The organism is Variovorax sp. P1_G12 (assembly GCF_056405555.1).
Map to the genome: position 1 here is coordinate 109,905 of NZ_JBFUBW010000001.1, position 53,635 is coordinate 163,539.

Consider the following 53,635-nt stretch of genomic DNA (forward strand, 5'->3'; position numbering starts at 1 on the left):
ATGCATGCGGATTACCTGCGCAGCCTGTTCCTCGAAAACGCCTTGGCGCAGGGGCGCTTCGAGGTGAAAGGCAAGCCCTTGTCGCTGGGCGACATCAAGGTGCCCATCTTCGCCGTCGGTACGCGTACTGATCACGTCGCGCCCTGGCGCTCTGTCTACAAGCTGAATCTGCTGTGCGATACCGAGATCCGATTCGTTCTCACCGATGGCGGGCACAACGCCGGCATCGTGAGCGAGCCCGGACACCCGCATCGCCGCTACCAGATGCTGCATCGCGCCGAGAATGCACCCTACGTGCCGCCGGAGGCATTTGTGGCCGGCGCCGAGCATGTCGAAGGCTCGTGGTGGCCCGCGTATCAGGCCTGGCTGGCTGACCGTTCCGGCCGGCCGCGCAAGCCGCCGCGCATGGGCAATGCGCGCCTCGGCCTTGCGCCGGACTGTGACGCGCCGGGCACCTATGTGCTGATGCGATGAGTCGGGACCGCCGCTGCGCCCGGGCCTTGCGCCGAAAGCCGCAATTTGATCCAGCGCAAGCCATGCGGGTCTCGCCCCTCCTACAGTGGGCGCCATGAGCGGCGTTGTCCACTCGCTCGAAAGGGCCCCATGAAATCCGATGCCATGCCGAGAAGCGACATCGTCGCCGAACTGATCTTCGGTCCCGCAATCACCGCCAGCGACGTCGGCGTCATCGCATGGTCGACCCCCGGTGTTGCGAACCTGATCGACAACCTTCTCGTCGAGGCTTGAACATGCGTGTCGCACTGGTTACCGGCGGGACCGCCGGCATCGGGGCCGCCACGGCGGAGGCCCTGCTCGGCGCCGGCTACCGCGTCGCCGTCAACTATGGCTCGCGCACCGACCTCGCACAGGCGTTTACCGCCAGAACCGGCATACCGGCGTTCGCCTGGGATGTGGCCGATCCTGTCGCGTGCCGGGAAGGCGTGGCGCGCGTGGAATCCGAAGTCGGCCCGATCGAGGTGCTGGTCAACAACGCCGGCATCACGCGCGACGCGATGCTGCACAAGATGAGCTTCGAGCAATGGCGCGAAGTCATCGACGTGAATCTCGGCGGCTGTTTCAACATGTGCCGCTGCGTGATCGAAGGCATGAGAGAACGCCGCTTCGGCCGCATCGTCAACATGGGTTCGGTCAACGGACTTTCGGGACAGGCCGGGCAGTGCAACTATGCGGCCACCAAGGCCGGGTTGATCGGGTTCACGAAGTCGCTTGCGCTCGAAGGCGCGTCGCGGAACATCACGGCCAATGTGGTCGCGCCAGGCTACACGGACACGTCGATGGTCGGCGCCGTCCCGCCGGAAGTGTTGTCGCAGATCTTGAAGGCGGTTCCTGCGGGTCGACTCGCGACCCCGGCCGAGATCGCGCGCGCCGTCGTCTTCCTCGCGTCGGATGAATCTGCATTCATCACCGGCATCACGCTGTCGATCAATGGCGGCAAGTACATGCCCTGAGCGTCCAATGACGCAGGGCCCAGTTGCTGCACTCGAACCACAACAAGCTCAAGCTCGAAACGCCCAGCGCGCCCGCCAACAGCAGCGCCGGAGGCTGTGCGAACGAGAACAGCCGGCCGAAGGCCGGGACGGCCAGCACGACACCCAGGAGCACGATCGTACCGGCGGCGATCCAGCCGAATTGCTTGTTCGATTCGCGGTTGTCGCGCCACGACCCACGACCCCATGACCGGTTGGCATGGATGAGCGCCAGGTTGGACAGCACGAGAACCACGAAGGTCAATGTTCGTGCCATGTCGTCGCCGTCGATATCCGGTGGGGCCAACAGCCGACCCCCTGCGTAGACCGCGACCAGCAGCACGAGCAAGCCGGTGCCTTGCCAAAGGCCACGGATCAGCACGACCTTGTCGAAGAGGCGCTGGTCGGCACGGCGTGGAGGCGTTTTCATGGCATCGCTCTCCAGAGGCAGGGACTCGAACACCACCGAGCAGGCCGGATCGATGATCAGTTGCAGAAACAGGATGTGCACCGGCATCAGCAGCATCGGCCATCCCAGCAGAACCGGCACGACGGACAGGCCGACGATCGGCACATGCGCCGCCACCACGAAAACGATGGCCTTGCGAAGGTTCGCGAACACACGGCGGCCGTAGCGCACCGCGGTCACGAGCGAGGCGAAGTCATCGTTCATCAGGACCAGTGCGGCCGCCTCGCGCGCCACCTCGGTGCCGCGCGCTCCCATCGCCACCCCGATGTCGGCCGCCTTCAGCGCGGGCGCGTCGTTGACCCCATCACCGGTCATGGCCACCACATCGCCCCGCGCGCCAAAGGCGCGGACGAGGCGCAGCTTCTGATCGGGCTGCACGCGTGAAAAGATGTGCGCGTCGGCGAGCCGCGCCTGGAGCTCTTCATCGGACAGCGCGGCCAGCTCGACCCCGGTGATGGCTGGCGCGTCGGCATTCAGACCGGCCTGCCGCGCCACGGAGACGGCAGTCGCGGAATGGTCGCCGGTCATCATCACGACGCGGATGCCGGCCTCCCGGCAGTCGGCGATGGCCTGGGGCACATCGGGGCGGACGGGGTCTTCCAGGCCGACGAGCCCAAGAAACCGGAACTCGAAGTCGTGCTGCAACTCGGGGAGCGATCCCACGCCGAAGGTGGCCTGAGCCACGCCCAGCACGCGCAGGCCATCGCGCGCCATCGAACGCACTTGCGCGGCCACGATCTCGGCCTGATGGGCATCCATGTGGCAGAGGTCGACGATGGCCTCGGGCGCGCCCTTGGCCGCGATGAGCCGGTCGCGCTGGTCCGGCGACTGCCAGACGCGCGACATGGCCAGCATCTCGGGCGACAGGGGATAGTCGTCGATCAGCGTCCATTCGGCATGCAGGTGCTCTGTGCCGGCAAGCAGTTGCTGCCCGGTGACGGCGATGGCGGACTCCATCGGATCGAAGGCCCGGCGATGGCTGGCAAGCACGGCGTATTCGAGAACGCCGTGCAACTCTTCCTGCAACGCTTGACCCGCCGTTGACAGCCGGTCATGGACCGCCTCCTCGGACCACAGTCGCCGCACGGTCATCCGGTTGGCAGTCAGCGTGCCGGTCTTGTCCACGCACAGCACGGTGGTGGCGCCGAGCCGCTCGATGGCGGGAATGCTGCGGGCCAGGACCTTTTCGCGCGCCAGCCTCCACGCCCCCAGGCCCAGGAAGAGCGTGAGGACCACCGGAAGTTCTTCCGGCAGGATGGCCATCGCGAAAGTGAGCCCTGCCAGCACGCCGTGCAGCCAGTCGCCTCGCGTGATCCCATAGGCGACTGCGAGCGCGCCGGCCAGCGCCAGGCCGACGGCGGCCACCTGCTGGACCACGCGCCGCGTCTCCTGCTGGATCGGCGTGGACTCGACCGCGATGCCCGCGAGCGACTGGCCGATTCGCCCCAACGCGCTGCGCTCGCCGGTGGCGATCACGCAGCCGCGTCCGACACCGCGCGTCACCAGGGTGCCGGAGAAAGCCCTTGCGGTGTCATTCACCTGCCGCGACAACGGCGCCTCCTTCGCCACCGGCATGGACTCGCCGGTCAGCAGCGATTCGTCGATGGCGAGGTTGGCCGCTTCGACAAGGTCCATGTCGGCAGGCACACGCTCGCCTTCCGCCAGCAGCACCATATCGCCCACCACCAGCTCGCGCGCGGCGATTCGGCGCGCCCTCGAGTCGCGAAGAACCAGGGCCTGGGGACTGGACAGGTCGCGCAAGGCATCGAGTGCCCGCTCGCTGCGCCGCTGCTGGAAGAAGCTGATGCCCATGACCACGAAGACGAAGCCAAGCAGCATCAGTGCCTCCTGGGAATCGCCGAGCACCATGTAGATGGCGCCGCATGCCACGAGCAGGAGGAACATCGGCTCGGACGCCACCTCGCGCGCCAGCCTCCATACGCCGCGCGGGCGCGAGACCGGCAGTTCGTTCGGACCGTCCCGTTGCAGCCGCCGCCCTGCCTCGTCCTCGCTCAGGCCGCCAGCCATGGACGCAAACGCCGACCCGGACGGGGCCTTGCTCATGGGTCGGTTTGCAGCGCCGGTGCCGCATGGTCGAGGTCCGGCCTGCGCCACGGATCGACATGCGTCATGAGATTGAGGACGCGATGCCGTTGCAGCACGCGCTGGCGGGCCGCGACCGCGATGTCGTGGCCCTGCTCGACGCTGACGGTGGCGTCCACTTCGAGGTGCGCGTCGGCGACGATCATGTCGCCCATCTTGCGAGTGCGCACGTCATGCACGTTGCGCACGCCTTCGGTTTCGGCGAGCGTGCGACGGATCGCCTCGACTTCCTGTTCGTCGATCGAACGGTCCATCAGGTCGTGCAGCGCATCCCAGCCGAAGCTCCATCCCATCTTGGCCACCATGAAGCCGACGATGAGCGCCGCGATCGGATCCAGGATCGGATAGCCGGCCAGGTTGCCGATGATGCCGATGCCGACCACGAGCGACGAAGCCGCATCGGAACGCGCGTGCCAGGCGTTGGCGACCAGCATGCCCGACTTCACGCGCTTGGCGACGGCCAGCATGTAGCGAAAGAGCAGTTCCTTCGCGACGAGCGCACCGCCGGCAACCCAGAGCGCGACGATGTGCACTTGCTGCACGGTCCCGGGCGACTCGAGCTTGCGAAACGCGGACCACAGCATGCCCGCGCCCACGGCGAGCAGCAGCAAGCCGAGGGCCAGGGAAGCCGCAGTCTCGAAGCGCTGGTGGCCGTACGGGTGGTCCTCGTCGGCTTCCTTCTTGCTGTGATGGCTCGCGAAGAGGACCACGAAATCGGCGACAAGGTCCGAGAGCGAATGAATGCCGTCGGCCACGAGTCCCTGCGACTTGGAAAAGAAGCCGACCGTGATCTGGGTGATGGTGAGCAGCAGGTTGACGAAGACGCTGACCCAGGTGCTGCGCGAGGCTGCTTTCGCACGTTGCTCGACGCTGTGTACGGTGTCCTCGGGATCGTCGGGGAATTCGTCGAAATTCATGGCGTCCCGCGTCCGCCGGTCACTTGACCAGCACGACGGGCTGCTTCGCGGTCGCGAGCACGCGTTGCGCCACGGAGCCCATCAACAGATCGGCCACTGCACTGCGGCCCTTCGAGCCCAGCACGATCATGTCGAACTTGCCTTTGTTGGCGCAATCGACGATTTCCTGCGCCACGTGGCCCGTGCGGATCTCCATGTCGTAGCCGATGCCGTCGGCCTGCAGCAGCTTGCGGGCCGGCTTGAGCTCCTTCTCGCTGAGTTCGCGCAGATAGTCCGCGACCTCCGAATTGCCGACCAGGGCCTTGGCATGGCGCAGGCCGGTGTCGTCGTGGACGCTGATCAGCGTGATCTTGTTCGCCGCAGTGCGCAGCAGGTGCGCGAGCCTGGCCGCGTACTTGACCGCGCGCAAGGCATTCTTGGACCCATCGGTCGCAACAAGGATCTTCATGGCACGAACCTCCAGTTGTTGTTGGTCTGCAAAGTGTAGGGCAGCGGTTCAGCCCTGCTGCACCAGGGGCACGCTGCATGTCTTCACCCGGCCGCCGGCGGATAGACGACTTCCACATCGCCGGCGCGGTAGATCTTGCCCAGGCCCCGGGCACGAAAGACGGGTGGAGGCGGCGACGACGGTGAAGCGAGCATGGCCGATGTTCCAGCGCCAGGCGACGGCGACCCTTGACCTGGGTCAAGCGGCGACGACCGAGCGCGCATCCGCGTCGAAAACGGCCGGATTGCAGGCGCCGCGTTAAGGAAACGCTAATCCTGCGGCGACACGATCGCTCCATCCAAGGAGTTGAAATGAGCTTGTTGAAATTGCACCGGCCCGCCTATCGTCGGTCCGCCGCCGCGGCCTGGATGGCCGCCATCGTCGCCGCGCCCGCGGCCGGCGCTGCCACCCCCGACGCGCTGCTCGCCGGCTACATCGGCGAAGCTGGAGCCGCCCCGAACCCCGAACGAGGGCAGGTGCTGTTCAACAGCCGCCACGGCCGCGAGTGGAGCTGCGCTTCGTGCCACGGCGCGGTGCCGACGGTGCCGGGCCGGCACGCCGCCACCGGCAAGCCGATCGCCGCGCTCGCCCCGGCCTTCAACCCCGAGCGGTTCACCGATGCCGCCAAGGCAGACAAGTGGTTCCGCCGCAACTGCAATGACGTCGTGGGTCGCGAATGCACCGCTGCGGAGAAAGCCGATGTGTTGAGTTGGTTGATCCATCTCAAGCCCTGAGGCAGTGGCGATGTCGACACTTCAATCAGGAATCCGCACCATGGCAGACCGACTCTCCCCCCGACAGGCAGGCGCGTGGGCCTGCGCACTGGCCGCGCTCGTCGGCACGCAGGCTTGGGCCGATGGGGGCGACCCCGCGGCACGCACGCCCCTGCTGCCGAAGTACCGCGCGGAATGTGCGGCCTGCCACATCGCCTACCCGCCGGGCCTGCTGCCGGTGGACTCCTGGCAGCGCGTGATGGCGACCCTTCCCCGCCACTACGGCACCGACGCCTCGCTGGACCCTGGCACGGTGACCGCGCTGGCGAACTGGCTGACCGCGAATGCAGCCACCAGCGGGCGCCGGAGCGAGCCACCGCCGGAAGACCGCATCACGCGCTCGGCTTGGTTCGTCCGGAAACACCGAGAGGTGTCGCCCGCCACCTGGAATCTGCCCAACGTCAGGAACGCCGCCAATTGCGCGGCCTGCCACACCCAAGCCGATCAAGGAGATTTCAATGAACGCAACGTCCGCATCCCCCGCTGAACGCGACACGGCCGGCCCGGGGTCCCGCAAGATCCTCGTCTGGGATGTGCCAGTGCGCGTCTTCCACTGGCTCATCGTGCTGTGCTTTGCCGGCGCGTACCTCACCGCGGAGCACGAATCGTGGCGCCTGGTGCACGTGACGCTCGGGTACACGATGGCTGGGCTTGTCGTCTTTCGCCTCCTGTGGGGCGTCGTCGGCACTCGCTATGCGCGCTTTTCGAACTTCGTGCGCGGGCCGCGCGCGGTCGCGGCCTACCTCCGCGGCATGCTTGGCGGATCCGCGCCACACCATACGGGACACAACCCCGCAGGCGCGATCGCCATCGTCGCGCTGCTCGGGCTGGCGCTTGCGGTGACGGCGTTGGGCTGGGCCACCTACGAGGACATGGGAGGAAAGTGGCTGGAAGAGTTCCATGAAGCCGCAGCCAACATCATGCTCGGCGTGGTCGGCATTCACATCGCCGGTGTGCTGCTCGGGAGCTGGCTTCACCGCGACAACCTGATCGGCGCCATGGTCACAGGCCGCAAGACAGGCCGACCCGGGGACGGCGTGCGCARCGCCTGGCGCAGCGTCGGCATCCTCATGATGGTGGCGGTGCTCGGCTTCTGGTGGACGCAGTGGCAGAGTGCACCGAAGGGCGTTGCCAACGGCCCGGCCGCCGTGTCCGAAAAAGGCGTGACGCAGGATCGGGACGACGACTGACAACGCGGCCCCATTGTTCCCACAATTCCCCATGCGCATCCTGCTGGCCGAAGACGATCCTCTGCTGGGCGACGGTCTTCGCGCGGGCCTGCGCCAGTTCGATTTCCAGGTCGACTGGGTGCGGGACGGCGAAGCCGCCGAACGCGAACTGCGCGCCGAGCCGTATGCGGCGGCTGTGCTCGACCTGGGCCTGCCGCTGAAGGACGGCCTGCCTGTGCTCGCCGCCGTGCGCAAGGCGGGCATCACGATCCCCATCCTGGTACTGACCGCCCGCGACGGCGTGCCCGATCGCATTCGAGGGCTCGATCTCGGTGCCGACGACTACGTCATCAAGCCCGTCGACCTGCATGAACTCGCGGCGCGCCTGCGTGCCCTCATCCGCCGCGCTCATGGTCAGCCCCAGGAACGGCTTTGCGCCCAGGATGTCGAACTCGATCCCGCCGCGCACACGGTGCATCTTGCGGGCGAGCCGGTCGCGCTGCCGGCTCGTGAATTTGCGCTGCTGCACACGCTGATGCTCAATGCCGGTCGCGTACTCTCACGCGAACAGATCGAGCAGCATCTGTACGGCTGGAGGCAGGAAGTGGACAGCAATGCGATCGAGGTGCATGTGCATCACTTGCGTCGCAAGCTCGGCGCCTCGCTGATCCAGACCGTCCGCGGCGTGGGCTACGTGCTCGTGCGTGAGAAGCCAGGCCGACGATGACGATGCCCCGCTCGCTCCAGGGCCGCCTTCTGTTGCTCGTACTCGGCTCGGTGGCGTGCGTGTGGCTGGCAACCGCAGTCATGACTTGGCTCGACGTGCGCCACGAACTGGACGAACTGCTCGACGGCCATCTGTCGCAAGGCGCCGCGCTGCTGGTTGCACAACAGATGCAAGCGCCGTCCGAGGAGGAGCAGGACGTTGAGGCCCCGGTGCTGCATCGCTACGCACCCAAGGTGGCCTTCCAGGTCTTCCATGAAGGCCGGCTGACGCTGCGGTCCGCCAACGCCCCTCCCCTGCCGATGATCGATCCCGGGCGGCACTTCAAGTCGGGCTTCAGCACGACCCGGATCGACGGGGCGACATGGCGCGTCTTCGCAGCCCACGGCAGCGAGCGCGATGTGCAGGTGTATGTGGGCGAGCGAGTGGATTCGAGATCCTCGATTCTCTGGGCCGTGCTGCGAAGCACGCTCTGGCCGGTATTCGTCGCGTTGCCCCTGCTGGCGCTCTCGGTGTGGTGGGCGGTCCGTCGCGGCACACTGCCGCTCAGAAGGCTCGGGCAGACGCTCGCGGGACGCGAGCCGCAGGCCTTGAGCCCGGTCATTCTCGACGGCGCGCCGTCGGAGATGACGCCGATGCTCGATGCACTCAACGGTTTGTTCCGACGCATCGGCGAACTCCTGGAGTCGGAGCGCCGCTTTACAGCCGACGCTGCCCACGAGTTGCGCACGCCGATCGCCGCCATCCGCGTGCAAGCGCAGGTCGCGCTCGCCGAGGCCGACGATGGCCGGCGGCGCCATGCGCTGGAAGCGACGCTCACCGGGTGCGACCGAGCCACGCACCTGGTCGAACAGTTGCTGACGCTGTCGCGCCTCGAGGCCGGCGCCGACCTTGAAAGCAAGCCGGTGGAACTGGGCGCCCTCGTGCGTGGCGTGGTGGCCGATGCCGCCCCGGCAGCCATCCGCAAGCAGCAGAGCATTGAAGTCGACGCGACGGGCGAATGCCTGGTTCGCGGCGATCCGACGCTATTTGTGGTGCTGGCTCGCAATCTGGTCGACAACGCGATCCGCTACAGTCCGGCGCGGGCATCGATCCACATCGACGTCGAGCGCTGGCAGGGCCATGTGAGGCTCAGGGTCGAGGACAGCGGCCCCGGCATGAAGGAAGAGGACATCGCGCGGTGCGGAGAGCGCTTTTTCCGCGTGCTCGGCAGCGGCGAGAGCGGCAGCGGCTTGGGCTGGTCCATCGTGCGGCGCGTCGCGTCGGCACAGAAGGCAGTGGTGCGCATCGGGCGGTCGATCCGCCTGGGCGGCCTCGCGGTGAGCGTCGAGTGGGTCGCCGGCTGAGTACCGTTCGGGGATTGCACGCATGATCTCCGCGTCGCTGCTCTCTGCCGTAGCCATCGGCCAGGAGGTCATCCACGAGCGTCGATTCACCGCCGCCGACGTCGATGATGCGGGCGTCCTTTGCGGGGGCCGCCTTCCGCACGTATCAAAGCGAAAGCAGCAGATGCGCAGCGTACCAGTTGACCGCTTCCGGAGCCTGCGTCCCGTAGACGGATTCCCAGTGTGATTTCGTGTTCATGATGCCCCTTTTGAATTGCCAGGCCCCAGGCCGGGCTCAAGCTTCCTGATTGCCCTCGAGGTGCGGGTGCACAGGAAGGACATTCAGCGGGATGCGAAGGTAGGCGACCCCGTTGTCGTCCGGGGGCGGAAGCTGCCCGCCGCGCACATTCACCTGAATCGACGGGAGAATGAGCGTCGGAACATCAAGGGTGGCGTCGCGCGCCGTGCGCATCGCGACGAAGGCATCCTCGCCGATGCCGTCGCGCACATGGATGTTGTGGACTCGCTGCTCGGCGACGGTGGTCTGCCATCGGGCCTGCCGCGATGCAGGCGGGTAGTCGTGACAGACGTACATCGTGGTTTCAGGCGGCAGGTCCAGAAGTCTGCGCATCGAGGCGTAGAGCTGGCGTGCGTCGCCACCAGGAAAGTCCGCACGCGCGCTGCCGACGTCGGGCATGAAGAGCGTGTCGCCGACGAAGACGGAGCCGTCCACCAGATAGGCCATGTCTGCCGGGGTGTGACCCGGCACCAGCAATGCGGTGGCCTCGACCGCGCCAATCTTGAAGACCTCGCCGTCCCTGAAGAGGTGGTCGAACTGGCTCCCGTCCGGCAAAAAGCCGCGCTCCAGGTTGTAGAGCTTCTTGAAGGTCGCCTGCACGGTACGGATGTTCTCGCCGATGGCGATGAGTCCACCGACCTGCGCCTGGACGTAGCGCGCGCCGGACAGGTGGTCGGCGTGCGCGTGGGTTTCCAGAATCCAATCGACCTGCAGGCCCTTTTCCCGGACATAGGTCAGCAGCCGGTCGGCGGAGGCCGTGCTCGTGTGTCCCGACTTGAAGTCGTAATCCAGCACCGGGTCGATGACCGCGGCCCGCTCCGTCGCATGGTCCCAGACGACGTAGGAGACCGTCCACGTATGGGGGTCGAAGAAGCCTTGGGTCGTCGTGCGGGTCGTCATGGAGTCCTCCGTGAGTGCGGCGTTCATTCAATTGACAGATATTATATTTCTCTACATAATATGTCAATCGATATTGAACGCCGTCCCCATGAAGCACCCTTCCCCCGTCATCGACCCCGAAGCCCTGCGCAGCGCCGCCGGCCAGGCGGTCGGCGCCCTCAAGGTGCTCGCCAATGAAGACCGTTTGCTCCTGCTGTGCCAGCTCTCGCAAGGCGAGATGTGTGTGAGCGACCTCGAGCAGACGCTGGGCATTCACCAGCCGACCCTTTCGCAGCAACTCGGGGTTCTTCGCAACGAAGCGGTGGTCCAAACGCGCCGCGAGGGCAAGAGCATCTTCTACAGCGTGGCCGACCCGTCGATGCTTGAAATCCTCGCGCTTCTCTACCGTCTCTACTGTCCAAAGGAAGAATGATGTCCATTGACTGGAACCACTTCACGCCGCTCGCCGCGCTGGCCGGTGGCGTGCTCATCGGCATCGCCGCGGCAATGTTCGCGTTGCTCAACGGGCGCATCGCGGGCATCAGCGGGGTGCTCGGAGGTCTGCTCAGGCCTTCTTCGGGCGACACGGCCTGGCGCGTCGCCTTTGTCCTTGGACTGGTCGGCGCGCCGCTGGTCTATCTGCTGTTCGCGGCGCTGCCCAAGCCACAGATCGACGCCGGGTATGGCGAGTTGATTCTGGCTGGGCTGCTCGTGGGGGCGGGTACGCGTTACGGCTCTGGTTGCACCAGCGGCCACGGTGTCTGCGGCCTCTCTCGCCTGTCGCCCCGCTCGCTCGTCGCCACGGCCGCCTTCATGGGCGCCGGCTTCGTCACGGTGTTCGTGACGCGTCATCTGCTCGGTATCTGAGGAGTCCTTCATGATTGCTTTCGCTTCGCTTCTCGCCGGCCTGGTCTTCGGCCTCGGCCTCATCGTGTCCGGCATGGCCAACCCGGCCAAGGTGCTCGGCTTCCTGGACCTCGCCGGCAGCTGGGATCCCTCCCTGGCCTTCGTGATGGCGGGAGCCATCGCAGTGGGCGCCGTCGCCTTCGCGGTGGCCAACCGTCGCGCGGCGTCCTTCCTCGGCGCCGAGATGCGACTGCCTTCAGCGCGCCACATCGACCGCCGCCTGGTCCTCGGCAGCGTGCTCTTCGGCATTGGCTGGGGCGTCGCGGGGTTCTGCCCCGGCCCGGCCCTCGTTTCCCTCGGAATGGGCGAAATCAAGGCGCTCGTCTTCGTGGCGGCGATGCTGGTAGGCATGGGCGCATTCGAGTTCTTCGAGCGCCGCAAGCGCGTGCCGGTGCCGCACGCTGCCTGAGTTCGGCAGATGACGAGCATGGCGACCTGGCTCGCGGCGCTGACCACGGTGGCCATCCTCGTGTCCTGCGAGGTTGCCCTTGCTTTCGGGCATCGCCGAAGGCCCGAACGCCTCGCGCGCACCGCGCACGCGATGCTGCGCGAGGAATGGTTCGCTGCCGTCTCGGCACAGAAGGGCTCGGAAATCCTGGCGGTACAGACGCTTCGCAACTCGCTGATGTCGGCCACGATGACCGCATCGACGGCTGCGCTGGCGTTGATGGGCACCGCAACCCTGGCCGCGCCCTCGCTGCATTCGGCCTTTGGTGACGCACCTGGGCTGCCGATGTTCACGGTGCGACTCGCGCTCGAGTTCGTTCTCATGTCGCTGCTGTTCGCCTCGCTCCTGTCGTCGGTCATGGCGGTGCGCTACTACAACCACGCCGGATTCATCAGCGCGATGCCGGTGGGCTCCGAGGCCCGCAATCGCTGGAGCGATGCGGGCCAGGCCTACGTGCGGCGAGCCGGCATCCTCTATAGCTGGGGACTCAGGCACCTGGTTCTGGTTGCACCCATCCTGGCTTCCATCGTTCATCCGGCAGCAGGCCCTGTTGCAGCCCTCGGTGTCGTCGCGGTGCTGGTCAGCTTCGACCGCTTCGGGAGCACGGACGAACCCACTCGTCCCGTAGGCAGAGTTTCAATTTCGCGACCTGCGCGCGAAAGCGGCGACAGAAATTGACGACGAGGGCGGCACGCGCGATGCGCAATCGCGGCTCGGCCACACGATTGAAGGCATGACCGCGAATTACATCCGCCACAAGGTGGGAAAGAAGGTACGCCCGCTTAGATGAATCGAAGGTTTGCGGAAGTGTGTTCCGCAAAGTGCCTAATTCAATAGCAAAGTGCGCTACAAAAAAAAAGAGCGCTCCACCCTTACGGGGAGCGCTCTGAGGCTTGGTAGGACGTACAAGATTCGAACTTGTGACCAACGGATTAAAAGTCCGCTGCTCTACCAACTGAGCTAACGTCCCAAGACCAAAATTCTTCAAATTCTCTTCTGCTTCTTTCAACCGGCATCGAGTCCGGCAAAGCCCGAAATTATAGCGTGACTTTGCGAGCAATCCGGTCCAAAAGCCAGCCCGCCGCACATTGTCCGAAGGTTGCGGTCACGCTCACCACCGAACCGTAGCCGTGGCAATTGAGCGATCCATCGCCCTCGACCGCGCAGGAGGCATCCGGCGGCGCCACGCTCTCGCGGCTGAAGACGCAGGCGACGCCGATCTTGCGGCCTTCGCGCGGCGCACCGTGCTCCTTGCGCAGACGCTGGCGCAGTTGCGCCAGCAGCGGATCGTGGGTCACCAATGCGAGGTCGTCGATCTCGACCCGGTGCGCCAGGCGTTTCCCCCCGGCCGCACCCACGGTGACGAAATCGGTGCCGGTTTCGCGCGCCCAGGCAGCCATCGCCAGTTTGGCCTTGACCTGGTCACAGGCATCGATCACGGCCGTCACCGGACCGTTCGCTTCCTGCGCCGCGGCCAGCAAGGCCTGCCAGTTGCCGGGCTCGACGAATTCGTCGAGCGCCAGCACCCGGCATGCGGGGTTGATCTGCGCAATGCGATCACGCATTGCCTCCACCTTGGCCTGGCCCACGGTCGCGTCGAGCGCATGGATCTGGCGGTTGATGTTGGATTCGGCGATGTGATCGAGATCGATCAGGGTGAGCCGCCCTGCCCCGCTGCGAGCCAGCGCCTCGACCGCCCACGAACCGACGCCGCCGATGCCGGCGACCAGCACGTGCGCATCGCGAATGGCCGCCGCACCCGCCACGCCATAGAGGCGCTCAAGGCCGCCGAAACGGCGGGCCAGGTCGGCGTCGTCCGCGGCGACGACGGTGCTCGCGGTCGTCACGTCCCTAGCGCAAGCGCGAGAGCCGCTCGCGGCCGGCCTGTGCCGCTTCCGATTGCGGATAGGCCTTGGTGAGGTCCTCGAGCGTGCGCTTCGCCGCGCGCGTGTCCTTCAGCTCGATCTGGCAATTCGCGATCGACAACACGGCTTCGGGCGCCTTCGCATGGTCGGGCGCCAGCGACAGCATGGAGCGGAAGTTGGCAATGGCCTCGTTGTAGTTGCGGGTCGCGTACTGCGCGTTGCCGAGCCAGAACAGCGCCGAAGCGTTGTAGCCGCTCTGCGGATAGCGTTTGACGAAGTCGGCGAAAGCGGTCTGTGCCTGCGCGAACTGCCCGGCGCGGAAGATGCCGAGCGCGGCGTCGAAGTCGGCCTTCTCCTTGGGATCGGCATTGAATTCGCGGCCGTCGACAGCGACCTTGGAAGGCTCGTTCTTCCTGCCCCGGTCGTCGGCATCGGTCTGCCGCTGCTGGAGATCGGTGACGGTCTTCGTGAGCTGCTCGTTCTGGCCGGTCATGCGCGCCAGGTCGCCGCGCATCTGCTCGATCTGGTTCTGCAGATCGAGCATGCTGCGCCGCAGTTGCGCGCTTTCCTCGCTCTGCCGCTGCTCCGACTGCGAGCGCATGGTCTCGACCCGCTGGCGCAGGTCGAGGATCGCGCGCCGCGCCTCGTCGTCCTCGAACAGTGCCGCCTGCGCACCGAGCGAGGTGCACAGAAAGGCGGATGCGAGGGCCACGCCCCGCAATGAAAGGCCGCGCATCATCAACGGTAGGTGATCTCGGCGCGGCGGTTTTGCGCCCAGGCATCTTCACCGCTGCCTTGCGCCGCCGGTTTTTCCTTGCCGAAGCTCACGGCCTCGATCTGGGCATCGTTGACGCCGACCAGGACCAGCGCCCGGCGCACGGCTTCGGAGCGCTTCTGGCCCAGCGCCAGGTTGTACTCGCGGCCGCCGCGTTCGTCGGTGTGGCCTTCGATGGACACGCGACGGTTCGGGTTGGCCTTGAGGAAGCGACCATGGCCGTCGATCAACTGCTGGAACTCGGGCTTGACCGTATAGCTGTCGAAGTCGAAATAGATGATCCGTGCCACGCCGACCGGGCCTTGCGCGTTCTGCGCGTTGGGATCGATGGTCACCGGCGCCACGCCGCTGGCGGCCCCGCCCGAGCCCTGGCCTGCGCCACGGTCGACCACCGGCGCTTCGTTCAGCTTGGTGCCCGACGAGCAGCCAGCGATCAGCGCCACGATGGCCAACGAATAAATCGTACGTTTCAACATTTTTTCGAACTCCTCAAGTTAATCATTGCTTTTGAAACGGACCCCAGTCCGGTTCCCTGATGTCTCCTGCCTGCCCCGCCAGTCGCGCCTTGATCTTGCCGTCGAGCGTCGTGGTCATCAGGGCCTCGCGCCCCTGGAGCTTGGTGGCGTAGACGATCAGTTTGCTGTTCGGTGCAAAGCTGGGATTCTCGTCGGCCGTGGTGTCGGTGATCGCCTGCACATTGCCGGTGGCCAACTCCATCACGTGGAGTTTGAAGCCCCCGCCCACGCGCGAGATATAGGCCAGCCAGCGGCCATCGCCGCTGACCGACGGAGAAATGTTGTAGGCGCCGCTGAAGGTCACCCGGGCCGGGTTCCCGCCGCTGGCGCCCATCTTGTAGATCTGCGGCGCACCGCCGCGGTCGCTGACGAAATAGATCGTGCTGCCGTCGGCCGAATAGACCGGCTCGGTGTCGATGCTGTTGCTTTGCGTGAGCCGGCGCGGTTCTCCGCCGCCGGACGAGATGGTGTAGAGCTGCGAGCCACCGTCGCGGCTCAGCGTGACGGCCAGCGTGCCGCCGTCCGGGGCCCAGGCCGGGGCGCTGTTGGAGCCGCGGAAGTTCGCCACCAGGCGCCGCTGGCCGCTGGCCACGTTGTGCACGTAGACCACCGGCTTGCGCGATTCGAAGGACACATAGGCCAACTGGCTGCCGTTGGACGACCAGGACGGCGAGATGATCGGCTCCGGACTGGCGAGCGCGGCTTGCGCGTTCTCGCCATCGGCATCGGCCACCCACAGCGTGTAGCGGCTGCCGCCCTTGGTGACGTAGGCGATGCGGGTCGAGAAGATGCCCTTCTCACCCGTCAGCTTTTCGTAGATGTAGTCGGCGATGCGGTGCGAGGCCAGCCGCAGGTCGCCCTGCGGGACGGTGTAGCTCTGGCCGCCCAGGTCCTGCCCGCGGACCACGTCCCAAAGGCGGAAACGGACGTCGAAGCGGCCGTCGGCCAGCCGCGTCACGCTGCCCACTGCGAGCGAATCGGCGGTGCGCTGGCGCCACAGGCTCAGGTCGGGCCGCGAGCTCTCGTCGAGCGACTGGCCGGAGGCATCGACGCCGCGGAACTGTCCGCTGCGCTCGAGGTCGGCCTGCACGATGGCGGAGATCTTCTGCGGCGACGACTCCTCGCCCCGGAACGGAGCGATCGCGATCGGCAGTTGCGTCACCCCGACACCCGACACCTCGACCCGGAACTGGGCCAGCGCGGGAAGTACGGGGGTGGCGGCAAGGGCCGCAATCAAGGCGCGGCGAGCGAAGAACGATGAAGAAGGGGTTGGGGAGAGGTCTTGCAACGGCTTTTTCATGCAATTCGGAGAGGTTTCCGAAGATTAAGTTTCTTGTCTCGGACAAAACAGCTGACATGGTACATGTTGCGATGGCCGGGAGGTCACAAAACGTGTATGACCCGGCCCGGTCCTACAAGGAGCACGCCCGTAGAATGCGCCGCCATGCAGCCCTCCACCGCCACCGACATGGTGCGCCTCCCCCTGACCCGACGACTCGCGCGCCTGATGACCTGGTTCGGCAGTTCGCGCCGCTGGTGGGCGCTGGGCATCGCGACCGCGGCGGTCGCCGCGCTCACCGAGCCCCTGCTGGCCGCGATGCTCAAGCCGCTGTTCGATCGCGGCTTCACGCGCGGACAGCTGGCGCTGTGGATCGTGCCGGTGGCGATCATCCTGCTCTTCCTGGTGCGCGGCGTGGCGCAGTTCATTTCTCAATATGCCCTGGCGCGCATCGCCAATGAAGGCATGCAGGGACTGCGGCGCATGCTGTTCCAGCGCCTGCTCGAAGCGGAACTCGCCCTCTTTTCGCGTCAGTCGGCCAGCACCCTGTCGAACACGGTGGTCTACGAGGTGCAGACCGGCGCCATGCTGCTGGTGCAGGCGCTGCTGAGCCTGTCGCGCGATGGCTTCGTGACGGTGGCGCTGCTGTTCTACCTGGTCTACCTGAACTGGAAGCTCACGCTGATCGTCGGCGTGATGGTGCCGGGCGTGGCCTGGATCATGAAGGTGCTGTCCAAGCGGCTCTACCACCTGACGCGCCTCGGGCAGCATGCCACCGACGAACTGGCCTACGTGGTCGAGGAGAACGTGCTCGCCCACAGGATGGTGCGCCTGCATCGCGCCGAAGCCAGCCAGAGCGAGCGCTTCGAGCGCCTGAGCCACAGCCTCAATCGGCTGGCCGTGAAATCGACCATCGCTCAGGCCGCGATGACGCCGCTCACGCAGCTCTTTGCCGCCTTCGCGCTGTCGATCGTCGTGATGATCGCGCTCTGGCAGGCCGGGGAGAAGGGGCTGACGGTCGGCGGCTTCATCTCGTACGTGACGGCGATGCTGATGCTGATCGCGCCGATCCGGCGCCTCGCCGACATGGCCAATCCGATCACGCGCGGGCTGGCCGCGCTCGAGCGCGGCCTGGCGCTGATCGACGAGGTTCCCTCGGAAACGCAGGGCCGGTTCGTGCTCGAACGCGCAGCCGGCCACATCGAGCTGCGGCGCGTCTGCGTCAACTACCGCGGCGACGACGAGGCACGCGCGCTCGACGGCGTCAGCCTGGCGATCGAGCCCGGCGAGGTGATCGCCTTCGTCGGCCCCTCGGGCTCCGGGAAAACGACGCTGGTCAACCTGCTGCCGCGCTTCGTGCTGCCGAGCGCCGGCGAAGTACTGCTCGATGGCCACGAGGTCGGCGAATGGCAGCTGGCCAGCCTGCGCGCGCAGTTCGCGATGGTCAGCCAGGACGTGGTGATGCTCAACGACAGCCTGGCAGCGAACGTCGCGCTCGGCGCCGCGATCGACCGCGACCGCGTGCTCGAATGCGTTGCTGCCGCCAATCTCTCCGTCCACGTGGAAGGCCTGCCGCAGGGCATCGACACCGTGCTGGGCCACAACGCGACGCAGTTGTCGGGCGGCCAGCGGCAGCGCCTGGCGATCGCCCGTGCGCTCTACAAGAACGCACCGATCCTGCTGCTCGACGAAGCCACGTCGGCGCTCGACACCGAATCCGAGCGGCTGGTGCAGGAGGCGCTGCAGCGCCTCATGCAGGGCCGCACCACGCTGATCGTGGCCCACCGCCTCTCGACCATCCAGCATGCCGACCGCATCGTCGTGATGGAGCACGGCCGCATCGCCGAGCACGGCACGCACGAACAGTTGATGGCGCTCGACGGCCTCTACGCGCGGCTGCAGACCAACGCCATCCGCACCACCCCTCCCGGACAAGCCGCGACCCTCTGACCGCGGCCGGCGCAGCCAGGCCCGTGGGTGAAACACCGCGGAACCGGCTTCGCCGGGCCGCTGGTGTTGCCCCCGGTCGGGGGTGGGCGGCTACACGCCGTGAGCCAACCTGGGGGCGAGCTAAAGCAGCACGATGTCGTACTGGCCTTGTCCCATCGCGGGCTCGGCCTGAAGCGAGATCGGCTTGCCGATGAAATCGCTCAAGCCCGCCAGGTGCTGGCTCTCCTCGTCGAGGAACAGTTCGATCACCTGCGGCGACGAGACGATGCGAAACTCGCGCGGCGTGAACTGGCGCGCCTCGCGCAGGATCTCGCGCAGCACGTCGTAAGCCACGCTGCGCGCGGTCTTCACGATGCCTTGGCCGTTGCAGGCCACGCACGGCTCGCACAGCATGTGGGCCAGCGATTCGCGCGTGCGCTTGCGCGTCATCTCGACCAGCCCCAGTTGCGAGAAGCCGCCCGCAGTGGTCTTCACGCGGTCGCGCGCGAGCTGCTTGCGGAACTCCGCCAGCACCTGCTCGCGATGGTCGTCGCGGGCCATGTCGATGAAGTCGACGATCACGATGCCGCCCAGGTTGCGCAGCCGCAGCTGCCGCGCGATGGCCTGCGCCGCCTCCAGGTTGGTCTTGAAGATGGTGTCGTCGAAATTGCGCGCGCCGACGAAGCCGCCGGTGTTGACGTCGACCGTGGTCAGCGCCTCGGTCTGGTCGACCACCAGGTAGCCGCCGGACTTCAGGTCGACCCGGCGGCCCAGCGCCTTGGCGATCTCCTCGTCGATCGAATAGAGGTCGAAGATCGGCCGCTCGCCCTTGTACAGCTGCAGCTTGCCGGCCGCCTGCGGCATGAACTCGAGACCGAACTTGAGCAGCGACTCGAACTGCTCGCGCGAATCGATGCGGATCGTCTGCGTGTCCTCGCTGGTCATGTCGCGCAGCACGCGCTGCAGCAGGCTCAGGTCCTGGTGCAGCAGCGACATCGGCGGCATCCGCACTGACAGCTCGCGGATGCGGGTCCAGGTCTTGCGCAGGTAGGCGATATCCTCGGCCAGCTCGGCGTCGCTCGAATCCTCGCCGTTGGTGCGCAGGATGAAGCCGCCGGTGTTGGCGGGCACCACGCCACCGCTGTCGGCCGCGGCCGCCGCCTCGATCAGCAGCTGCATGCGGCTGCGCAGCGCATCGCGCAGGTCGGGCGGGATCTTCTGCGAGACACCGATGTGGTTGTCCTGCGGCAGGAAGACCAGCAGCCGCCCGGCGATGCTGATCTGGGTCGACAGGCGCGCGCCCTTGGTGCCGATCGGGTCCTTGATCACCTGCACCAGCAGGGACTGGCCCTCGAACACCTGTTTCTCGATCGGCACCATGGCGCCGCCGTTGCGATGATCGCGCTCGGGCGTCGGGGTACTCGGCCGCGAGCCCGGGGTGAACGGTGCCACGATGTCGGCCACGTGCAGGAAGGCGGTGCGGTCCAGGCCGATGTCGATGAAGGCCGACTGCATGCCCGGCAGCACGCGCGACACCTTGCCCAGGTAGACGTTGCCGACCAGACCGCGCTCGAGCGTGCGCTCCACGTGGAGCTCCTGCACGGCGCCGTGCTCGACCAGGGCGACGCGGGTCTCCTGGGGGGACCAGTTGATCAGGATGTCTTGCATGTTTTTCTAGGTCTCGAAGCCGGCCTGGCGCAGCAACTCGGCAGTCTCGAACATCGGGAGGCCCATGATGCCCGAATGCGAGCCGCTGATGTGTTCGATGAAGGCCGCGGCCCGCCCCTGGATCGCATAGGCGCCGGCCTTGCCGAGCGGCTCGCCGCTGGCGACATAGGCGGCGACCTGCGGCGCGGCGAGCGCGGCAAAGCGCACGTGCGAGACGTTGAGCGCGGCCTGCCGCCGGCCGCCATGCTGCAGCGCGATCGCGGTCATGACGCGGTGGGTCCGGCCCGACAGCAGCTGGAGCATGCGAACGGCATCGGGGCCATCCTCCGGTTTGCCGAGGATCGTGCGGCCGATCGCCACGGTGGTGTCGGCGCAAAGGATCGGAGCCGGCGGCAGGCCGCGGCGCTCGTGCCGCGCCACGGCGGCATCGAGCTTCAGCGCCGTGACCCGCTGCACGTAGGCCGTCGGCGATTCGCCGGGCAGCACGGCTTCGAGCGACTCGGCGTCTTCGTCGGCCGCGGCCAGCAGCAACTCATGGCGCACGCCGATCTGCGCCAGCAATTGCGCCCGGCGCGGGCTCTGCGACGCCAGGTAAATGAACGACGCGGTCATTCGGCAACCTCCGTGCTGCGCACTGCGGTGCGAGCTTGCTTGGGGCGGCCCGGCGCGGCGCTCATTCGGCAACCTCCGTGCTGCGCACTGCGGTGCGAGCTTGCTTGGGGCGGCCCGGCGCGGCGCTCATTCGCGGTGGTACGGGTGGCCGGCGTTGACCGACCACGCGCGATACAGCTGCTCGACGAGCAGCACGCGCGCCATCGCATGCGGCAGCGTGAGGTCGGACAGCCGGATGCGCTCGTGCGCAGCCGCCTTGAATGCAGGGTCGAGGCCATCGGGCCCGCCGATCACCAGCGCGACGTCATCGCCCTCGCCTTGCCAGGCCTGCAGACGGGCTGCGAGCGCCTTGGTGGTCAGCGCGGTGCCGCGCTCGTCGAGGGCGACGATGCGCATGCCCTTGGCGATCGCGCCCTCGATGCGCTCACGCTCGGCCGCATAGAGGGTTTCGAGGGTCTTGGAGCCGCGCGGCTCGGTCTTGACCGCGCGCAGTTCGAGCTTGAGCTCGGGCGGAAAGCGCTTGGCGTAGTCGTCCCAGGCGGTCTGCGCCCAGTCGGGCATGCGCTGCCCGACCGCGACCACCAGCAGTTTCATGACCTCGGCGAGGTCGTCTTGCGTGCGGCCTTCTTCGCTGCGGGAGCGGCCTTCTTCGCGGCCGCCTTCTTGGCCGGCGCCTTGTTGACCACCATGGTCTTCACGGGCGTCTTGGCCCCAGCGGTCTTGCGCGCTGCGGGCTTCCTGGCCGCCGGCTTCTGCTTCTCGAGCTTGGCGGCCTGCTCGGCGGAGCGGATGGCCGTCTTGGCCGCGCTGGAGCGGCGCAGCGACGTGCTGACCTTCTTCGCGGCAGGCGCCTTCTCTTCCGAGGCCTGGGGGGCGGCCGGCTTGACGGCACCGAGCTTGGTCCGCACCGGCTTGTCGCCCCAGATCTCCTCGAGGTGGTAGTAGCGGCGGATGGCCGGCTGCATGATGTGCGCCACGGCCGCGCCGCAGTCCACGATGATCCACTCGCCGTTGGCCTCGCCTTCCACCCGCGGCTTGTTGAAGCCGGCGTCGCGCACCGCATCGCGCACGCTGGCGGCCAGCGCCTTGGTCTGGCGGTTGGAGGTGCCCGAGGCGACGATCACGCGCTCGAACAGCGGGGAGAGATGTTCTGTGTCGAAGACCTGGATGTCCTGCGCCTTGACGTCCTCGAGGCCGTCGATGATGGCCCGCTGGAGTTTCTGGGTGTCTTTTTTGGCGGCGGCTTCAGTGGTCATCAGGCGGATCGGTAGAGATGGTGTTTGTCAATATAGCGTGCAACCGCCGGCGGAACCAGACCATCGAGCCCAACGGCACGCACAGCGCGCGCCCGGATGTCGGTCGCGCTGGTGTCCATGGGCTGGAGATCGAGGGGTTCGAAACGCGCGCCGGGCGGGAGAAATGGCAGGACTGAAGGGTCGAAACGACCGCTGGCCCCCGTGGCTGCTTCGCGATTTGCTACGGAAATTATAGCAATCGAAAATATCTCCTCCCAGCCGTGCCAGCGCGGCAGCGACAGGGCCTGGTCGGCGCCCATGATCAGCACCAGCTGGGCCGAAGGCTGTTCCCGCTGCAATTCGCGCAGGGTGTCGAGCGTGTAGGTCGGTCCGGGGCGCAGGATCTCGCGGGCATCGACCATGACGCGGGCGATCCCGTCGAAGGCCAGCCGCGCCATTGCGAGGCGGTCCTCGGCGGCACTCAGCGCCCGGTCCTTGTGCCAGGCCTGCCCGGTCGGAAAGATGCGCAGTTCGGCCAGGCCCAACTGCGCCAGGGCGGCCTGCACCAGGGCCACGTGCGCGTTGTGGGGCGGGTCGAAAGCGCCGCCGAACACACCGACGCGCGGGCGGCTCAGAGCCATTCGCGCCGCACGATGAAGTCGCTGTACAGCGCCGCCTCGGGGCTACCCGGCTCGGGCCGCTGGCGGTAGGCCCAGCTGGCCAGCGGCGGCATCGACAGCAGGATCGATTCGGTGCGCCCACCCGACTGCAGGCCGAAGTGCGTGCCGCGGTCCCACACCAGGTTGAATTCGACATAGCGGCCGCGCCGGTAGAGCTGAAAGGCACGCTCGCGCTCGCCATGGGGCGTGTCGCGCCGCCGTTCGACGATCGGCAGGTAGGCCGGCAGGAAGGCATCGCCGACCGAGCGCAGCATGGCGAAGCTCTGCTCGAAGCCCGGCTCGGAGAAGTCGTCGAAGAAGATGCCGCCGACGCCGCGCTGCTCGTTGCGGTGCTTCAGCGTGAAGTAGTCGTCGCACCAGGTCTTGAAGCGCGGGTACTTGTCCTCGCCGAAGGGGGCCAGCGCGTCGCGGCAGCTGCGGTGGAAATGGACCGCATCCTCCTCGAAACCGTAACAGGGCGTCAGATCCATGCCGCCGCCGAACCAGCAGACGGGCGCCGCGTCCTGCGGCAGCGCGGCCAGCATCCGCACGTTCATGTGGACGATCGGCACATAGGGATTGCGCGGATGGAACACCAGGGACACACCCATCGCCTCGAAGGGCGCGCCGGCCAGCTCGGGCCGGTGCTGGGTCGCCGAGGGCGGCAGCCGTGGCCCGCGCACCTGCGAGAAGCCGCAGCCCGCGCGCTCGAACAAGGCGCCGCCTTCGAGGATGCAGGTCAGGCCGCTGCCCTGCAGCGGCTCGCCGGGCTCCTTCTGCCAGGCGTCGCGAACGCAGCGTCCGCCGTCGGCGGTCTCGATCGCGGCCACGATGCGCTGCTGCAGGCCGCGCAGATAGTCCGCCACCGCCTCCGGCCGGGTGTCGAGGGTGCCTTGCATCGGGCCTGCAGCCATCAAGCCTGCGGCGAGCGCGCGTGGACCGCGCGGTGGCCGATGTCCTTGCGGTACTGGGCGCCGTCGAACTGGATCCGCGCCGCGACCGCGTAGGCGCGCTGCTGAGCCAGCTTGACGCTGTCGGCCAGCACGGTCACGCAGAGCACGCGCCCGCCGCTGGTGGCGAGCTCGCCGCTGTCGAGCGTGGTGCCGGCATGGAACACGACGGCATCGGGCGCCTCGGGCGGAATGCCCGTGATGCGGTCGCCCTTGCGCGGCGACAGCGGATAGCCGTGCGCGGCCATCACGATGCCCAGGGCGACGCGCCGGTCCCACTCGAGTTCGACCTGGTCGAGCGTGCCGTCGGTCGCATGCCAGAAGACCTCGAACAGGTCGGACTTGAGCCGCAGCATGATCGGCTGCGTCTCGGGGTCGCCCATGCGGCAGTTGAACTCGAGCGTCTTGGGATGCCCCTTGCCGTCGATCATCAGGCCGGCGTACAGGAAGCCGGTGTACGGGATGCCGTCCTTCTCCATGCCGCGGATGGTCGGCAGGATGATTTCGCGCATCGCGCGCGCATGCACCTCGGCGGTCACCACCGGCGCCGGGGAGTAGGCGCCCATGCCGCCGGTGTTCGGCCCCTGATCGCCATCCAGCAGGCGCTTGTGGTCCTGGCTGGTGGCCAGCGCGGTCACGTTCTTGCCGTCGCACAGCACGATGAAACTGGCTTCTTCGCCCTGCAGGAACTCCTCGATCACCACGCGCGCGCCGCCCTCGTTGTGGGAGACGCCGAACTTGTTGTCCAGCAGCATGAAGTCGATCGCTTCGTGCGCCTCGGCCAGCGTGGTCGCGACCACCACGCCCTTGCCGGCCGCCAGGCCGTCGGCCTTGACCACGATCGGCGCGCCCCTGGCGTCGACATAGGCATGCGCCGCCGCCGCGTCGGTGAAGGCCTCGTACTCGGCGGTCGGGATGGCGTGCCGCTTCATGAAGGCCTTGGAGAAGGCCTTGGAACTCTCGAGCTGCGCCGCCGCCTGGGTCGGCCCGAAGATGCGCAGGCCGTGGGCGCGGAACTCGTCGACCACGCCGGCGGCCAGCGGCGCCTCCGGGCCGACCACGGTCAGCCCGATCTTTTCCTTCTGGGCCCAGGCGCGCAGGTCTGCGGGCGCCGTGATGTCCACGCATTCGTAACGGGTGTCCGAGCGCGTGCCGCCGTTGCCGGGCGCCACGTAGACCCGGCTGACCCGGTCCGACTGCGCCAGTCGCCACGCCAGGGCGTGCTCGCGGCCGCCGCCTCCAATCACCAGTACCTTCATTCGCGGGCTTTCGTTCGCCGGGCCGTCATTCGGACAGCGCGGCGTTGTGATAGACATCCTGCACGTCGTCCAGGTCTTCCAGGACGTCGAGCAGCTTCTGCATGCGGGCGGCTTCCTCGCCGGCGAGTTCGATCGTGTTCTCGGCCCGCATCGTGACCTCGGCGATCTCGGGCTTGAGGCCGGCCGCCTCGAGCGCGTTCTTGACGGCTTCAAAATCGCCGACCGCGGTCAGTACCTCGATCGCGCCGTCGTCGTCGCTGACGACGTCTTCGGCACCGGCCTCGAGCGCCACTTCCATCACCTTGTCCTCGCTGGTGCCGGGCCCGAACACGAGCTGGCCGCAGTGCTTGAACTGGAACGCCACCGAGCCTTCGGTGCCCATGTTGCCGCCGTGCTTCGAAAAGGCATGGCGCACCTCGGCGACCGTGCGCACGCGGTTGTCGGTCATGGTGTCGACGATGATCGCGGCGCCGCCGATGCCGTAGCCCTCGTAGCGGATTTCCTCGTAGTTGACGCCCTCGAGGTTGCCGGTGGCCTTGTCGATGTTGCGCTTGATCGTGTCGATCGGCAGGTTGACCGCCTTGGCCTTCTCGACCGCCAGGCGAAGCCGCGGGTTGGCGCCGAGGTCGCCGCCGCCGGTGCGTGCGGCGACCATGATTTCACGGATGGCGCGGGTCCAGAGCTTGCCGCGTTTCTCGTCCTGACGGCCCTTCCGGTGCTGAATATTCGCCCATTTGCTGTGTCCGGCCATGGCTCTATCTCTCGCAATCTTGTGTTTTCAAACCAGACAGCGAGTTTACTGTCCGGCGGCCGCCGCTGCCTGTCCCGGACTCCAGGAGCGCCGATGCCTTTTTGGGATAATCCTCCGCTGATGCGCCCACCGCGCGAACCACTTCCCCACCCACGCGCATGAACATCCCCCCGCCGATTGCTGAATCCGCTCCGCCCCTGCAGGACAGCTGCGATGTGCTCGTGATCGGCGGCGGTCCGGCCGGCGCCACCGCCGCTGCCCTGCTGGCACGGCAAGGACGCCGGGTCGTCATGCTCGAGAAGGCGCACCATCCGCGCTTCCACATCGGCGAATCGCTGCTGCCGGCCAATGTCGCGCTGTTCGACAAGCTCGGGCTGCGCGACGACCTCGAGCGCATCGGCATGCCCAAGTGGGGCGTCGAATTCGTCTCACCCGACCACGAGCACGCCGCCAGGCTCGAGTTCTCCGAGGCCTGGGACAAGACCATGCCCTACGCCTGGCAGGTGCGGCGCTCCGAGATGGACGAGATCCTGTTCCGACATGCTGCGGCCCAGGGCGCCGAGGCGCTGGAAGGCTGCCGCGTGCGCGAGGTCAGCTTCGACGCCGATGGCGCCGATGTGCAGGCGGTGCAGGACGACGGTACCCGGCGCCACTGGCGCACGCGCTTCGTCATCGACGCCTCGGGCCGCGACACCTTCCTGTCCAGCAAGCTCAAGGCCAAGCAGAAGAACCCCAAGCACAACAGTTCGGCGCTGTTCGGCCACTTCACCAATGCCGAGCGGGCGCCGGGCAAGCTCGAAGGCAACATCACGATTCTCTGGTTCCAGCACGGCTGGTTCTGGTACATCCCGCTGGCCGACGGCAGCACCAGCGTCGGCGCCGTCTGCTGGCCCTATTACCTCAAGTCGCGCAAGAAACCGCTGAAGGAATTCTTCGCCGACACCCTGGCCCTGTGCGAGCCGCTCATGCAGCGCCTGAAAGACGCCACGCTGATCGACGACGCGGTCTATGCCACCGGCAACTACTCCTACACCAGCACCCATTGCAGCGGCGAGCGCTACCTGATGCTGGGCGACGCCTACGCATTCATCGACCCGGTTTTCTCCTCGGGCGTGTACCTGGCGATGCACAGCGCGTTCGTCGGCGCCGAGGTGGTCGCCGCCACCCTCGACCATCCGGCCCAGGCCGCGGCCGAGCGGCGCCGCTTCGAGGCGGAGATGCGCAAGGGGCCGCGCGAATTCTCCTGGTTCATCTTCCGCGTGACCAACCCGACGATGCGCGAATTCTTCATGTATCCCTCGAACCCCTTGCGCGTCAAGGAAGCGCTGATGTCGCTGCTCGCCGGCGACATCTACGGCAAGACGCCCATCTGGCGCTCGCTGCGGGTGCTGAAGGCCATTTACTTCGCGGTCAGCGCCGCCCATCCGCGCCGCACCTGGGAGGCCTGGCGGCGGCGGCGGCGCAACATCCGCGACCTCGGGCCGCTGGCCGGCGAAAACATCGTCGAGGCCCAGCGATGACCGCACGCCTTCCCCTCGACGCGCCGCCCCTGCGCGTGCAGCGCCTCAGCCTCGCAGACAGCCTGGGCCTCGCCGGCAGCCGCCCCTCGCCTTTCGGCGCGCTCGGCTATGGCACCCCCGACGGCCTGGCCTGGATGCCGACCGTGAATGCGCGGGTGCTGTCCGGCGGCGCCCCGATGGCCGATGTCTGGCACGCCGGCGAGCACATCGAGTCCGGCACCACGGGCGTGGTGCGCTGGCGCAGCGACGGCCACTGGATGCTCGGCGCCATCGACCTCGACGAAAGCGTCGAACGCGCCGGCGTCGCGGCACTGTCGGAACGCGCATACCGCGATCTCTTCGCCGCGCTGGACGAAACCGGCTGCACCCATCTGCTGCGAATCTGGAACTACCTGCCGCAGATCAACGGCGATGGCGGCGGGCTCGAACGCTACCGCCAGTTCAACGCCGGCCGGCAGCAGGCCTTCGTCGACGCCGGCCAGGCCGCCTTCGACGGCGCCCCGGCCGCCTGCGCGCTCGGCATCCACCAGGGCGCGCTCAGCATCCGCTTCCTGGCCGGCCGCACCGCCCCGCTCGCGGTCGAGAACCCACGGCAGGTCTCTGCCTACCGCTACCCGCCGAGCTACGGCCCACGCGCGCCGACCTTCTCGCGCGCTGCGCTGGCCGAGATCGGCGGCGGCGACATCGCGCTCTTCATCTCGGGCACCGCCAGCATCGTCGGCCACGAGACCGTGCATGTGGGCGAATTGCTGCCGCAGGTGCAGGAAACGCTGCACAATCTCGCGGCGGTGATCGCGGCGGCCAACGCGCGCACCAGCGCCACCTTCGATCTGGCGGCACTGGACTGCGTGGTGTACGTGCGCCATGCCGCCGACGCCCCCCAGGTGCGCCGGGCGCTCGAGGAGGCGCTGGGCCCGCAGGCGCACATGGTGAGCCACGCGGTCTACCTCGAAGCCGACATTTGCCGCCAGGACCTGCTGGTGGAAATCGAGGCCCATTCGGTTGCACGCGGCGCACTGCGCGCCTGACGGTCCGGGCGTCCCATGAACCGGCTGCTTCGCCTGGGACGCTCGATTCTGTTCGCGCTGCCGCTGTACGCGCTGCTGGCGCTGCTCGGCGCCATCTCGCTGGCCTGGAACCTGGTCGCGATGCTGCTCTACCCGTTGCTGCCGCCGGCCACCGGGCGGGCGCTCGGCCGCAGCGTCATCGCGCGCGCCTACCGCTTCTTCTGGGCCGTCGCCTCGTTCAGCGGCATGATGCGCATCGACGCCGACTGCCTCGATGCCCTGCGCGACGAGCGCGGGCTGATCTTCGTGGCCAACCATCCGACCATGCTCGATGCCCTTCTGCTGGTGGCGCGCCTGCCGCGCAGCGCCTGCATCATGAAGGCCGACCTGATGCGCAACATCTTCCTGGGCGCCGGCGCCCGGCTGGCGCGCTACATCCGCAACGACTCGGCTCGCACCATGGTGCGGCTCGCCGTCGACGACCTCAGGAACGGCGGCCAGCTGGTGATCTTCCCGGAGGGCACGCGCACCGTGACGCCGCCGCTCAACAGCTTCCGGCCCGGCATCACGCTGATCGCCAAGCTGGCGCAAGCGCCGATCCAGACCGTCTTCATCGACACCGATTCGCCCTACCTCGGCAAGGGCTGGCCCTTGTGGCGCGTGCCGCCGCTGCCGATCGTCTTCAGGCTCAGCCTGGGCCAGCGCTTCGCGCCGTCGCAGGACAGCAATGCGCTGCTGCAGCAGATCGAACACTACTTCCGCCAATCCATGGAACAGCGCGCCCCCGACGCGCAGCCCGCATGCCAGACGTCTCGCGCACCCACCTTGTCCTGATCCCGAGCTACAACACAGGAGAACGCCTGTTCTCCACGGTCAAGGCGGCACGCGCGCAATGGAACCCGGTGTGGGTGGTGGTGGACGGCAGCACCGACGGCACCGGCAAGCGCTTGCAGCAGATGGCCGAGCAAGACGCCGGGCTGCAGGTCTGGCTGCTGCCCCACAACCAGGGCAAGGGCGCAGCGGTGCTGCACGGGCTGCGCGCCGCACAACAGGCCGGCTACACCCATGCGCTGACGATGGACTCCGATGGGCAGCATCCGGCCGACCTGATCCCGGCCTTCATGCAGGCCTCGCGGGCGCGCCCCGACACCATGGTGCTGGGCCGCCCCGTCTTCGATGCCAGCGCCCCGCTGCTGCGCGTGCGCGGCCGCCGCGTCTCCAACGGCTGGACCCAGCTCGAAACCCTGTTCGCGGGCGTCGGCGATTCGCTCTACGGCTTTCGCGTGTACCCGGTGGCCGACCTGATCGCGGTCATGGCGCGGCAGCCATGGATGCGGCGCTTCGACTTCGACACGGAAGCGGTGGTGCGCCTCGCCTGGCGCGGCGTCAAGCCGGTCAACATCGATGCGCCGGTGAAGTACCTGACGGCCGAAGAAGGCGGCGTGTCCCACTTCCGCTATGTGCGCGACAACCTGCTCCTGAGCTGGATGCATGCGCGGCTGATGCTGGAGTTCGTTGTGCGGCTGCCTGGGCTGATGTGGCGGAAGGTGCGGGGGGCGCCGCCGTTTCAGCCCTGAGTCCGCCAGGGCGCTGGACGGCGCCGGTGCGCGGTCCTATCATCGTTGCGTGAATACCATGCGCCTACTGATCTGCCTTGCCGGGATCGCCGCCACCCCGTCCGTCTTTGCGGATCCAGTGAATCAATGCAAGGGTGCCGACGGTCGCATCACCCTGACGGAGCGACCTTGCGGAGATCCCGCGACGGAGCGAAACCAGCGGCAGCCGTCGCAGATCGCCGTCGATCAGATCCAGGCCGAGGACATTTTCCGCGCGAGAGCACTGAGTCGCGAGGGCCGGCCGCCCGCTTCACCTGAACTCATCGACAGTCGCGGCATTCCGCAGGATCCGGGCACGAGCGGGGCCTATCGGTGATCTTGAAGATGCACCTCGCCGGATTCATTCGAATACAGGCCTGAAGAAACTGCGTTCGTAGCTCAGGATGCAGCGGGTGTCCCGCGCATACTTGAACGCGGCCTGGCACGCCGTGTCGGTGGCCGACAACGCGCGATATTCCTCGTACGCCGCAAGGCTCGGGAACGTGAACATGGCGAGCGCGATGTTGTTCGCGCCTTCCGACGGCAGGAAGTAGCCGTGGTGCTGCCCTCCGAACTTCTCGACCAGAGGAATCCAGAGCTTTCCGTAGTGCTCGAACTCCTCGAGCTTGAACGGATCGATGACATAGCGCAGGTAGCAGGTGACCATGATTGTTCCGAGTTGCCTAGATCATCCCGCCATTGATGGAGATCACCTGTCCCGTGATGTACGCCGCCTCGTCGCTGGCCAGGAAACCCGCCAGCGACGCGACCTCCTCAGGCGTCCCGGCGCGCTTCGCAGGCACCATCTGCTGGATCATCGCCGCGTCGAACACTCCATCGGCCATCGGCGAAGCGATGATCCCCGGCGCGATCGCATTCACGGTCACGCCACGCGCCGCGACTTCCAGCGACAGCGCCTTGGTCGCACTGTTGAGCCCGCCCTTGGCCGCCGCGTAGTTGACCTGCCCGCGATTGCCCGTGAGCGAGGCCACCGACGAGATGTTGAGGATCCGCCCCCATCGCGTGCGCAGCATCGGCAGCAGCAACGGCTGCGTCACGCGGAAGAAGCCGTTGAGCGAGACGTCGATCACCTTGTGCCATTGCTCCGGCCGCATGCCCGGCAGCACCGCGTCGTCGTGCACGCCGGCATTGTTCACGATGACCTGCACCGGCCCGCCTTCGAGCAGGCGCTGGCAGGCCGCCTGCGCGGCCTCGTCGCTGCGCAGGTCGAACACCACGCATTCGGCCTTGCCGCCCGCCGCGGCGATGGCGGCCGCCAATTGCTCGACCGATTCGGGCCGCGAGTTGGCGTGCAGCAGCACAGTGGCGCCGTCGCGCGCCAGGCGCTGCGCGATCGCGGCGCCCAGTGCGCCGCTCGCGCCGGTGATCAGGGCGCGTTTTCCGGTGAGACTCATGCGTGGGTTTCCATGGCTAGCGGGGTGTTCAGAACGACGACGGCGCGGCCCTCGGCCAGCGCCCTGCCGGCTGCGTCCCGGACTGAGAATTCGTAGAGGATCTGGCTCACATCGCCCGTGAGCCGCGTGGCATGCACGTGCAGCTCGCCGGCGATGTCGTCGATGCGCTCGACGCCGAGGCGCACGTTGCGCGCGCTGGCGAGAAAGCCGGCGGACGGCTCACTGCCTGGCGCCGCCAGCAGCCCGCCGTGGAGCGCCATCGCTTGCGCCGCGTACTCGATCAGGTTCGGCGACAGCAGGCCCGAGGCCGTCCGCAGCGGGTTGTCCGCATGCGCATGCGTGGCCGTCGTGCAATGGATGGCATGCTCGTCCCAGGAGCGCAGGTTCTCCAGCAGGCACATGGTGCCGCTGTGCGGGATGCGCCGCGCGATGCCGGCGCGATCGAGGGTCTGGGCTGCTGTCATTCGGCTTCCTTGATGTCGGCCACCAGCAGCACGTTGGCGAAGGGCGTGCCCTCGCTCATCGGAATGCTGCGGACCGTGAATCCCAGACGCTGCAGCAGCAGCTTCCAGTCATCGAGCGGCCGGCCCCAGGTCGGCGACACGCGATGACCGCGAATGCGCGTCACGGTACGGTCGACCCACTGGCTGATCGCGAAACCCCTGCGGCTGGCGGCGTCGCCGACGCGCAGCAGCAGCCGCCCGCCCGGCTGAAGGGCTTCGCGCACGCGGCGCAGCACAACTTCCTGGGCCTCGAGGTCGACGTAGTGCAGCACGTCGAGGATCACGACCAGGTCGCTGGGCGGCAGCTCGGCCTTGCACATGTCGGCGCAGAAGAATTCCGGCGCGGGCTGGAGATGGCCGATCGAGGTCCGGGCGCGCGCCACGTCCTTCGGCATCAGCTCGATGCCGGTGTAGCGAACCGTGGCCGGGGCCGCGCCCCAGGATGCGGGCCAGGCACCGGGCCGCGACTGCATCGCACCCAGGGTCGACAGAAGACTCGCGAACAGGCCCTGCCCGCAGCCGATGTCCACCACGCGGCGCCGGTGCGCGCCGATCAGGCCGCGTTCGATCAGACCGCGAAAGACCGGATCGCGGCCCAGCTTGCCACGCGCGAAATGCCAGGCAAAGCGGCCGGCCTTGCGGTACGGTGCGGTCGCGTGTTCGTGCACTTGGCGCCACGCGGCGTCGGTGGACACAGGGTTTCTCATGCAGCCAGGGCCTCGGGCAATGTGACGGCGCGCAGGCCGTCGGTCTGGATTCTTGCCAGCAGCGGTGGCAGCACGTCCAGCACCACGGCGCGGCCGTCGGCGGTGCGCGCGGCGTGACCGTCGTGCAACAGCAGGATGTCGCCGGCCTGCAGGTCGTGCGCAAGGCGTGCCAGCACGGTGGAGGCATCGCCCTCGCGGGTGTCGAAGCCACGCCGCGTCCAGCTGACCAGGGTCAGCCCCAGGCGATGCAGCACCGGCGCCAGGAAGGGATTGCGCAGGCCCGCGGGCGCGCGAAAGCAGGTCGGCCGCAGCCCAGTCACGTCGAACAGCACCTGCTGCGCGCGCGCGATCTCGGCCTCGAAGCCGCGCGGCCCCAGCAACGAGAAGTTGTGGCGATGCCGCGCCGTGTGGTTCTGGATGCTGTGGCCGCGCGCCACGATCTCGCGCGCCAGCGCCGGATGCGCGGCCACGCGCTCGGCGATGCAGAAGAAGGTGGCGCGCTGCCCATGCGCGTCCAGCAGGTCGAGCACCTGCGGCGTGACCTCCGGGTCGGGTCCGTCGTCGATCGTGATCGCCACCTCGCGCCGCGCGGCCGCAGCCGGCGGCAGCCGCGTCAGGTTCTGCCCCAGCAGGCTGCTGCGCGGCGCCAGGCCGGCGGCGGTGATCAGCACATGGTTCAGCACGACAGCGGCGACGGCCCAAGGCAACGCGCCCGGCACCGCCACCGCGGCACCGAGGGCCAGCAGGTGCAGGCCGACGCTGGCACGCACCATCGGCGGCCAGGACCAGGATTCGGAACGCACAGGTGCAACGGCTTGCGGCATGACCGTGGATTTTCCCATCAGCGGCGATCCACTGGCGCCGGGGCGGCCGTGCGCGCAAAGGCGGCCGACAGCATCAGGGCCAGGAACGCGCCGGGCGCGACCACGCGGCCGATCGAGGACAAGGCCGGGATGTCCGAGATCGCGATCAGCCCGAAAGAGACCACGGTCGTCAGGTTGGCCAGCATCAGCGAGGCCAGCGTGTCCTCGTCGGCGCGCCCGGTCTCGCGCAGCTGATCGAAGAACAGCGCGTAGTTGGACCCCACGGCCACGATCAGCAGCAACCCGACCAGGTGCAGGATGCCGAGCGGCACCTGCAGCGCGGCCATGCCGCCGAGCGTGAGCACCACCGCGACCACCAGCGGCAGGCAGACCGCCAGCAGGCGGCGTCCGGAGCGCAGCCAGGCGCCCAGCAGCAGCACCACCGCCAGCGCGCCCAGCATCACCTGCATGAAGGCCTCGCGCAGATAGCGCTGGTAGAGCCCGGAGAGCTCCTCGCCGACGTTGACGACCTGCACGTCGGGCAGGCCATCGAGCGCAGCGGCCAGCCGCGCGGCATCGAAGCCGGGGCCGGGATGCAGCGAGATCAATGTCGACCAGCCACCGCCGGAACGCTCGAACATCAACGCGCCGACCACCGCGTCGAGCGGGCCGCCCTGCAGGTCGACGCGCCGGATCATCGGCTGCGTCCGGGCCGCCTGGACCTCGGCGATGAAAGGTTCCAGGCGCGAGGCCGACAGCGGCAGCCCCTGCGTCGCTTCGGCCAGGCGGCTGCGCAGGGTCGCGGCATCCGGCAGGCTCGCGATGCGCGCCGCCTGCGCCGCCTCGCTGGGCAGCACGCGGGTGACGGTCTCGAAACCGGCGAGCTCGCCCTTGTCGACCAGGGCCTCGAGGCGCTCACTCGCGCCTTCCGTGCTGCGCAGGGTCGACTGCACGTCCGCGCCATGGACCACGACCAGGGTCCCGCCGTCGCTGGCGCCGATGTCGTTGCGCAGCTCGGCATCGAGCGCCTGCATGGCCTTGGGCACCGGGCTCATGGCGCCGAGATCGGCCCGCCACAGATAGCCGCCCTGCCACAGCACCAGCACCAGCGCCGCCGCGCCCAGGCCCGTGAGCAGCCAGCGCAGGCGCGGCAGGCCGCGCACCAGGAAGCCCGCCAGCTGGGCCATCTGGCGCCGCATGCCCATGCCGGTGGCACCGTCCGGCGCCAGCACCGGAAGCACGTGGCGAGCCACCAGTGCGGCCGCGACGAGGCCCGCGATCGAGAACACGCCCAGCTGCGCCAGGCCCGGGAAACCCGAGAACACGAGCGCCGCGAATCCGCAGACCGAGGTCAGCAGGCCGAGGCGCACCGTCGGCCAATGGATGTCGCGCCAGCGCTGCCAGCCGGTGCCCGGGATGGCTGCGCCGCGCGCCTGGATCAGGTAGTAGATCGCGTAGTCGACCGTCTCGCCGATCAGCGTGCTGCCGAAACCCATCGTCAGTCCGTGCACGCCGCCGAAGACCAGGCTTACCGCCGCCGTGCCGCCGACGACGCCGGTGGCGACCGGCAGCAAGGCGATCACCAGCGCCCGCGGCGAGGCGAAGGCCAGCAGCAGCAAGACGCCCATGACGATCCCGCCGACCACCGCCAGGTGTACCGCCTCGGTCTTGATCTGGTCGCGGCTTTGCACCGAGAACACCGGGGCCCCCGTCATCGCGAGTTTCGGGCCGGCTCCTGCCATCTCGCGCGTGGCGGCATCGAAGGCGCCCCGCACGCGCGCGATCGCCTGGGCGATGGCGTCGAGGTCGCTGCCCGCCGCATGGGTGGTGGCCAGGATCAGCGCCCGCGGCGCGCTGCGCGACGCCCACACGCCCTCTTCGCTGCGCGGCGAACTCGCGGGGATCAGGCCCTCGGCGATGCGCTGGGTCTCGCCGGTCGGGTCGCGCTCCAGCAGTGGCTTGAGGGCGTTGCCCGCCGGTGTGCCGAGCATCGACAGGCTGTCGACGATGGCATCGCGCAGGCCCGCGGCGGTGAAGCGCTCGGGCGTCACATCGGATCCCAGCAGGTAGCGGTGGTCGAAGACCCAGGTGCCGGTGTCCTTCCAGTCGCTGGCGTCGCCGTTCTGGACCAGGTCGAAGAGCTTGCTTTGACGCATCGCGGCCGCCACCGCGCGCGAGACCTGCGCGCGCTGCGCCGCATCCTGGCCACCCTCGATGCCGATGAAGATCGTGCGCGAGGCAATGCCGCTTTGCAGCTGCTCGATCAGCACTTGCTGGCGCGCGTCCGGGCTGGCCGGCAGGAAGGCGGAGAGATCGGCACTGAAATGCGTGCGCGCGATCAGCGCGATGCCGGCGACCAGCGCCAGCAGCCAGATGCCGAGGGCCAGCGCCGCGCGGCGGCGCCCGGGTGCGGCGGCGGCTCGCGTCACGGAGTGGAACGCACGGGCGTCGTGGCCGTCGTGCCAGCGCCGCGTTCGGGCGTGATGCTCATCACCGAGCGGTCGCCGCCGATGAACTCCATGTCGATGCCCAGCACTTCGCCGCCCCGTCCGCTGAGGCGCATCGAACGCACCTGCGCGGCCAGGCGCGGGTCGATCGGCTGCAGGTCCAGGGTCCAGCCGTTGGCGGAGCCCGACAGCGTGCTGCGGAAGTAGCGCTGCAGGCTCTGGGCGTTGCCGCTCAGTGTGCCGCGCATGGCCTCGACCATGCCGAGCAGCTCGGGCATGCTGTCCAGCGCCAGCGTGCGGGTGCGACCGCTGCGCGACAGGGTCAGCGTGTTGCCTTCGACGCTCATCGTCTCGGGACGCGGCGACAGCGTGCGGCGCGTCAGCCGGTCCGGCGCGGTGAAGCTCAGCACCCCGCTGGCGTCCAGCGGGCCCTCGAGGCCGTGCACGAAGCGCTGCTCGGTGAAGCGGGCCTCGCCGCTCTTCTGCTGCGCCAGCAGGCCCATCAGTTCAGGCAGGTCGAAGGCCCAGGCGGACGAAGGCCACAGAACGGACAGGGCCAGGGCCGCCAGCAGCCCCCTGCCCCAGCGGTCAATGCGCATCTTCAAGCCAGAAATCATGGAAGTTGAACCAGTTGTACGGGTAGGCGCGGCACAGCGCCTCGAGACGCGCCACATAAGTTTCGAGCGCGGCACGGATGCGCCGTTCCCGCTCGGCGGGGTCGCTCACGCGCTCGCTGAAATCGGCCAGCGGCTCGAACAGCACATCGTAGCGGGCGCCACCCGCGTAGAGGCCCGCCATGAAGAAGACTTTGCGGCGCAGCAAGGCCGCCAGCCGGAACGGCCCGTCGTTGAACAGGGCCGGTTGGCCGAGAAAGGAGACCTCGATGCTGCTGCCGCGTTGCTGGCCCGCTTCCTCGGGCCCGGCCAGCGTGCGATCGGCCAGCAGCCCGGCGAGGCCGCCGGAATCGAGCCAGTCGCGCAGCGCGAGCATCGAGTGCGGCCGGCCCAGCGCGATGATGTGCGGCCGCAGTTCGGGCAGGCTGATGGTATTGAGCACCGCGTTGATCTGCTGCGCGTTGTCGGGGTACATCAGCATCGCGGGACGCAGGTCGGCCGGTGACGCGGCGCGATGCTTGCAGGCGCCCAGCGCCTCGAAGCTGCCGACGTGGGCACCGAGCATGAAGGCGCCGCGGCCCGCATTGACCTCGACCTCGACCGGCGCATTGCCGTAGACCCGGATGTCGAACAGGTCCATGCGTCCGCGCAGGAAATAGAGTCGGTCCAGCACCGTCGAGGCGAAGGCATGCAGCAGCCGGTAGCCGTCGCTCCAGCCGGCCTGGGGGCCGATGGCCCGGAACAGATACCGCTTGATGTGGCGCCGCTGGGTTGGCGAGAACAGCAGGAAATAGAGCGAGATCGGGTGCAGGATCAGTCGCGTCAGCGGTCGTCCGCACAGGATGGCGATCGCGCAGATGACCTTGAGCGCCAGCATGTTGCTGCGCTCGGGCGCTCGCGACCAATCGGCCTGGCGCGACTTGGCATCGTCGGGCTCGGGCCGCGAATCCCTCATGACTGCGGACCAGGGGTCCAGCGCCCGCTGACCGCCACCACGTCGCCGCAGCGGACCTCGAAGCGCAGGCCTCGCGCGGCGCCGGTCTCGGGCAGCAGGTCGATCATGAGGCTGCTGCCCGGGCGTACCGGCGCCAGGAACTTGGCCGCGGCCAGCGTGGGTGCGGCGCCGAGGCGCGCCGCCAGCGCGGGCACGCCGCGCACCGCCTCGAGCACCTCGGACAGCAGCAGCGCGCCCGGCAGCAGCGGCTGGCCCGGGAAGTGGCCCGCGAAGGCCGGATGGTCGGCCGGCACGTCGCGCGTGACCTGCACCGGCGTGCCGTCGGAGGCCAGTTGCGCCAGTGCGAACTCGCGCAGCGAGCGCGCCGTGAGCTTGCCCGTGCCTTCGCGCGGGAAGGCCGCCACGTGCACCACGCGCCGCGGCACGAACACGGCCTCGACCCGCTCGCGCAGCGCGGCGATGATCGCCTGGGCATCGAGCGTCGGTGCGACCACGAGGGCGACCGGACGCACCACGCCGTCGGCCACGTCGTCCGGCAGCCAGAAAGCACCATCCTCGACGCCCGGGATGCTGTTGAGGTGGTGGTTGAGATAGCCCAGCGAACTGCGCCGCCCCGCCACATGGATCAGGTCGTTGGCGCGGCCGAGCAAGCGGAAGCGCTGCGCATCGACCAGTTCCAGGATGTCTGCCATGGGCGTCGGCTCCGGGATGAAGTCGCCCTCGAAGACGAAACGCTCGTCGCCGTCCGCACCATGTTCCGCATGCACGCGGATTTCGCCGAAGGTCTCCCAGACCTCGCCCTGCGTCGGTCGCCGGGTCGCGACCTGGCCCGACTCGGTGCTGCCGTAGATCTCGATCAGGGCACCGCCCATCGCCTGCTCGGCCTGGGCCGCGAGCTGCGGCGACAGCGGCGCGGTGGCCGACAGGATCAGGTCCACCGGCGGCAGCGCGATGCCCGAAAGCAGCAGTGTCTTCAGGTGAAAGGGCGTGGTCACGAGCGCACGCGGCCGCGGCACCGAGGCCAGCGCCTGTGCCACGTCGGCGGGGAAGAAGGGCCGGCCGCTGTCGAAGGCCGCGCCGCCCAGCAGCGCCAGCAGCACCGACGACTCCAGCCCGTAGCTGTGCTGAACCGGCACCGTCGCGACCACCGTCAGGCCGGCGAGCGTCGGCCGTCCGAGCAAATCAGCCAGCCGAGCGACCGCGGCCCGGACATCGCCGACCAGGGTGCCCCAGGTCTTGGCGTGCGGCTGCGGTGCGCCGGTGGAGCCTGAGGTCAGCAAGCTCACGGCATGCATGCCGGCATCGATCGCGGGCACCGCCGGCGCCGCCGCGCCGGCGACCGGCCGGCGACCTTCGACCCGCACGCGCGGCAGGCCGGGCGTCTCGAGCCCCGGGTCGTCGATCAGGGCGAAGGCGGGATCGCCCACTTCGTGCAGCCGCGCCAGCGTGTCGGCCCGCGCGTCGGGCGGCAGCAGGCTCGCTTCGCCGCGCACCAGGGCGGCCGCGAGCCCGACCGCGAAGGCGTAACGGTCGACGCACAGATTGACGACCGGACCGCCGGGATGCAGTTCGGGGGCCAGGCGGGCGACGTCGGCGAGGAATTCGCGCGCGCTCACCGGCGTGCCGGCGCGCCAGGCCAGGGGCTGGTCCAGATCGCGGTCCGCCAGCAGCGGCAGGAAGGTTTCGAGGCTCAAGGGGGTCGTCGATTCAGCGCCGCGCGATGGGTTCCGCCGGCGCACCGTAGAAGGCACGCACCGCATCGATCAGACGGGTGCGCTCGAATTCGGGATGCAGCCGATAGCGCACCAGGTACTCGCCGACGAACAGGCCGACCACCATCAGCGGCGTCAGCAGGTTGGCCAGCACCGACCAGGCGGCGAACGACAGGCTCGCATAGACCGCGATCGACGCCACGACCATCGCCGCGAAGTAGAGCGTCCAGACCCAGGTGACCTGCGCCGTATAGATGCGCATGGCCGGCGACAGCGGGTGCACGCGCTGTGCGAACTGGCCGATCAGCGACAGCCGGTCGCCGCGCAGCGTGCTGCCGAACCAGCCGCACAGCAAGGCATTGATGCCCGCATGCTGCAGCACATAGAGCCGGTTGGGATCGCCGGCCTCGCCGTGAAGCACCAGTGCGAACACGGCCACGCCGGTCAGGCCGGCCAGCGCCAGCCCCCATTTGCCGAAGCGGCTGCCTGCGAGGCCCAGCGCGGTGAGCCACAGCGGCCCGAGCAGGACCACGACGGCCCAGGGCTCGGCCGCGTGGTAGAGCATCATCCAGTGCGACACGCAGGCATAGCTCACCCCCGCCAGCAGCAGGAGCGCCACGCGCCAACGGGACATGGATCAGGAGGCGCCGCGATGCGCCGCGACATGCGCCGCCAGGCTGCGCAGCGACTCGAAGATCTGCTGGTTGCGCTCGTCGTCCGAGCGCAGCTGGAAACCGTACTTGCGGGACACTTCCAGGGCCACTTCCAGGATATCGATCGAATCGAGTCCGAGCCCCTCGCCATACAGCGGCGCCGTCGGCACGATGTCGGCCGGCGCGACTTCCAGGTTGAGCGATTCGACCAGGAGGACAGCCAATTCATTCTCGAGGGGTGACTGTTCGGATACGTCGCCAGCGGCGGGAACGGGAGATTGGGCAGTCGATGACAAAGGAGAACTCCGGGTGCTTTGGGGCATTGTCGCAGGGGTCGCAAAGCGATCTCCGGGGCACCGGAGGAACCTTCGCATGGGGTCGCGATTATAGGAGCCCGGCTTCGATAGACTGAGGCCCTTCCAACGACCGGAAAACCCCATGGCCGACCCCCTTCTCATTGCCCGCCACGGCACCATCGACTGCGCCCTGCTGCCGGGACTGGCCAATCGCCACGGCCTGATCACCGGCGCCACCGGCACCGGCAAGACCGTGACGCTCCAGACCATCGCCGAAAAGCTCTCCTCGATCGGCGTGCCGGTGTTCATGGCCGACGTCAAGGGCGACCTCACCGGCGCCAGCCAGGCCGGCAATATCGGCGCCAAGATGGCCGCCACGCTGAAGGAACGCGGGCTCGACCTGCCCGAGCCGCTGGCCTGCCCGGTCACGCTGTGGGATGTCTTCGGCGAGCAGGGCCATCCGGTGCGCGCCACGGTGTCCGACATGGGCCCGCTGCTGCTGGGCCGCATGCTCAACCTGAACGAAACGCAGTCCGGCGTGCTGAACCTGGTGTTCAAGATCGCCGACGACAACGGCCTGCTGCTGCTCGACCTGAAGGATCTGCGGGCGATGCTGCAGCACGTCGGCGAGAACGCCAGCCAGTTCACGACCGAATACGGCAACATCAGCGCCGCCAGCGTCGGCGCGATCCAGCGCGGCCTGCTGCAGATCGAGACCCAGGGCGGCGACAAGTTCTTCGGCGAGCCGATGCTCAACATCGCCGACTTCATGCAGACCGAGGGCGGCAAGGGGGTGGTCAACATCCTCGCGGCCGACAAGCTGATGAACTCGCCGCGCCTCTATGCCACCTTCCTGCTGTGGCTGCTGTCGGAGCTGTTCGAGCAGTTGCCCGAGATCGGCGACCCGGAACAGCCGAAGCTGGTGTTCTTCTTCGACGAGGCCCACCTGCTCTTCAACGAAGCGCCCAAGGCGCTGGTCGAGCGCATCGAGCTGGTGGTGCGGCTGGTGCGCTCCAAGGGCGTGGGCGTGTTCTTCGTGACGCAGAACCCGCTGGACATCCCCGATTCCGTCCTGGCCCAGCTCGGCAACAGGGTCCAGCATGCCTTGCGGGCCTTCACGCCGCGCGACCAGAAGGCGGTCAAGGCGACCGCCACCACCATGCGGCAGAAGCCGGGCCTGGACATCGAGGCGGCAATCACCGAACTCGCGGTCGGCGAGGCGCTGGTGAGCTTCCTCGACGACAAGGGCCGCCCGACCATCACCGAGCGGGTCTACGTGCTGCCGCCGGGCAGCCAGATCGGCCCGATCACGCCGGCCCAGCGGCAGGCGCTGATCGCCAGTTCGCTGGTGGCGGGGGTCTACGAGAAGTCGGTCGACCGCGAATCGGCCTACGAGAAGCTCAAGGGCCGCGCCGAGACCGCACCCGACGCGCCGGCCGGCAAGCCCGGCGCCGCCTCGGCGGCACCGGACACGGGCGGCATGATGGGCAGCCTCAACGAGATCCTGTTCGGCTCCACGGGCCCGCGCGGCGGCAAGCACGACGGCCTGGCGCAGACCATGGCGAAGTCGGCCGTGCGCACCATGGGCACCACGGTGGGCCGGGAAATCCTGCGCGGCGTGCTCGGCGGCATCTTCGGCTCCAAGACCCGACGCTAGCCTGCGGCCGGCGCCGGGGGGTCACCAGCGCAGCAGCCGGGGCCCGATCAGCGCACCGGCCACCACCGGCAGCGCGATGCCCGCGACATACCAGACCGCGATGTAGGGTGCCGCGAGCTCCGGGCAGTGAAAGGCATACACCATCGCGCCGGCGCCCCCGGCCAGCGCACCAGCCGCGGCGCCGGCCAGCGCCGGCCGGGTCGGCGCGAGGCCCTTGAGGGCCCACAGCAAGGCCGCGAACACCGGCAGCGAAACCACGCCGATGTCGACCGCACAGCTGCGCCAGGTCTGACCCCAGACCAGCGCCGCGCGTTCTTCCATCGGCGCCGACAGCAGCGCCAGCAGCGCGAGTGCCCAGATCAGCAGCACCGGCGCCGCGAGCCCGAGCCAGGCGCCTCGCACCCGCGCACCCGGACGCGCAAGGCGCTGCACGACCACGAATCCAGCCAGCGCGATGCCGGCGCCGAACAGCAGTCGGACCCAGAACATCGGCCAGAACATGGCCTGGACCAGGTCGCGGCGAACCCCGTACTCCATCACCATCCAGGCAATGGAAACGGGCAACCCGATCGCGAGCGCCACCAGCAACCGGCGCGACACCGCTCGCCGCGGCACCGGCGCCGCGTCTTCGGCCAGCATGGCGATGAGCTGGTCGGTTCTCATCGCGCCTCCCTGATCTTCTGCGCCAGCGCCTTCAGCCCGCGATGGACGCCGATCTTGACCGCCGATTCCGACATGCCGGTCAAGCGTGCCGTCTCGGCCACCGACAGGCCTTCGAGCTTGGTGTGGACGATCGGCAGCCGATGGCGGTCCGGCAGCGTCGCGAGCAACCCGGACAGGTCACGCCGCGCATCGCTGGCCTCGGTCGCCGAATCGGCGAACACGGCCAGGTCGTCGTCCAGCGGCTCGTGCAGCGCCTCGCGCCCGGCCTTGGCGCGCAGCAGGTCGATCATCTTGTAGCGCGCGATCGCGTGCACCCAGGCGGTCAGGGGCTGGTCGGTTTGGTAGGTGTGGCGCTGGTTGTGCATGGCGAGAAGGCATTCCTGGACCAGATCCTCCACCTCATCGGGCCAGCCGAACAGGCGCCGACCCAGGAACGCGCGCAGGTGCAAGGCGAGCTGCTGCAGGAACGCCCGATAGCTGGCCGCGTCGCCGGCGAGCCCGCGCACGAACAGGTCGTGCAGCCGCAGCTCCGCTTCGCTCTTCGCCATCGGGCTTCCCTTGGTCATTCGTGCGCCGGTTCGCGCCGGTTACAGGCGCAGTCAAGAAATCGAGTCCGCCGGATTGTGCCGTGCGCGCCGGATCGCAGCACGGACCCGCCCGTTGTCGGCAAATGGCGTATGCACCGGCTTGCCAGTTCGGGAAGCCATCGGTACATTGTGTTTTTTGAGGGCCTGCAATGTCTGTTGACACCGTTCCGACTCCTCCTGCCTCCTCTCTTGCCACCGCTTCCCAGCCCTCCTCCGACGCGGCACCGAACGAGCCGACGGCGCTCTCGCCGCCCCTTTCCGGCACGCCCTCCCAGCGCAGCCACATCCGCCTGACCTCTCACGCCGGCGGCTTCGGCGCTCTGCCGATCCAGTGGGGCGCCGCGACCGCGGCCGAGCGCGGCCCGGTGGTCGGCACCACCAGCAAGCGCGCCCATCGCAACGTCATCGGCACCCACAGCGGTTCCTACAGCGTCTATCGCGCGCTGGCCGTCGCCGCCGGCGCCCTGTCGCCGCACCACAAGGCCGACCTGACCAACACCTCGCCGACCGATGCGATCGGCCCCTATCCCCAATGGAGCGAACCCGGCCGGATCGTCTCGCTCGATCCCTGGGGGGCCGTGGTTGCCGACGCGTTCTCGGCCGAACTCGCGGCCGGCTACGACATCCGCCCGACCATCGCGATCACCAAGGCGCACGTCATCCTGCCCGAGGTGATCGAGGCGCTGCACAGCGGGCGCCTGAAGGCCGACGGCAAGTTCCTGACGGCGGGCGGCGCCGCCATGGTCACCAAGGCCGCGGTCGAACCCGTCTGGCACCTGCCCGCGGTCGCCCAGCGCTTCGGCTGCTCCGAAACCGAACTGCGCCGGGTGCTGTTCGAAGAGACCGGCGGCATGTACCCGGAGCTCGTGACCCGCTCCGACCTCGAGGTCTTCCTGCCGCCGATCGGCGGCCAGACCCTCTATATCTTCGGCAACCCGCGCGACCTGGCCAACCCCGAGGTCGAACTCACCGCACGCATTCACGACGAGTGCAACGGGTCCGACGTCTTCGGCTCCGACATCTGCACCTGCCGCCCCTACCTCACGCACGCGATCGAGGAGTGCATCCAGGGCGCCCAGCGCGGCGGCGTCGGCCTGATCGCCTACTCGCGCAAGGAAGGCCGGGCGCTCGGCGAGGTCACCAAGTTCCTGGTCTACAACGCCCGCAAGCGGCAGGTCGGCGGCGACACCGCGGACCAGTATTTCGCCCGCACCGAGTGCGTGGCCGGCGTGCAGGACATGCGCTTCCAGGAACTGATGCCCGACGTCTTCCACTGGCTCGGCATCCGCAAGATCCACCGGCTGGTGTCGATGAGCAACATGAAGTTCGACGCCATCACCGGCTCGGGCATCGAGATCGGCACCCGGGTCAACATTCCCGACGCACTGATCCCGGCCGACGCCCGGGTCGAGATGGACGCCAAGATGGCGGCCGGCTATTTCACGCCCGGCGCCGTGCCGGACGCCGAGGAACTCAAGAAAGCCAAGGGGCGGGGGCTGGATCAATGAGCCGCCGGGCCGCTCCCAAGGCGAATACCGGAGTGCGAAGCGCGGAGGTCATCCAATGAGCGGCAACAACTACGGAATGGACCCGGAGCGCCCGACCGCCAACCCCGGCGTGCGCAGCGCCGACGCCGAAGGCCATGTCGATCCGGCGGTCGAGTTCGTCGGCGACACGGCGCACCCCGCCGGCGCCGCGGCCTTCCTGCGCACCACGCAGGCGGTGCGCAGCCGTGCCGCGGCACTGCTGGCACGGGCCCGGGCCGGAGAATCGAAGTGGTTCACGATCGGCGCCGACGACGCCCTCGAGGACACCGCGCGCACGGTCGCCGAAGTCACGCGCGACCGCTATGCCTGGGGCCCGATCCCGTACCACAGCCGCTGGCGCCATTTCGAGGCCGGCGGCGTCAACCGGGTCGCCGCGCTCGACCGGTTGCTCGGCGACGTCGATGCGAGCCAGCGCGCCCGCGCCCACATCGACCTCGTGCTGGTCAGCGTGCTGCTCGACGCCGGCGCCGGCCCCAACTGGCACTACTTCGAAGCCGCCGGCCGCCAGCGCTTCACGCGTTCCGAGGGCCTCGGTGTCGCAAGCTTCCATGCCTTCACGAGCGGACTGTTCTCGTCCAACCCCGACCACCCGCTGCAGGCCGACGCCGCCGGCTTGCGCGCGCTGGTGACCGATCGGCTCGGGGACGCCTTCCAGGTCAGCGCGGTCAATCCGCTGGTCGGGCTGGCGGGCCGCGCCACGCTGCTGCGCCGGCTCGGCGAGGCGATGAGCGAGCAGCCCGAGGTGTTCGGCGACGACGGCCGACCCGGCGGGCTGTTCGATGCGCTGGTGGGCCCCTATGGCCCGGCGGCGGCGCCGACCGCGGAGATCACGGCGCACCAGATCCTGTCGCTGCTGCTCGAATCGCTGTCCGGCATCTGGCCGGCCGCCAATGCGATCGACAGCATCGCGGCCGACGGCAGCGACGCGTCCGGCGCCTTCGGCTCGGGCGACCCGGCGCTCGCGCTCGGCGACTGCTGGCGCCACAGCGCGGTCCGCGGCCCCGGTCTCACCAACGGCTGGATGCCCTTCCACAAGCTCTCGCAGTGGCTCAGCTACTCGATGCTCGAGCCCTTCGAGTGGGCCGGCGTCAAGGTGCGCCACGTCGAGGCGCTGACCGCCCTGCCCGAATACCGCAACGGCGGCCTGCTGATCGACTGCGGCCTGATCGTGCCGCGCAGCCCCGCGCTGCTCGAGCGCGACTGGAAGGTCGGCGACGAATTCATCGTCGAGTGGCGCGCGCTGACCGTCGCGCTGCTCGACGAGGTCGCCGCCCGGGTACGCAAGGTGATGGAGCTCAGCGAGGAAGAGTTGCCGCTGGCCCGCGTCCTCGAAGGCGGCACCTGGGCCGCCGGCCGCGTCATGGCACAGCGCTTGCGTGATGGTGCGCCACCCCTGCGCATCGTGAGCGACGGCACCGTCTTCTAGACTCCACCCTTCTTCTTTCATTCAACAAGAACGCCCCCGCGCTTCCAGAACGCCATGAGCAACGTCCACCTCGTCGACCACCCTCTCGTCCAGCACAAGCTCACCTTGATGCGCCGCAAGGAAGCCAGCACCAACAGCTTCCGGCGCCTGCTCAACGAGATCAGCATGCTGATGGCCTACGAGGTCACGCGCGACATGCCGATGCAGGACATCGAGATCGAAACCCCGCTCGAGACCATGAACGCCAAGGTGATCGACGGCAAGAAACTGGTGCTGGTGTCGATCCTGCGTGCCGGCACCGGCATCCTCGACGGCATGCTCAGCGTGGTGCCCGGCGCGCGCGTGGGCCACATCGGCCTGTACCGCGACCCCAAGACGCTGACCGCGGTCGAGTACTACTTCAAGATGCCCGGCGGCATGGAGGATCGCGACGCGATCGTGGTCGACCCGATGCTGGCCACCGGCAACTCGGCGGTGGCCGCGGTCGAGCGCCTGAAGGAGTTGAATCCGAAGTCGATCAAGTTCGTCTGCCTGCTGACCTGCCCCGAAGGCATCAAGACCTTCCAGGACGCCCACCCCGACGTGCCGATCTACACCGCCGCCATCGACCGCCAGCTCAGCAGCCACGGCTACATCCTGCCGGGCCTGGGCGACGCGGGAGACCGCATCTTCGGGACGAAGTAGCTCGCCCCCAGGTTGCCCGGCACTGCGTGTCCGGGCGCCCACCCCCTACCGGGGGCAACACCTGCGGCCCGGCAAAGCCGGTTCCGCGGTGTTTCACGAACAAGACAGGGTACATGTCGGTCGTTGGTTGATTTCTAACTCGAGGAGAAGCGCAGTGACAATTCGCCGTCAAATGATCATCCGTTCGGTCGCCGTCGCGGCCGCGCTTGCGGCCGGGGCACCGGGCCTCGCGCTCGCGCAGGCCAAGCTCAAGGTGGCGGCGGTGTACACCGTGCCCTTCGAGCAGCAATGGGTCGGCCGCATCCACAAGGCGCTCAAGGCGGCCGAGGCGCGTGGCGAGATCGAGTACACGGCGACCGAGAACGTCGCCAATGCCGACTACGAGCGCGTCATGCGTGAGTACGCGACCGCCGGCAACCAGTTGATCCTCGGCGAGGTCTTCGGCGTCGAGGCGGCCGCGCGCAAGGTCGCCAAGGACTTCCCCAAGACCGCCTTCCTGATGGGTTCCTCGCTGAAGCCGCAGGCGCCGAATTTCTCGGTCTTCGACAACTACATCCAGGAGCCGGCCTACCTGTCGGGCATGGTCGCCGGCGGCATGACCAAGTCCAACAAGATCGGCATGGTCGGCGGCTTCCCGATCCCCGAGGTCAACCGGCTCATGAACGCCTTCATGGCCGGCGCGAAGGAAACCAACCCGAAGGTCGAGTTCAGCGTGAGCTTCATCAACAGCTGGTTCGATCCGCCGAAGGCCAAGGAAGCCGCCTTCGCGATGATCGACAAGGGCGCCGACGTGATGTATGCCGAGCGCTTCGGCGTCAGCGATGCGGCCAAGGAAAAGGGCAAGCTCGCGATCGGCAACGTGATCAACACGCAGGACAAGTACCCCGACACCGTGGTCGCCGCCGCGCTCTGGAACTTCGAGCCCTCGGCCGACCGCGCGATCAAGCTCGTCAAGGAAGGCAAGTTCGCGGCCGAGGACTACGGCCCCTACTCGATGATGAAGCACAAGGGCTCCGAGCTGGCGCCGCTGGGCACCTTCGAGAAGAAGGTGCCGGCCGAGATCGTCGCCAAGGTCAACGCCAAGCAGGCCGAGATCCTCGCAGGCAAGACCACCGTCAAAGTCGACGACAACCAACCGAAGTCGACCGCCAAGTGACGCTCGCTCGAAGACTGGGCGCGCTCGCGCTCGGCGCAGCGCTGGCGGGCTGCGCGGCGGTCGCACCCGACACGCATTCGGCAAGGCTCGACGAGACGCCCCGCATGGCGGTGGTCTCGGCCTTCCAGCCTGAACTCACGCTGCTGCAGTCGCGCCTGCAGAACCCGCGCAGGCACAGCGTCAACGGCGTCGAGTTCAGCACCGGGACGCTCGAGGGCCAGCCGGTGGTGCTGTTCCTCTCGGGCATCAGCATGACCAATGCGACGATGAACACGCAGCTCGTGATCGATCGCTTCAAGGTCACGCACGTGGTGTTCAGCGGCATCGCCGGCGGCGTCAATCCGCAGCTGCACATCGGCGATGTGACGGTGCCGGCGCAATGGGGCCAGTACCTCGAAGCGCTGATGGCGCGCGAGACGGCCCCGGGCAAGTACAGCGCGCCGGCCTGGATGAAGGACGCCACCCTGCCCGCCTTCGGCATGATGCATCCGCGGCCGGTCGAGGTTCGCTCGGCCGCCCAGCCGGGCATCACGAAGAAATTCTGGTTCGAGGCCGATCCGAAGATGCTGGAGGTGGCGCGGGCGATCCGCAGCGTCGAGCTGGCCGACTGCAATGCCGGCAAGTGCCTGAGCCGCAAGCCCCGCCTGGTGGTGGGCGGCAACGGCGTCTCGGGCCAGGCCTTCATGGACAACAAGGCCTTCCGCGAATACACCTTCAAGACCTTCGAGGCCAACGTCCTCGACATGGAAACCGCCGCCGTCGGCATGGTCGCCTACAGCAACGGCGTGCCCTATATCGCCTTCCGCTCGCTGAGCGATTTGGCGGGCGGCGGCGAGGGCGAGAACGAGATGGGCACCTTCATGGGCATCGCAGCCGACAACTCGGCCAAGGTGCTGCTCGCCTTCCTCTCGCGCTGGAAGTAGACCCGCTTGTCCACTGTTCTTGCGCTGCGCGGCATCACCAAGCGCTTCGGCACGCTGCTGGCCAACGACGCCATCTCGCTCGACCTCCAGGCCGGCGAGGTGCTCGCGCTGCTCGGCGAGAACGGGGCCGGCAAGTCGACGCTGATGTCGATCCTGTTCGGGCACTACGTGGCCGACGAAGGCCGCATCGAGGCTTTCGGCCGCCCGCTGGCAGCTGGCAACCCGAAGGCGGCGCTGGCCGCGGGCATCGGCATGGTGCATCAGCATTTCACGCTGGCAGACAACCTGAGCGTGCTCGACAACGTGCTCATCGGCACCGAGCCGCTGTGGCAGCCCTTCTCGCGCCGCCGCGCGGCGCGCGCCAAGCTGCTGGACGTGGCCCGGCGCTTCGGCCTCGCGGTGCAGCCGGAAGCGAAGGTCGCAGACCTGTCGGTCGGCGAGCGCCAGCGCGTCGAGATCCTCAAGGCGCTGTACCGCGATGCGCGCATCCTGATCCTCGACGAACCCACGGCCGTGCTCACGCCGCAGGAAAGCGAGGCGCTGTTCCACACCCTGTCGCAGATGGTGGCTGAAGGCCTGTCGATCATCTTCATCAGCCACAAGCTGGGCGAGGTCCTCAGGGTCTCGCACCGCGTCGCGGTCCTGCGCGGCGGTGCCCTGGTGGCCGAGGCGCGCACCGGCGACACGACGCAGGCGCAGCTGGCGCAATGGATGGTCGGCCATGCCATCGAACACACCTCGCGACGCCCGGCCGGCCAGGTCGGCGATGCGGTCTGCGTGCTCGACCATGTGCGCACCGCCGGCAGCGGGCACGACCGCCTGCGCGACGTGTCGCTGACGCTCAAGGCCGGCGAGATCACCGCCATCGCGGGGGTCTCGGGCAACGGCCAGGTCGCCCTGGCCGAGCTCCTGAGCGGCACGCGGCGCGCCATCGCGGGCACGGTCCGTCTGATGGGTCGCGACCTGCCGCCTTCGCCGGCCCGACTGGTCCAGCGCGGCGTCGCGCGGATCCCGGAAGACCGGCACGCGGTCGGCGTGGTGGGCGACCTGCCGGTGTGGGAGAACGCGGTGTCGGAGCGCCTGCGCAGCCGCGCCTTCTCGCGCTGGCTGTGGGTCCGGCGCGGCGCCGCCAAGGCCCACGCGAAAAGCGTGGAGAAGGCCTTCGACGTGCGCGGCGGGGGTCTCGACTCGCCGGCGCGTGCACTGTCCGGCGGCAACATGCAGAAACTGATCCTCGGCCGCGCGCTGCTGGCGCCCGCGTCGACCAGCGCGCCGAACAAGGTCGCGCGACTGATCGTCGCGCACCAGCCGACCTGGGGCCTGGACATCGGCGCGGTCGCGTATGTGCAGCAGCAGCTGATCACGGCGCGCGATGCCGGCGCCGCGGTCCTGCTGATCTCGGACGACCTCGACGAGGTGCTGACGCTCGGCGACCGGGTCGCTGTGATGCACGGCGGCCAGCTCGGCGAACCGCGCGCGGCCTCGGCCTGGACGCGCGAGGCGATCGGGCTCGCGATGGCAGGGGCACGGACATGAGGCTGGAGCGCCGCCACCAGGCCTCGCGCACGGCGCTGGCGATCGCGCCCTTCGGCGCGATCGCCTTCACCTTGCTGGTCAGCGCGCTGCTGGTGCTGTGGGCCGGCGCCCCGGTGGGCCGCACCTATGCCCTCCTGCTGCAGGGCGGCTTCGGTTCGGTGTTCGCCTGGAGCGAAACGCTGACCCGCGCCACTCCGCTGATCCTCACCGGGCTGGCCGCGACGGTGGCATTCAAGGCCAGGCTCTTCAACATCGGCGCCGAAGGCCAGCTCTACGCCGGCGCGCTGGCGGCGGTGGCCGTGGGCGGCCTGCATGGCGGCACCGGCTTCGAGCTCCCCATCTGGCTGCTGTTTCCGCTGATGATGCTGGCCGCCGCGATCGCGGGCGCGCTGCTGCTGCTGGGGCCGGCGCTGATGAAGAACCGGCTCGGCGTCGACGAGGTCGTGACCACGCTGCTGATCAACTTCATCGTGCTGCTGGGCGTCTCGGCCATGCTCGACGGGCCCATGAAGGACCCGACCGCGATGGGCTGGCCGCAGAGCGTGTCGCTGCAGTCGGAGCTCGAGCTCGGCCGGCTGATCGCGCAGACCCGCGTGCATACCGGGCTGGTCTGGGCCGCCGTGCTGTCGGTGCTGGTGTGGGCGCTCTTCAAGTACACCGTGATCGGCTTCGACATCCGCGCGGTCGGCGCCAATGCGCGCGCCGCTGCGTTCGCGGGCGTGCCGGTGACGCGAACCGTCGTGACGGTCGCGCTGCTCTCGGGCGCGCTGGCCGGCCTGGCCGGCGCGATCGAGGTGACGGGCCGCACCGGCTACGTCACGCTCGACCTGTCGCCCGGCTACGGCTACAGCGGGATCGTGATTGCGATGCTGGCCGGCCTGCATCCGCTCGGCGTGCTGGCGGCGGGCGTGTTCGTGGCCGGCGTGATGGTCGGCGCCGACACCATGAGCCGCGCCATCGGCGTGCCGACCTACATCGCCGACGTGATCGTCGCCGCCTCGCTGATCGCGGTGCTGGTGGCGACGCTGCTGACCCAGTACAAGGTCCGATGGAAATGAGCGCAGCGACGGGCCGCCCCGAGCAAGCTCGCACCCCCTTGGGGGGCCGCGAGGACACGGAGTGCCGAGCGTGGGGGCGCCAATGACGGACGTCGCCGAGATCCTGTCGAACGCGGCCTTCTGGGTCGCGGTGCTGCGCATCGCCACGCCGCTCATCTTCGGCACCCTGGGCGTGCTGCTGTGCGAACGCGCGGGCGTGCTGAACCTCGGCATCGAGGGCATCATGGTCGCCGGTGCCTTCACCGGCTGGCTCGCGGTCCATGCGGGCGCACCGCTGTGGGTCGGCGTCGGCGTCGCCGCGCTCACGGGGGCGGCGTTCGGCCTGCTGCACGCCTTCCTGACCGTGGGCCTGGCGCTGTCGCAGCACGTCTCGGGCCTGGGCATCACGCTGCTCGCGACCGCACTGAGCTACTACGGCTATCGCGTGAGCTTCCCGAAGGTCAGCACGCCGCCCACGGTCACGCCCTTCGCGCCGATGGAGTGGCTCCGGATCCCGGTGCTCGAGGCACAGACGCCGCTCACGCTGCTTGCCCTGCTGCTGGTGCCGCTGCTCGCCTATGGGCTCTACCGCACCCCCCTGGGCCTGGCGGTGCGCATGGTCGGCGAGAACCCGCAGGCGGCCGAGGGCCAGGGCGTGTCGGTCGCCGCGACCCGCACCGGAGCGATCGTCGCCGGCTCGGCGCTGATGGGCGTGGCGGGTTCCTTCCTCACGCTGTCGGCGTTCAATGCCTTCTTCTTCAACATGATCAACGGCCGCGGCTGGATCTGCGTGGCGCTGGTTGTGTTCGCTTCCTGGCGGCCCGGCAAGGCGCTGCTCGGCGCCCTGCTGTTCGCCTTCTTCGACGCCTTGCAGTTGCGGCTGCAGCAGTCGGGCGAGGCGCTGCTGCCCTACCAGATCTACCTGATGCTGCCCTACCTGCTGTCGATCCTCGCGCTGGTGCTGGTGGCGCGCCGGGCCGGCTACCCGCAGGCGCTCATGAAACCCTATCGCAAAGGAGAACGCTGATGCTCGACCTCCTCGTTCGCAACGCGGCCCTTCCCGATGGCCGCACCGGCATGTCGATCGCGGTCCAGGACGGCCGGATCGCCGAAGTCACGGCCGGGCTCGCCGCGCCCGCGAATGAAACGCTCGACGCCGACGGCCTGCTCGTCACGCCGCATTTCGTCGACCCGCACTTCCACATGGATGCGACCCTGAGCTACGGCCTGCCGCGCATCAACCAGAGCGGCACGCTGCTCGAAGGCATCGCGTTGTGGGGAGAACTCAAGCCGCTGCTCAAGGCCGAGGCCTTGATCGAGCGCGCGCTCGCCTACTGCGACTGGGCGGTGGCCAAGGGCCTGCTCGCGATCCGCAGCCACGTGGACACCAGCGACCCCAGCCTGCTCGCGGTCGACGCGCTGCTGGAGGTCAAGCGCCTCGTGGCGCCCTACCTCGACCTGCAGCTGGTCGCCTTTCCGCAGGACGGCGTGCTGCGCTCGCCCGGCGGCGTCGACAACCTGAAGCGCGCGCTCGACAAGGGCGTCGACGTGGTCGGCGGCATTCCGCATTTCGAGCGCACGATGGCCGACGGCGCGGCCAGCGTGAAGCTCCTGTGCGAGATCGCGGCCGAACGCGGCCTGGCGGTCGACATGCACTGCGACGAGTCGGACGATCCGCTGTCGCGCCACATCGAGACCCTGGCCTTCGAGGCCCAGCGCCTCGGGCTGCAGGGCCGGGTCACGGGTTCGCACTGCACCTCGATGCATTCGATGGACAACTACTACGTCAGCAAGCTGCTGCCGCTGATCGCCGAAAGCGGTGTCGCCGTGGTCTCGAACCCGCTCATCAACATCACGCTGCAAGGACGCCACGACAGCTACCCCAAGCGCCGCGGCATGACCCGCGTGCCCGAGCTGATGGCCGCCGGCGTCAATGTCGCCTTCGGCCACGACTGCGTGATGGACCCCTGGTACGGCATGGGCTCGGCCGACATGCTGGAGGTCGCGCACATGGGCCTGCACGTGGCACAGATGACCAGCCAGGACGGCATCCGCGCCTGCTTCGATGCCGTGACCGTCAACGCCGCCCAGGTGATGCGGCTCGATAGCCACGGGCTCGAAGCGGGCTGCGACGCCAGCTTCGTGCTGCTGCAGGCGCGCGATCCGGTGGAGGCGATCCGGCTGCGCGCGCCCCGGCTCAAGGTGTATCGCAAGGGGCGCCTGCTGGCGGAAACGCCACCCGCGACCGCGGCGCTGCACCTTCCCGGGCGCGGCGCCCAGACCCGCTGGATGCCGCCCCGCGCCTGAGCCGCTGCGCGCTCAGGCCAGCGGGCCCACCGCGCACCACATGTGCACCTTCGAAAGAAAGGCTCCGCCCAGCGCCACCGCGTAGGGCTCCACCCCGAACACCTGGAAGCCGCAGCGCGCGTAAATCGACTGCGCCGCCAGATTGCCCTCGGTCACGGTCAGCTGGACCAGCCTGACGCCGTCCCTGGCCGCGGCCTGCGCCAACGCCGCCTCGACCAACTGCCGACCGACGCCCCCCTGGCGCACGTCCGCGGCCACATACATGCCGAACAGGCTGGCCTTGTGCCGCGCCTTCTCGCGCGACTCGAACTCCAGCCCGGCGGCGCCCACCAGGCGTTCACCGTCGAAGGCGCCCAGCACGATCTGCCCGGCCGCGGGCGAAGCGTCCAGGCGGGCGATCCAC

At 68.6% G+C, this 53,635-nt stretch carries 58 protein-coding genes and 1 tRNA gene (2 of these 59 only partly in view); 28 read left to right on the plus strand and 31 right to left on the minus strand.

All coding sequences use genetic code 11. From position 1 onward, the window contains the following. The 3 genes from AC1D2O_RS00540 to AC1D2O_RS00550 all read left to right on the plus strand — a co-directional run. Positions 1-474, plus strand: the 3' portion of a protein-coding gene (locus AC1D2O_RS00540) for a PHA/PHB synthase family protein (RefSeq protein ID WP_478156076.1). Its footprint begins 1,248 nt before the window's first position; only the last 474 of its 1,722 coding nucleotides appear in the window; its start codon lies beyond the left edge, outside the window; its stop codon occupies positions 472-474. Between the two features lie 129 nt (positions 475-603). Next, positions 604-747 carry a hypothetical protein gene (locus tag AC1D2O_RS00545; protein WP_478089566.1) on the plus strand — a complete coding sequence of 48 codons (144 nt, stop codon included), beginning with the start codon at positions 604-606 and terminating at the stop codon, positions 745-747. Further along, on the plus strand, positions 693-1,469 hold the full coding sequence (locus AC1D2O_RS00550) for a beta-ketoacyl-ACP reductase (RefSeq protein WP_478089565.1): 777 nt from the start codon (positions 693-695) through the stop codon (positions 1,467-1,469). The genes AC1D2O_RS00545 and AC1D2O_RS00550 overlap by 55 nt, the downstream gene beginning before the upstream one ends. On the opposite strand, the gene AC1D2O_RS00555 is transcribed toward AC1D2O_RS00550, so the two are convergent. The 3 genes from AC1D2O_RS00555 to AC1D2O_RS00565 are packed head-to-tail and all read right to left on the minus strand — an operon-like array spanning position 1,444 to position 5,424. Then, positions 1,444-4,020 carry a cation-translocating P-type ATPase gene (locus AC1D2O_RS00555; RefSeq protein ID WP_478155943.1) on the minus strand — a complete coding sequence of 859 codons (2,577 nt, stop codon included), beginning with the start codon at positions 4,018-4,020 and terminating at the stop codon, positions 1,444-1,446. The genes AC1D2O_RS00550 and AC1D2O_RS00555 overlap by 26 nt on opposite strands. Further along, entirely contained in the window at positions 4,017-4,976 is a 960-nt protein-coding gene (locus AC1D2O_RS00560) for a cation diffusion facilitator family transporter (RefSeq protein ID WP_478089564.1), read from the minus strand. The genes AC1D2O_RS00555 and AC1D2O_RS00560 overlap by 4 nt, the downstream gene beginning before the upstream one ends. 19 nt (positions 4,977-4,995) lie before the next feature. Beyond that, complete coding sequence (locus AC1D2O_RS00565) at positions 4,996-5,424, minus strand: universal stress protein (protein WP_478089563.1); 429 nt, start codon at positions 5,422-5,424, stop codon at positions 4,996-4,998. Positions 5,425-5,774: 350 nt separating this feature from the next. Between AC1D2O_RS00565 and AC1D2O_RS00570 the strand changes: the two genes are divergently transcribed. Genes AC1D2O_RS00570 through AC1D2O_RS00590 form a run of 5 tightly spaced genes read left to right on the plus strand, consistent with a single transcriptional unit; the run spans position 5,775 to position 9,475 of the window. Then, on the plus strand, positions 5,775-6,197 hold the full coding sequence (locus AC1D2O_RS00570) for a DUF1924 domain-containing protein (RefSeq protein WP_478089562.1): 423 nt from the start codon (positions 5,775-5,777) through the stop codon (positions 6,195-6,197). Positions 6,198-6,237: 40 nt separating this feature from the next. Then, the gene (locus tag AC1D2O_RS00575; protein ID WP_478089561.1) at positions 6,238-6,723 is read left to right on the plus strand and encodes a diheme cytochrome c; all 486 of its coding nucleotides are present in this window, start codon (positions 6,238-6,240) and stop codon (positions 6,721-6,723) included. Further along, positions 6,695-7,426, plus strand: coding sequence for a cytochrome b/b6 domain-containing protein (locus AC1D2O_RS00580; protein WP_478155945.1), 732 nt, complete (start codon positions 6,695-6,697; stop codon positions 7,424-7,426). The genes AC1D2O_RS00575 and AC1D2O_RS00580 overlap by 29 nt, the downstream gene beginning before the upstream one ends. A 31-nt stretch (positions 7,427-7,457) precedes the next feature. Beyond that, entirely contained in the window at positions 7,458-8,132 is a 675-nt protein-coding gene (locus AC1D2O_RS00585) for a winged helix-turn-helix domain-containing protein (protein ID WP_478089559.1), read from the plus strand. Next, on the plus strand, positions 8,129-9,475 hold the full coding sequence (locus tag AC1D2O_RS00590) for an ATP-binding protein (protein ID WP_478155947.1): 1,347 nt from the start codon (positions 8,129-8,131) through the stop codon (positions 9,473-9,475). The genes AC1D2O_RS00585 and AC1D2O_RS00590 overlap by 4 nt, the downstream gene beginning before the upstream one ends. A gap of 274 nt (positions 9,476-9,749) precedes the next feature. Here AC1D2O_RS00590 and AC1D2O_RS00595 read toward each other — a convergent pair whose 3' ends face one another. After that, positions 9,750-10,652, minus strand: coding sequence for an MBL fold metallo-hydrolase (locus AC1D2O_RS00595; RefSeq protein WP_478155949.1), 903 nt, complete (start codon positions 10,650-10,652; stop codon positions 9,750-9,752). A gap of 88 nt (positions 10,653-10,740) precedes the next feature. Here AC1D2O_RS00595 and AC1D2O_RS00600 point away from each other — a divergent pair, with 88 nt between their 5' ends. From AC1D2O_RS00600 to AC1D2O_RS00615, 4 genes are read left to right on the plus strand one after another with little or no spacing between them, the layout of a single operon-like run. Then, a complete protein-coding gene (locus AC1D2O_RS00600; RefSeq protein WP_478087470.1) occupies positions 10,741-11,064 on the plus strand; it encodes a metalloregulator ArsR/SmtB family transcription factor in 324 nt (107 codons plus the stop codon). Then, positions 11,064-11,498 carry a YeeE/YedE family protein gene (locus AC1D2O_RS00605; RefSeq protein WP_478087469.1) on the plus strand — a complete coding sequence of 145 codons (435 nt, stop codon included), beginning with the start codon at positions 11,064-11,066 and terminating at the stop codon, positions 11,496-11,498. Before AC1D2O_RS00600 ends, AC1D2O_RS00605 begins: the two co-directional genes overlap by 1 nt. Before the next feature lie 10 nt (positions 11,499-11,508). After that, the gene (locus AC1D2O_RS00610; RefSeq protein ID WP_478087467.1) at positions 11,509-11,946 is read left to right on the plus strand and encodes a DUF6691 family protein; all 438 of its coding nucleotides are present in this window, start codon (positions 11,509-11,511) and stop codon (positions 11,944-11,946) included. 9 nt (positions 11,947-11,955) lie between these two features. Further along, positions 11,956-12,663: a DUF599 domain-containing protein gene (locus tag AC1D2O_RS00615; protein ID WP_478087465.1), complete on the plus strand. Its 708-nt coding sequence runs from the start codon at positions 11,956-11,958 to the stop codon at positions 12,661-12,663. Positions 12,664-12,879: 216 nt separating this feature from the next. Here AC1D2O_RS00615 and AC1D2O_RS00620 read toward each other — a convergent pair. The 5 genes from AC1D2O_RS00620 to tolB all read right to left on the minus strand — a co-directional run bounded on the left by AC1D2O_RS00620 (position 12,880) and on the right by tolB (position 16,440). Continuing rightward, positions 12,880-12,955, minus strand: a tRNA-Lys gene (locus tag AC1D2O_RS00620). 67 nt (positions 12,956-13,022) lie between these two features. Continuing rightward, positions 13,023-13,832 carry a tRNA threonylcarbamoyladenosine dehydratase gene (locus AC1D2O_RS00625; RefSeq protein ID WP_478087463.1) on the minus strand — a complete coding sequence of 270 codons (810 nt, stop codon included), beginning with the start codon at positions 13,830-13,832 and terminating at the stop codon, positions 13,023-13,025. A 4-nt stretch (positions 13,833-13,836) separates the two neighbouring features. Beyond that, on the minus strand, positions 13,837-14,589 hold the full coding sequence (gene ybgF / locus AC1D2O_RS00630; protein ID WP_478087461.1) for a tol-pal system protein YbgF: 753 nt from the start codon (positions 14,587-14,589) through the stop codon (positions 13,837-13,839). Beyond that, the gene (gene pal, locus AC1D2O_RS00635; RefSeq protein ID WP_442286840.1) at positions 14,589-15,101 is read right to left on the minus strand and encodes a peptidoglycan-associated lipoprotein Pal; all 513 of its coding nucleotides are present in this window, start codon (positions 15,099-15,101) and stop codon (positions 14,589-14,591) included. The genes ybgF and pal overlap by 1 nt, the downstream gene beginning before the upstream one ends. Before the next feature lie 22 nt (positions 15,102-15,123). Continuing rightward, a complete protein-coding gene (tolB, locus tag AC1D2O_RS00640) occupies positions 15,124-16,440 on the minus strand; it encodes a Tol-Pal system beta propeller repeat protein TolB (protein WP_478087459.1) in 1,317 nt (438 codons plus the stop codon). Positions 16,441-16,584: 144 nt separating this feature from the next. Here tolB and msbA point away from each other — a divergent pair, with 144 nt between their 5' ends. Beyond that, on the plus strand, positions 16,585-18,369 hold the full coding sequence (gene msbA, locus AC1D2O_RS00645; RefSeq protein WP_478087457.1) for a lipid A export permease/ATP-binding protein MsbA: 1,785 nt from the start codon (positions 16,585-16,587) through the stop codon (positions 18,367-18,369). A gap of 120 nt (positions 18,370-18,489) precedes the next feature. Here the strand turns inward: msbA and rng are convergent, their stop codons facing one another. The 8 genes from rng to AC1D2O_RS00685 all read right to left on the minus strand — a co-directional run bounded on the left by rng (position 18,490) and on the right by AC1D2O_RS00685 (position 25,482). Continuing rightward, the gene (gene rng / locus AC1D2O_RS00650) at positions 18,490-20,016 is read right to left on the minus strand and encodes a ribonuclease G (RefSeq protein WP_478087455.1); all 1,527 of its coding nucleotides are present in this window, start codon (positions 20,014-20,016) and stop codon (positions 18,490-18,492) included. Positions 20,017-20,022: 6 nt separating this feature from the next. Further along, on the minus strand, positions 20,023-20,628 hold the full coding sequence (locus AC1D2O_RS00655; RefSeq protein WP_478087453.1) for a Maf family protein: 606 nt from the start codon (positions 20,626-20,628) through the stop codon (positions 20,023-20,025). Between the two features lie 126 nt (positions 20,629-20,754). Continuing rightward, entirely contained in the window at positions 20,755-21,222 is a 468-nt protein-coding gene (gene rlmH / locus AC1D2O_RS00660) for a 23S rRNA (pseudouridine(1915)-N(3))-methyltransferase RlmH (RefSeq protein WP_286367719.1), read from the minus strand. Next, positions 21,219-21,884, minus strand: a complete 666-nt coding sequence (gene rsfS, locus AC1D2O_RS00665) for a ribosome silencing factor (RefSeq protein ID WP_478155951.1) — start codon at positions 21,882-21,884, stop codon at positions 21,219-21,221. The genes rlmH and rsfS overlap by 4 nt, the downstream gene beginning before the upstream one ends. Further along, positions 21,884-22,504: a nicotinate (nicotinamide) nucleotide adenylyltransferase gene (gene nadD / locus AC1D2O_RS00670; protein WP_478087449.1), complete on the minus strand. Its 621-nt coding sequence runs from the start codon at positions 22,502-22,504 to the stop codon at positions 21,884-21,886. The genes rsfS and nadD overlap by 1 nt, the downstream gene beginning before the upstream one ends. Further along, positions 22,495-23,421: an oxygen-dependent coproporphyrinogen oxidase gene (gene hemF, locus AC1D2O_RS00675; protein ID WP_478087447.1), complete on the minus strand. Its 927-nt coding sequence runs from the start codon at positions 23,419-23,421 to the stop codon at positions 22,495-22,497. The genes nadD and hemF overlap by 10 nt, the downstream gene beginning before the upstream one ends. 14 nt (positions 23,422-23,435) lie before the next feature. Next, the gene (gene purD / locus AC1D2O_RS00680; protein WP_478087445.1) at positions 23,436-24,731 is read right to left on the minus strand and encodes a phosphoribosylamine--glycine ligase; all 1,296 of its coding nucleotides are present in this window, start codon (positions 24,729-24,731) and stop codon (positions 23,436-23,438) included. Positions 24,732-24,756: 25 nt separating this feature from the next. Next, positions 24,757-25,482, minus strand: a complete 726-nt coding sequence (locus AC1D2O_RS00685; protein WP_478087443.1) for a YebC/PmpR family DNA-binding transcriptional regulator — start codon at positions 25,480-25,482, stop codon at positions 24,757-24,759. 158 nt (positions 25,483-25,640) lie between these two features. Between AC1D2O_RS00685 and AC1D2O_RS00690 the strand changes: the two genes are divergently transcribed. Genes AC1D2O_RS00690 through AC1D2O_RS00710 form a run of 5 tightly spaced genes read left to right on the plus strand, consistent with a single transcriptional unit; the run spans position 25,641 to position 29,941 of the window. Further along, positions 25,641-27,002, plus strand: a complete 1,362-nt coding sequence (locus AC1D2O_RS00690) for an NAD(P)/FAD-dependent oxidoreductase (RefSeq protein WP_478087441.1) — start codon at positions 25,641-25,643, stop codon at positions 27,000-27,002. After that, the gene (locus AC1D2O_RS00695) at positions 26,999-28,030 is read left to right on the plus strand and encodes a chorismate transformation FkbO/Hyg5 family protein (protein ID WP_478087439.1); all 1,032 of its coding nucleotides are present in this window, start codon (positions 26,999-27,001) and stop codon (positions 28,028-28,030) included. Before AC1D2O_RS00690 ends, AC1D2O_RS00695 begins: the two co-directional genes overlap by 4 nt. Before the next feature lie 15 nt (positions 28,031-28,045). Beyond that, the gene (locus AC1D2O_RS00700) at positions 28,046-28,843 is read left to right on the plus strand and encodes a lysophospholipid acyltransferase family protein (RefSeq protein ID WP_478087437.1); all 798 of its coding nucleotides are present in this window, start codon (positions 28,046-28,048) and stop codon (positions 28,841-28,843) included. Then, positions 28,810-29,586, plus strand: a complete 777-nt coding sequence (locus AC1D2O_RS00705) for a glycosyltransferase family 2 protein (protein WP_478087436.1) — start codon at positions 28,810-28,812, stop codon at positions 29,584-29,586. The genes AC1D2O_RS00700 and AC1D2O_RS00705 overlap by 34 nt, the downstream gene beginning before the upstream one ends. A 58-nt stretch (positions 29,587-29,644) precedes the next feature. Further along, positions 29,645-29,941: a DUF4124 domain-containing protein gene (locus AC1D2O_RS00710; RefSeq protein WP_478155953.1), complete on the plus strand. Its 297-nt coding sequence runs from the start codon at positions 29,645-29,647 to the stop codon at positions 29,939-29,941. A gap of 24 nt (positions 29,942-29,965) precedes the next feature. Here AC1D2O_RS00710 and AC1D2O_RS00715 read toward each other — a convergent pair whose 3' ends face one another. Genes AC1D2O_RS00715 through AC1D2O_RS00765 form a run of 11 tightly spaced genes read right to left on the minus strand, consistent with a single transcriptional unit; the run spans position 29,966 to position 39,709 of the window. After that, entirely contained in the window at positions 29,966-30,271 is a 306-nt protein-coding gene (locus AC1D2O_RS00715) for an NIPSNAP family protein (protein ID WP_478087432.1), read from the minus strand. Positions 30,272-30,287: 16 nt separating this feature from the next. Next, positions 30,288-31,019, minus strand: a complete 732-nt coding sequence (fabG, locus tag AC1D2O_RS00720; protein ID WP_478087430.1) for a 3-oxoacyl-ACP reductase FabG — start codon at positions 31,017-31,019, stop codon at positions 30,288-30,290. Then, positions 31,016-31,483 carry a hotdog family protein gene (locus AC1D2O_RS00725; RefSeq protein ID WP_478087428.1) on the minus strand — a complete coding sequence of 156 codons (468 nt, stop codon included), beginning with the start codon at positions 31,481-31,483 and terminating at the stop codon, positions 31,016-31,018. Before AC1D2O_RS00725 ends, fabG begins: the two co-directional genes overlap by 4 nt. Further along, positions 31,480-32,229: a class I SAM-dependent methyltransferase gene (locus AC1D2O_RS00730; protein WP_478087426.1), complete on the minus strand. Its 750-nt coding sequence runs from the start codon at positions 32,227-32,229 to the stop codon at positions 31,480-31,482. Before AC1D2O_RS00730 ends, AC1D2O_RS00725 begins: the two co-directional genes overlap by 4 nt. After that, on the minus strand, positions 32,226-33,071 hold the full coding sequence (locus tag AC1D2O_RS00735; RefSeq protein ID WP_478155955.1) for a polysaccharide deacetylase family protein: 846 nt from the start codon (positions 33,069-33,071) through the stop codon (positions 32,226-32,228). The genes AC1D2O_RS00730 and AC1D2O_RS00735 overlap by 4 nt, the downstream gene beginning before the upstream one ends. After that, positions 33,071-35,461 (minus strand): MMPL family transporter, encoded by a 2,391-nt coding sequence (locus AC1D2O_RS00740; protein ID WP_478155957.1) that lies wholly within the window; start codon positions 35,459-35,461, stop codon positions 33,071-33,073. The genes AC1D2O_RS00735 and AC1D2O_RS00740 overlap by 1 nt, the downstream gene beginning before the upstream one ends. Next, positions 35,458-36,078 carry a LolA-related protein gene (locus tag AC1D2O_RS00745; RefSeq protein WP_478092719.1) on the minus strand — a complete coding sequence of 207 codons (621 nt, stop codon included), beginning with the start codon at positions 36,076-36,078 and terminating at the stop codon, positions 35,458-35,460. The genes AC1D2O_RS00740 and AC1D2O_RS00745 overlap by 4 nt, the downstream gene beginning before the upstream one ends. After that, the gene (locus AC1D2O_RS00750) at positions 36,068-37,048 is read right to left on the minus strand and encodes an acyl-CoA synthetase (RefSeq protein ID WP_478092712.1); all 981 of its coding nucleotides are present in this window, start codon (positions 37,046-37,048) and stop codon (positions 36,068-36,070) included. The genes AC1D2O_RS00745 and AC1D2O_RS00750 overlap by 11 nt, the downstream gene beginning before the upstream one ends. After that, positions 37,045-38,742, minus strand: a complete 1,698-nt coding sequence (locus AC1D2O_RS00755) for an AMP-binding protein (protein WP_478092714.1) — start codon at positions 38,740-38,742, stop codon at positions 37,045-37,047. Before AC1D2O_RS00755 ends, AC1D2O_RS00750 begins: the two co-directional genes overlap by 4 nt. 13 nt (positions 38,743-38,755) lie before the next feature. Next, complete coding sequence (locus AC1D2O_RS00760; protein ID WP_478155959.1) at positions 38,756-39,394, minus strand: COG4648 family protein; 639 nt, start codon at positions 39,392-39,394, stop codon at positions 38,756-38,758. Positions 39,395-39,397: 3 nt separating this feature from the next. After that, positions 39,398-39,709, minus strand: a complete 312-nt coding sequence (locus AC1D2O_RS00765) for a phosphopantetheine-binding protein (RefSeq protein ID WP_442286816.1) — start codon at positions 39,707-39,709, stop codon at positions 39,398-39,400. Positions 39,710-39,851: 142 nt separating this feature from the next. Between AC1D2O_RS00765 and AC1D2O_RS00770 the strand changes: the two genes are divergently transcribed. After that, positions 39,852-41,366, plus strand: a complete 1,515-nt coding sequence (locus tag AC1D2O_RS00770; protein ID WP_478155961.1) for a helicase HerA-like domain-containing protein — start codon at positions 39,852-39,854, stop codon at positions 41,364-41,366. 21 nt (positions 41,367-41,387) lie between these two features. Here the strand turns inward: AC1D2O_RS00770 and AC1D2O_RS00775 are convergent, their stop codons facing one another. Together AC1D2O_RS00775 and AC1D2O_RS00780 are read right to left on the minus strand one after the other, a co-directional pair. After that, positions 41,388-42,029 (minus strand): NrsF family protein, encoded by a 642-nt coding sequence (locus AC1D2O_RS00775; protein ID WP_478093869.1) that lies wholly within the window; start codon positions 42,027-42,029, stop codon positions 41,388-41,390. Next, positions 42,026-42,577, minus strand: coding sequence for a sigma-70 family RNA polymerase sigma factor (locus tag AC1D2O_RS00780; RefSeq protein WP_478155963.1), 552 nt, complete (start codon positions 42,575-42,577; stop codon positions 42,026-42,028). The genes AC1D2O_RS00775 and AC1D2O_RS00780 overlap by 4 nt, the downstream gene beginning before the upstream one ends. 188 nt (positions 42,578-42,765) lie before the next feature. On the opposite strand from AC1D2O_RS00780, the gene AC1D2O_RS00785 reads away from it, so the two are divergent. From AC1D2O_RS00785 to AC1D2O_RS00825, 9 genes are all read left to right on the plus strand, one after another. Then, positions 42,766-44,124, plus strand: a complete 1,359-nt coding sequence (locus tag AC1D2O_RS00785) for a GTP cyclohydrolase II (protein ID WP_478093872.1) — start codon at positions 42,766-42,768, stop codon at positions 44,122-44,124. A gap of 76 nt (positions 44,125-44,200) precedes the next feature. After that, positions 44,201-45,589: a DUF1688 family protein gene (locus tag AC1D2O_RS00790; RefSeq protein WP_478156077.1), complete on the plus strand. Its 1,389-nt coding sequence runs from the start codon at positions 44,201-44,203 to the stop codon at positions 45,587-45,589. A gap of 54 nt (positions 45,590-45,643) precedes the next feature. Continuing rightward, on the plus strand, positions 45,644-46,273 hold the full coding sequence (gene upp / locus AC1D2O_RS00795) for a uracil phosphoribosyltransferase (protein ID WP_478089074.1): 630 nt from the start codon (positions 45,644-45,646) through the stop codon (positions 46,271-46,273). 172 nt (positions 46,274-46,445) lie between these two features. After that, a complete protein-coding gene (locus AC1D2O_RS00800; protein ID WP_478156078.1) occupies positions 46,446-47,429 on the plus strand; it encodes a BMP family protein in 984 nt (327 codons plus the stop codon). Continuing rightward, positions 47,426-48,352, plus strand: coding sequence for a 5'-methylthioadenosine/S-adenosylhomocysteine nucleosidase (locus AC1D2O_RS00805; protein WP_478155965.1), 927 nt, complete (start codon positions 47,426-47,428; stop codon positions 48,350-48,352). The genes AC1D2O_RS00800 and AC1D2O_RS00805 overlap by 4 nt, the downstream gene beginning before the upstream one ends. 6 nt (positions 48,353-48,358) lie before the next feature. Beyond that, positions 48,359-49,888: an ABC transporter ATP-binding protein gene (locus AC1D2O_RS00810; RefSeq protein ID WP_478155967.1), complete on the plus strand. Its 1,530-nt coding sequence runs from the start codon at positions 48,359-48,361 to the stop codon at positions 49,886-49,888. Next, on the plus strand, positions 49,885-50,946 hold the full coding sequence (locus AC1D2O_RS00815; RefSeq protein WP_478089070.1) for an ABC transporter permease: 1,062 nt from the start codon (positions 49,885-49,887) through the stop codon (positions 50,944-50,946). The genes AC1D2O_RS00810 and AC1D2O_RS00815 overlap by 4 nt, the downstream gene beginning before the upstream one ends. 82 nt (positions 50,947-51,028) lie before the next feature. After that, positions 51,029-51,952 carry an ABC transporter permease gene (locus AC1D2O_RS00820; protein WP_478089069.1) on the plus strand — a complete coding sequence of 308 codons (924 nt, stop codon included), beginning with the start codon at positions 51,029-51,031 and terminating at the stop codon, positions 51,950-51,952. Then, the gene (locus tag AC1D2O_RS00825) at positions 51,952-53,232 is read left to right on the plus strand and encodes an amidohydrolase family protein (RefSeq protein WP_478089068.1); all 1,281 of its coding nucleotides are present in this window, start codon (positions 51,952-51,954) and stop codon (positions 53,230-53,232) included. The genes AC1D2O_RS00820 and AC1D2O_RS00825 overlap by 1 nt, the downstream gene beginning before the upstream one ends. A 12-nt stretch (positions 53,233-53,244) precedes the next feature. On the opposite strand, the gene AC1D2O_RS00830 is transcribed toward AC1D2O_RS00825, so the two are convergent. Further along, positions 53,245-53,635, minus strand: partial view of an N-acetyltransferase family protein gene (locus AC1D2O_RS00830; RefSeq protein WP_478089067.1) — the 3' portion only. Its footprint extends 128 nt past the window's final position; only the last 391 of its 519 coding nucleotides appear in the window; its start codon lies beyond the right edge, outside the window — the gene reads right to left on this strand; its stop codon occupies positions 53,245-53,247.

What these genes read in the sequence shown, in the direction of transcription:
- AC1D2O_RS00545 (WP_478089566.1), top strand. Translation starts at nt 604, where the DNA reads ATGAAATCCGATGCCATGCCGAGAAGCGACATCGTCGCCGAACTGATC.
- AC1D2O_RS00550 (WP_478089565.1), top strand. Translation starts at nt 693, where the DNA reads ATGGTCGACCCCCGGTGTTGCGAACCTGATCGACAACCTTCTCGTCGA.
- AC1D2O_RS00555 (WP_478155943.1), bottom strand. Translation starts at nt 4,020, where the DNA reads ATGAGCAAGGCCCCGTCCGGGTCGGCGTTTGCGTCCATGGCTGGCGGC.
- AC1D2O_RS00560 (WP_478089564.1), bottom strand. Translation starts at nt 4,976, where the DNA reads ATGAATTTCGACGAATTCCCCGACGATCCCGAGGACACCGTACACAGC.
- AC1D2O_RS00565 (WP_478089563.1), bottom strand. Translation starts at nt 5,424, where the DNA reads ATGAAGATCCTTGTTGCGACCGATGGGTCCAAGAATGCCTTGCGCGCG.
- AC1D2O_RS00570 (WP_478089562.1), top strand. Translation starts at nt 5,775, where the DNA reads ATGAGCTTGTTGAAATTGCACCGGCCCGCCTATCGTCGGTCCGCCGCC.
- AC1D2O_RS00575 (WP_478089561.1), top strand. Translation starts at nt 6,238, where the DNA reads ATGGCAGACCGACTCTCCCCCCGACAGGCAGGCGCGTGGGCCTGCGCA.
- AC1D2O_RS00585 (WP_478089559.1), top strand. Translation starts at nt 7,458, where the DNA reads ATGCGCATCCTGCTGGCCGAAGACGATCCTCTGCTGGGCGACGGTCTT.
- AC1D2O_RS00590 (WP_478155947.1), top strand. Translation starts at nt 8,129, where the DNA reads ATGACGATGCCCCGCTCGCTCCAGGGCCGCCTTCTGTTGCTCGTACTC.
- AC1D2O_RS00595 (WP_478155949.1), bottom strand. Translation starts at nt 10,652, where the DNA reads ATGACGACCCGCACGACGACCCAAGGCTTCTTCGACCCCCATACGTGG.
- AC1D2O_RS00600 (WP_478087470.1), top strand. Translation starts at nt 10,741, where the DNA reads ATGAAGCACCCTTCCCCCGTCATCGACCCCGAAGCCCTGCGCAGCGCC.
- AC1D2O_RS00605 (WP_478087469.1), top strand. Translation starts at nt 11,064, where the DNA reads ATGTCCATTGACTGGAACCACTTCACGCCGCTCGCCGCGCTGGCCGGT.
- AC1D2O_RS00610 (WP_478087467.1), top strand. Translation starts at nt 11,509, where the DNA reads ATGATTGCTTTCGCTTCGCTTCTCGCCGGCCTGGTCTTCGGCCTCGGC.
- AC1D2O_RS00615 (WP_478087465.1), top strand. Translation starts at nt 11,956, where the DNA reads ATGACGAGCATGGCGACCTGGCTCGCGGCGCTGACCACGGTGGCCATC.
- ybgF (WP_478087461.1), bottom strand. Translation starts at nt 14,589, where the DNA reads ATGATGCGCGGCCTTTCATTGCGGGGCGTGGCCCTCGCATCCGCCTTT.
- pal (WP_442286840.1), bottom strand. Translation starts at nt 15,101, where the DNA reads ATGTTGAAACGTACGATTTATTCGTTGGCCATCGTGGCGCTGATCGCT.
- tolB (WP_478087459.1), bottom strand. Translation starts at nt 16,440, where the DNA reads ATGAAAAAGCCGTTGCAAGACCTCTCCCCAACCCCTTCTTCATCGTTC.
- msbA (WP_478087457.1), top strand. Translation starts at nt 16,585, where the DNA reads ATGCAGCCCTCCACCGCCACCGACATGGTGCGCCTCCCCCTGACCCGA.
- rng (WP_478087455.1), bottom strand. Translation starts at nt 20,016, where the DNA reads ATGCAAGACATCCTGATCAACTGGTCCCCCCAGGAGACCCGCGTCGCC.
- AC1D2O_RS00655 (WP_478087453.1), bottom strand. Translation starts at nt 20,628, where the DNA reads ATGACCGCGTCGTTCATTTACCTGGCGTCGCAGAGCCCGCGCCGGGCG.
- rlmH (WP_286367719.1), bottom strand. Translation starts at nt 21,222, where the DNA reads ATGAAACTGCTGGTGGTCGCGGTCGGGCAGCGCATGCCCGACTGGGCG.
- rsfS (WP_478155951.1), bottom strand. Translation starts at nt 21,884, where the DNA reads ATGACCACTGAAGCCGCCGCCAAAAAAGACACCCAGAAACTCCAGCGG.
- nadD (WP_478087449.1), bottom strand. Translation starts at nt 22,504, where the DNA reads ATGGCTCTGAGCCGCCCGCGCGTCGGTGTGTTCGGCGGCGCTTTCGAC.
- hemF (WP_478087447.1), bottom strand. Translation starts at nt 23,421, where the DNA reads ATGCAAGGCACCCTCGACACCCGGCCGGAGGCGGTGGCGGACTATCTG.
- purD (WP_478087445.1), bottom strand. Translation starts at nt 24,731, where the DNA reads ATGAAGGTACTGGTGATTGGAGGCGGCGGCCGCGAGCACGCCCTGGCG.
- AC1D2O_RS00685 (WP_478087443.1), bottom strand. Translation starts at nt 25,482, where the DNA reads ATGGCCGGACACAGCAAATGGGCGAATATTCAGCACCGGAAGGGCCGT.
- AC1D2O_RS00690 (WP_478087441.1), top strand. Translation starts at nt 25,641, where the DNA reads ATGAACATCCCCCCGCCGATTGCTGAATCCGCTCCGCCCCTGCAGGAC.
- AC1D2O_RS00695 (WP_478087439.1), top strand. Translation starts at nt 26,999, where the DNA reads ATGACCGCACGCCTTCCCCTCGACGCGCCGCCCCTGCGCGTGCAGCGC.
- AC1D2O_RS00700 (WP_478087437.1), top strand. Translation starts at nt 28,046, where the DNA reads ATGAACCGGCTGCTTCGCCTGGGACGCTCGATTCTGTTCGCGCTGCCG.
- AC1D2O_RS00705 (WP_478087436.1), top strand. Translation starts at nt 28,810, where the DNA reads ATGCCAGACGTCTCGCGCACCCACCTTGTCCTGATCCCGAGCTACAAC.
- AC1D2O_RS00710 (WP_478155953.1), top strand. Translation starts at nt 29,645, where the DNA reads ATGCGCCTACTGATCTGCCTTGCCGGGATCGCCGCCACCCCGTCCGTC.
- AC1D2O_RS00715 (WP_478087432.1), bottom strand. Translation starts at nt 30,271, where the DNA reads ATGGTCACCTGCTACCTGCGCTATGTCATCGATCCGTTCAAGCTCGAG.
- fabG (WP_478087430.1), bottom strand. Translation starts at nt 31,019, where the DNA reads ATGAGTCTCACCGGAAAACGCGCCCTGATCACCGGCGCGAGCGGCGCA.
- AC1D2O_RS00725 (WP_478087428.1), bottom strand. Translation starts at nt 31,483, where the DNA reads ATGACAGCAGCCCAGACCCTCGATCGCGCCGGCATCGCGCGGCGCATC.
- AC1D2O_RS00730 (WP_478087426.1), bottom strand. Translation starts at nt 32,229, where the DNA reads ATGAGAAACCCTGTGTCCACCGACGCCGCGTGGCGCCAAGTGCACGAA.
- AC1D2O_RS00735 (WP_478155955.1), bottom strand. Translation starts at nt 33,071, where the DNA reads ATGGGAAAATCCACGGTCATGCCGCAAGCCGTTGCACCTGTGCGTTCC.
- AC1D2O_RS00745 (WP_478092719.1), bottom strand. Translation starts at nt 36,078, where the DNA reads ATGCGCATTGACCGCTGGGGCAGGGGGCTGCTGGCGGCCCTGGCCCTG.
- AC1D2O_RS00750 (WP_478092712.1), bottom strand. Translation starts at nt 37,048, where the DNA reads ATGAGGGATTCGCGGCCCGAGCCCGACGATGCCAAGTCGCGCCAGGCC.
- AC1D2O_RS00760 (WP_478155959.1), bottom strand. Translation starts at nt 39,394, where the DNA reads ATGTCCCGTTGGCGCGTGGCGCTCCTGCTGCTGGCGGGGGTGAGCTAT.
- AC1D2O_RS00770 (WP_478155961.1), top strand. Translation starts at nt 39,852, where the DNA reads ATGGCCGACCCCCTTCTCATTGCCCGCCACGGCACCATCGACTGCGCC.
- AC1D2O_RS00775 (WP_478093869.1), bottom strand. Translation starts at nt 42,029, where the DNA reads ATGAGAACCGACCAGCTCATCGCCATGCTGGCCGAAGACGCGGCGCCG.
- AC1D2O_RS00780 (WP_478155963.1), bottom strand. Translation starts at nt 42,577, where the DNA reads ATGGCGAAGAGCGAAGCGGAGCTGCGGCTGCACGACCTGTTCGTGCGC.
- AC1D2O_RS00785 (WP_478093872.1), top strand. Translation starts at nt 42,766, where the DNA reads ATGTCTGTTGACACCGTTCCGACTCCTCCTGCCTCCTCTCTTGCCACC.
- AC1D2O_RS00790 (WP_478156077.1), top strand. Translation starts at nt 44,201, where the DNA reads ATGGACCCGGAGCGCCCGACCGCCAACCCCGGCGTGCGCAGCGCCGAC.
- upp (WP_478089074.1), top strand. Translation starts at nt 45,644, where the DNA reads ATGAGCAACGTCCACCTCGTCGACCACCCTCTCGTCCAGCACAAGCTC.
- AC1D2O_RS00800 (WP_478156078.1), top strand. Translation starts at nt 46,446, where the DNA reads ATGATCATCCGTTCGGTCGCCGTCGCGGCCGCGCTTGCGGCCGGGGCA.
- AC1D2O_RS00815 (WP_478089070.1), top strand. Translation starts at nt 49,885, where the DNA reads ATGAGGCTGGAGCGCCGCCACCAGGCCTCGCGCACGGCGCTGGCGATC.
- AC1D2O_RS00820 (WP_478089069.1), top strand. Translation starts at nt 51,029, where the DNA reads ATGACGGACGTCGCCGAGATCCTGTCGAACGCGGCCTTCTGGGTCGCG.
- AC1D2O_RS00825 (WP_478089068.1), top strand. Translation starts at nt 51,952, where the DNA reads ATGCTCGACCTCCTCGTTCGCAACGCGGCCCTTCCCGATGGCCGCACC.